This window comes from Streptomyces sp. Y7 (assembly GCF_043195415.1).
In the GTDB taxonomy this organism is placed as follows: domain Bacteria; phylum Actinomycetota; class Actinomycetes; order Streptomycetales; family Streptomycetaceae; genus Streptomyces.
The window spans coordinates 1-54,995 of the sequence record NZ_JBIDDQ010000015.1 but is presented as its reverse complement, the minus strand read 5'-3'; the positions used below and the strand labels follow the sequence as shown (position 1 = coordinate 54,995).

The following is a 54,995-nucleotide window of genomic DNA, read 5'->3' as shown; positions in this document are numbered from 1 at the left end:
TGATCCCGTTCGTCGCGTACGCCGCCGCCGAGCAGGTGCACGCCTCCGGAGTGCTGGCGGTCGTGGTCGTCGCGCTCTATCTGGGGCACCGCGCGTGGGAGGTCGACTTCGCCACCCGGCTCCAGGAGGACGCGGTGTGGAAGATGGTCGCCTTCGTACTGGAGTCGGCCGTGTTCGCGCTGATCGGGCTGCAGTTGCCGGTGGTCCTCAAGGGCCTCGGCGCCTACGAGGGCACCCGTGCCGCCTGGTACGCGCTCGCCGTCTTCCTCGTGGTCGTCGTCTCCCGGTTCGTGTGGGTGTATCCGGCGACGTTCCTGCCGCGCATGCTGTCGGCGCGGATCCGGGAGCGTGAGCCGAATCCGACGTGGCGGGGCGCGTTCATCATCGCCTGGGCCGGCATGCGCGGGGTCGTCTCGCTGGCGATCGCCTTCTCGATCCCGCTCACCGTGCACGGTGGCGGCGAGTTCCCCGAGCGCAACCTCATCCTCTTCCTCACCTTCACCACGGTCATCGGCACCCTGGTCGTCCAGGGGGTGACACTGCCGCCGCTGATCCGCATGCTGCGGCTGCCCGGCCGTGACCCGCAGGCCGCGACCCTGGCCGAGGCGAACGCCCAGGCACAGGCGTCCCGCATCGCCGAACAGCGTCTGGAGGAACTCCTCTCCGACGAGCGCAACGCCCTCCCCGAGCCGCTGGCCGACCGGCTGCGAGCCGTCCTGGAACGCCGCCGCAACTCCGTCTGGGAACGTCTCGGCCAGGCCAACCCCATCACCGGCGAGTCCGTCGACGACACCTACCGCAGACTGTCCCGCGACGTGATCGGCGCCGAACGCGCGGTCTTCGTGAGGCTGCGCGACGGCCGCTACATCGACGACGAGATGCTGCGCACGCTGCTGCGCAGGCTGGACCTGGAGGAGGCGGCCGCCTACCGGGAGGCCGAGTGAGGGCCGGTCATTCGGAGAAGGGAGCCCCGGTGACGACCGCCGCGAGCACCGTCCCGCGCGGGAAGGCGCCCTCCTCGGCGAGGGCGACAAGCCCATACAGCAACTTGGCGACATAGAGACGCTCGACGGGGACCGCGTGCCGCTGTTCGAAGTCCTGCGCGAAGGCGTCGAGTTCGGGAGGCGTACGGGCGTACCCCCCGAAGTGGAACCGGTCCTCGAGCCGCCAGTCGCCCCGCGGCCCGCCGAACGCCTCGGTCTGCAGGCGCCGTACGTCCTCCTCCAGGAAGCCGCCCTTGAGGACGGGCACGCCCAGTGCCCGCTGACCGTGCGCCAGGCCGGCCGCCAGACCCGCCAGGGTGCCGCCGGTGCCGCAGGCGACCGCGACCACGTCGGCCCGGCCGCGCAGCTCCTCGCCGAGCGCGCGGCATCCTCGCACGGCGAGGGCGTTGCTGCCGCCCTCGGGGACGACGTACGCGTCCCGGGCGTCCGCCGCGCGCAGCACGGCGGCCAGGGTCCGTGGCTCGGATTTCCTGCGGTACGTCGATCTGTCGACGAAGTGCAGACGCATGCCGTCGGCCACGCACCGGGCCAGTGACGGGTTGAGGGGCCGGTCGGCCAGCTCCTGGCCGCGCACCACGCCGACCGTGGGCAGACCGAGGAGGCGGCCCGCGGCGGCCGTGGCGCGCAGGTGATTGGAGTAGGCGCCGCCGAAGGTGAGCACGGTGCGGCCGGCGGCGGCTTCGAGGTTCGGCGCGAGCTTGCGCCACTTGTTGCCGATCAGCTCCGGATGGATCAGGTCGTCCCGCTTGAGCAGCAGACGCAGGCCGCGGCGGGTGAACCGCTCGTCCGTCGGCTCCTGCAGGGGAGAGGGGAGCCGGGGGCGGAGGGTGGTGAGGTCGGGGGTGGTGTCGGGGTCGGGGCTGGGCACCCGCTCATTGTCGCGCGCACGCCGTTGTCGCCCCACCTCGGTGCACGCCGGTGCGCCGGGCCGCGGGCGCGCGCCGGGAGTCGCCCTAGCTCAGGCGCTCGCCGATCCGCCGGCGCATCGAGGCCATGGTGAACCCTCGGGGATCCACCTTCCCGGGCTGCCACTCCAGATGGCCGATCACCGACCGTTCCGTCCAGCCGTGATGGCGGCAGATGGCCGCCGAGACGCGTTCGATCGCGTCCAGCTGGGCTTCCGGCCAGGGGTCGATCCCGTCGCCCAGGTTCTCGCACTCGAAGCCGTAGAAGTGGCGGTTGCCGTCGGTGTTGGCCTCGTTGTCGGGCGGCAGGGCCGTCTCCGCGATGACCGCGCGCAGGACGTCGTCGTCGCCGAGACCGGCGTGGTTGGCGCGGCCGTAGCCCACGAGGTGGACCCTGCCGTCCTTGGTGATCACGCCGTGGCAGAGCGGGCCGGGCAGGCCCTCGTAGCCGTCGCGGCAGAGCTCCACCGTCCAGGCGCTGCCCTGGGTCACCGTGTGGTGGATCATCACGCCGTGGACGGGCCCCCACGGGCCCACGTGGTTGCGGTTGTGGTGCTCCCAGTCGCCCACCTCGACGACGGTCGTTCCCTCGGTCCGAAGTCTCTCCAGGAATCTGCTCGCGGACATGGGTGTGGCCATGGCCGCTCCCTTCGCGCCGTGCGCCGGCCGCCGGCCGCGGCCGCCTCGTACCGGTGCTCTACCGAAAACGGGCAGACGGGACTCCTCGTCTCGCACGGTGTGCGAGCGGTTTTGGACAGTTGCGGACGGGACCAACAGTGGACAAGGTCCCTCTATTTGCCCACTGCTCAGTGATCCATTCCCGCTCTTTCGTGTAATAGCACCGGCACGCTCCGTGATGGAAGGCTCGGTGGTGCAGATGGCGATGCGTGGCGTCAGATCGGCGTCGACGCATGACCGGGAGGGCAATTCCTTATGTCGGTAGGCGAAGAGGTCCGCACGGAGCAGGGCAAGCCGCAGCAGAGTCTCGGCACGGCGGCGGCGCGGAACCTGGCCACCACGACCAAGTCCGCGCCGCAGATGCAGGAGATCAGCTCCCGCTGGCTGCTGCGCATGCTGCCTTGGGTGAACGTTCAGGGTGGCACGTACCGGGTGAACCGGCGTCTGACCTACGCCGTCGGCGACGGCCGCATCACGTTCGTCAAGACCGGCGATCGCGTCGAGGTCATCCCCGCCGAGCTGTGCGAACTGCCGGCGCTGCGGTCGTACGACGACGAGGACGTGCTCTCCGAGCTCGCCCGGCGCTGCGAGCAGCGGGAGTTCGCGGCGGGTTCCGTGATCGCCTCCTTCGGCAGCCGGACGGACGAGGTGCTGCTGCTCGCGCACGGCAGGGTGGAGAAGCTCGGCTCCGGCCCCTACGGGGAGGACGAGTCCCTCGGCGTCCTCGCCGACGGCGCCTACCTCGGTGACCAGGCCCTGCTCGACGCCGACGCCATCTGGGAGTACTCCGTCCGCGCGGTCACCGCGTGCACCGTGCTGGTGCTGCCCCGCCAGGACGTCGAACAGGTCGCGGAGCGCGCCGACTCCCTGCGTGAGCACATCGAGCAGCTGCGGGCGATTCCGGAGCAGCGCAGCAACAAGTACGGCGAGCGGGAGATCGAACTGGCGGCCGGCCACAGCGGCGAGCCGGACATCCCGCACACCTTCGTCGACTACGAGGCCAGGCCCCGTGAGTACGAACTGAGCGTCGCCCAGACCGTGCTGCGCATCCACTCGCGCGTGGCCGACCTCTACAACCAGCCGATGAACCAGACCGAGCAGCAGCTCCGGCTGACCGTGGAGGCCCTCAAGGAGCGTCAGGAGCACGAGCTCATCAACAACCGCGAGTTCGGGCTGCTCAACAACTGCGAGTACGACCAGCGGCTCCAGCCGCACGACGGCGTGCCCAGCCCCGACGACATGGACGAGCTGCTGTGCCGGCGCCGCGGCACCAAGCTGTTCCTCGCCCACCCGCGCGCGATCTCGGCGTTCGGGCGCGAGCTCAACAAGCGCGGGCTGGTGCCCGAGACCATCGAGATGGCCGGTAACCGCATCCCCACCTGGCGCGGTGTGCCGATCTTCCCGTGCAACAAGATCCCGGTCAGCGACGCCCGGACGACCTCGATCATCGCCATGCGCACGGGCGAGAACGAACAGGGCGTCATCGGCCTGCAGCAGTCGGGCATCCCGGACGAGATCGAGCCGAGCCTGTCCTGCCGCTTCATGGGCATCAACGAACAGGCCATCATCAAGTACCTGGTGACGGCGTACTACTCGGCCGCGGTGCTGGTGCCGGACGCCCTTGGTGTGCTGGAGAACGTCGAGATCGGGCGCTGGCGGTGACCTTCCCGGCCCGGCGCCGCTTCGCCCGCACGCTTGTCGGAGCGGCACCGTGTCCCGCGTCCCCCGCGTGGGTAGACCCTCGGGGTAGGCGCCCAGCCGTAGCGGAAGTGCCACTGTCCGCCGACTCTCCGAGGCGATGCCATGGGTGAGTTCATGACGGAGACGCAGCAACGCCTCCCCGGGGCGCGGCCGTCCACCGAGACGCTCGAAGGGCGGGGGGCCATCGCGACCGACGGGGACGGCACGCCGGATCCGCTCGACGGTCCCGAGGCGGCGGTGATCCTGGAGCGGGCGCGGGCCTGCGTCGACCCGGAGATGCGGGCCGCCATCGAGTCGTTGCCGCCGTCCATGCGCCGGATCGCGCTCTACCACTTCGGCTGGGTGCACCCGGACGGCACGCCGGCGACCGGCAACGCCGGCAAGGCGATCCGTCCCGCTCTCGTCCTCACGGCGGCCGCCGCGCTCGGCGGACCGGCGGCGCGGGCGGCGGCCCTGCCGGTGGCGGTCGCGGTGGAGCTGGTCCACAACTTCACGCTGCTGCACGACGACGTGATGGACCGGGACGCGACCCGTCGGCACCGGCCCACCGCCTGGGCCGTGTTCGGTCAGGCCGACGCCATCCTCGCCGGGGACGCCCTCCAGGCGCTGGCCCTGCGGCTGCTCGCCGAGGACCCGCACCCGGCGTCCGCAGCGGCGGCGGCCCGGCTCGCGGACTGCGTCGTCGAACTGTGCGCCGGACAGCACGCGGACACGGCGCTGGAGAAACGCGGCCCGGCCGAGGTCGGCCTCGACGAGGTGCTCGCCATGGCCGAGGCCAAGACCGGCGCGCTGCTGGGGTGCGCCTGTGCCGTCGGCGGGCTGTACGCGGGCGCGGCACCGGAGGACGTGGCGGCGCTGGACGCGTTCGGCCGTGAGGCCGGGCTCGCCTTCCAGCTCATCGACGACGTGATCGGTATATGGGGCGACCCGAGCCACACCGGCAAGCCGGCCGGTGCGGATCTCGCCGCCCGCAAGAAATCCCTGCCGGTGGTCGCCGCGCTGACCTCCGGCGGTCCGGCCGCGGCGGAGCTGGCCGCGCTGTACGAACTGCCGTACGACAACGAGGACCTGCGGCGCACGGCGCTCGCCGTGGAGCGGGCGGGCGGCCGTGACTGGGCGCAGGCCCAGGCCGCCGACCGGATGGCCCGGGCCATGCAGGAGCTGGCCCGGGCGGTGCCGGACCCGGAGGACGCGGGAGGGCTGCTGGCCCTGGCCGAGTTCGTGACACGACGCAGCAACTGAGGGCCGCGGCGGCCGCCTGCTGAGAGGGCGGGCGAGCGCCGTGCCCGCGACATCGCGGCGGTCGACGACCGCGCTCGGCAAGGGCGCGGATGCCGACGGTCGTGGCGACTCCGGAGCACCGGGGCCGTACGGTTCCTGACCCCGTACGGCCGGCGGCTCCGGACCGGCGGGTCCCGCACATCCCCACGGTGTGCGGGGCCCGTTCTCGTCTCGCGGAACGATCGCACCGGCCCGCGCGAGGCCGGATCCCGCCGTGACGGCCGGATCTCGTCAAAATGCGGCCGTGGACGCCGTGCCCGCGGCATTCGCCCTACGATCAAGGCCGGTTGAGACGAAGGGGCGGGTAATCATCATGGGCGTCGCGATCCGGTCGGCGGGCGAGGAGGACCGGGAGCTGGTCGTGCGGCTGCTGGACGAGGCCTTCCAGGACGACCCGGTCAGCGGCTGGGTGTTCCCGGGCGACGAGCACCGCCGCACCACGCACCCCAGGCTCATGGCGGCCTTCACCGACATCGTGCTCGCCCACGGCCGGATAGACGTCACCGAGGACGGCACGGCGTGCGCGCTGTGGATGTCCGTGCCGGCCGAGGCGCACGATCAGGACGACGAAGGGCCCGTCCGGCTGCGCGAGGCCGTCGATCCGGCCAACGAACGCGTCGAGCAGATAGGCCGGCTGACGGCCGCCGTCCACCCCGAGGGCGAGGCCCACGAGTACCTGTGGATGATCGGCACCGCGCCGGAACGGCAGGGCGAGGGTCTCGGCACCGCGCTCATCCTGTCGGTCCTCGAACGCTGCGACCAGGAGGGCGTGGCCGCCTACCTGGAGGCGAGCAGCGCCCGCAGCCGGCACCTGTACGAGCGGCTCGGCTTCGTGCTCAAGGGCCGCCCCCTCGATCTCCCGGACGGCCCCCAGATGTGGCCGATGTGGCGCGCGCCGCGCGCCTGAAACAACCGCCACCCCAGCCACCGCGGCCCCAGCCACAGCCACGCCGCCCCGGCCGCTTCTCCGGTGCGCTGCCCCGGCTACTTCTCCGGCACGATCGTCGCCGCGATCCGCTCCACCAGCCCGTCCGGCACGCCCACTCCGGGCAGTACGCCCTTCAGCACGTCCGGCAGGGTCAGATGCTCCAGGAGCAGCCCGAGCATCGCGAGATAGAGAACGGTGACGACCTCGTCGCCGCCGGGCAGTCCGGCGTCGCGGTGGAACCCGATGGCCTCGTCCAGGTCGCCCCGCACGGTCCTGGTGAAGGAGGACCGCAGCTCGGGGTGGCGGGAGGCCTCCAGGCGCATCTCCAGCAGGGCCAGATAGCCCGTGCGGTCGCGGGTCGCGCGGGCCATCAGGTCGTGCATGAAACTGACGACCAGGGAGCGGTCCTTGGGCCGGGTCAGCAGCTCGGCGATCACCTCCGGATCGGGCGCGAGCCGCACGTGCAGCCGGGTGTCGATCTGCCGGAGCAGGTCGTCGCGCCCGGTGAAGTAGTTGGAAGCGGTGCCGACCGGCACCCCCGCCTCGGCGTCCACCGCGCGGAACGTCAGCCCGCGCGCCCCCTGACGAGCGAGCACCTCGACGCCCGCGTCGACGAGGGCGGCCCGGCGCTCCGGATTGCCCGCCATTCGGAATCCCCTCTCCCACTTCCAGCCGTTCCAAGAAAAGCGCTTGCAACCACTACAAGCGAAGTACTACAACTGAAGCACTACAACCGAAGTGGTTGTGCGACACCCTACGAAAAGAGACCGGCTTGCGAAAGCTCACCTACTTCATCGCCTGCTCCATCGACGGCTTCATCGGAGACCCGAGCGGCGACGCGACATCGATGTACCCCTTCGTCGACGAGGAGTTCCTGGAGTTCCTCAAGGCGGAGCACCCGGAGACCGTGTGGACCCCCGGCCGCCGCGCCCTCGGTTTCGACGACCTGCCCAACCGGCGGTTCGACACGGTCATCCAGGGCCGCAGCAGCTACGACCTGGCCCTGAAGGAGGGCGTCACCAGCCCCTACGTCCATCTGCGCCAGTACGTCGCCTCGCGCACCCTGACCGAGTCGCCCGACCCGCAGGTCGAGATCGTCGCCGACGACGTGGTCGGCAAGGTCCGCGAGCTGAAGGCGGAGGACGGCGAGTTGGGCATCTACCTGTGCGGCGGCTCGCAGCTCGCCGGCGCGCTGTTCGACGAGATCGACGAACTCGTCATCAAGACCTACCCCGTCGTCTACGGCACCGGCATGCCGATGTTCGGCTCGGACTTCGCCGTCACGGAGTTCGTCCACGAGGGCGTGCGCGCGTTCGGCAACGGCGCCGTGGTTCGTACGTACAGCAGGAAGCGCTGAGCCCTCTCCCGCCCTACCCTGAGGACATGGGCAGCCAAGAGCACGTCTGTCCCGACTGCGGACAGCCCGTCGACACCGTCGTCAAGCGCCACAAGACCCTGGGCGCCTGGGTCCCGACCTGGGTGGCCGGCCCGTGCCGGAACCCCGACTGCGCCACCTACGTCGAGGAAGGCGCCGCCGAGCACGAGGAACCGCACGGCCCGGACGATCAGCCCGAGCAGCCCGGCACACCCGCCGCGAAGAATTCCTGAAACCCGTGTCGAGAATCCCGGCCCGGCTCCGACGTCCCCTGTGAGAGCCGCCCCCGAGGGTGGCCCGAGCCGACGCAAGCGAAGGAGCGGACTGATGAAGTACCTGGTCATGGTGCAGGGCACGCAGGCGGACTACGAGGCGATGCAGGGCAAGGGATCCGCGGGCTCCGTCGCCTGGACCCAGGAGGACGTCCAGGCGATGTACTCCTTCATGCAGGCCCTCAACGACGACCTCGCCGAGTCCGGCGAGATGATCGACGGACAGGGGCTGACCGAGCCCGCGAAGACCCGGCACGTCACCCTGGGCGACGACGGCAAGGCCGTGATCACCGACGGGCCGTACAGCGAGACCAAGGAGCTGCTGGCCGGCTACTGGGTGCTGGACTGCGCGAGCCTGGAGCGGGTCACGGAGATCGCCGAGCGGGTCCTGCAGTGCCCCCAGCCCGCCGGAGCCCCCGTGTACCCCGTCGTGATCCGGCCCATCGACGACGGCTCCGGGGACGTCGGCTGAGCCGCACCCGCGTACCCGAGGGCATGAGCGCCACACCCGAGACCGAGGACCTGCTGCGCCGGCACGCGCCGCAGGTCCTCGGCGCGCTGGTACGCCGGTACGGCCACTTCGACTCCGCCGAGGACGCCGTACAGGAAGCCCTCCTCGCGGCGGCCGAGCAGTGGCCGCGTACCGGGGTCCCGGACAATCCGCGCGGCTGGCTGATCAGGGTCGGCGCCCGTCGGCTGACCGACGCGCTGCGTGCGGAGGAGGCGCGCCGGGCCCGGGAGGAGAAGGTCGCGGCGCTCGCCCCGCGGGACGCGTTCACGGCCCCGCCGCCCGGGGCGGACCGCGCGCCCCGCGAGGACGACACCCTCACCCTGCTCTTCCTCAGCTGCCATCCGGATCTGACCCCGCCCGCCCAGATCGCCCTCACCCTCCGCGCCGTCGGCGGTCTGACCACGGCGGAGATCGCCCGCGCGTATCTCGTCCCCGAGGCGACGATGGCACAGCGCATCAGCCGGGCCAAGCAGAAGGTCCGCAAAGTGCGCTTCGGGCGCCCCGACAACTGGGAGGACCGGCTGCCCGCCGTCCTGCAGACGCTGTACCTGATCTTCAACGAGGGCTACACGGCCACCTCGGGCACGAGCCTGACGCGCCGCGAACTCGCCGGCGAGGCGATCCGGCTGACCCGCGAGGTCCACCGGCTCCTCCCCGACCACGGCGAGGTGGCCGGCCTGCTCGCCCTGATGCTGCTCACCGACGCCCGCCGCGAGGCACGCACCGGACCGCACGGCGAACTCGTCCCGCTCGACGAACAGGACCGCGACCGCTGGGACAAGGCCGCGATCGACGAGGGCGTCGCCCTGGTCACCCGGGCGCTGGCCCGGGGGCCCGCCGGCCCGTACCGGCTGCGCGCCGCCATCGCCGCCGTGCACGACGAGGCCCCGTCGGCGCAGGAGACCGACTGGGAGGAGATCCTCGGTCTCTACGACGTCCTGGTGCGTATCGTCCCGGGCCCTGTCGAGCGCCTCAACCGCGCGGTCGCCGTCGCCATGGCCCGAGGACCGCGTGCCGGGCTGGCCGAACTGGCCTCGCTGGAGGACGAGCTGGGGGCCGGACACCGTCTGGACGCGGTCCGCGGGCATCTCCTGGAGCGGGCCGGCGCCCATGACGAGGCACGCGCCGCCTACGAGGCCGCCGCCGCCAAGACGCTGAGCCTGCCCGAGCAGCGCTATCTGCACGCGCGGGCGGCACGGCTGAAGCCGTAACCTCACGCCATGCCCGAAGACACCCGCATCCTCCACATCACCGAACGCTCCCTGTGGGAGGCGGCCCGCGAGCACGGCACGTACGAGATGTCGACGCGCGGCCGCACGCTCCGGGAGGAGGGCTTCATCCACTGCTCGACCCGCGCCCAACTCCCGTCCGTGGCCGCCTTCCTGTACGGCTCCTACGACGGCCCCGACGAACTGGTGGTGCTGGTCGTGGACCCCGCGCTGCTGGACGCTCCGCTGAAGTACGAGGCGCCGAAGCCCGGGGGCGAGGAGTTCCCGCATGTGTACGGGCCGATCCCGGTCGCCGCGGTGGTGGACGTGGAAACGTGGCGGTGACGGAGCGGGGCCGGCCGTGGCGGTGACGGAGCGGGGCCGGCCGGGGCGGTGATGGAGCGGGGTCGGCCGGGGCCGTGGACCGTGGTGGCTGGGCGGCCCTCGTGGCCGTGACGGGCGGAGCGACGCTGTGGTTGCGGGACTCGGCCGAGCCGCCGGGGTCCCACTGCCGGGCGGAGGCCGACCCGGCACCCTCGCTGCCGCAGGGGCGGGGGTCGGCGGGCGCGGACGCCGTACCCGACGGGAGCGCACCGGCGCCCTGCTGCGTCAGGACGCGCCGGCGCGGGGCAGCCCGCCCGTGTCCGGGTCCCGCCCCGTCAGGCAGTACGTCCCGCCCGCCGGATCGCGCATCACCGTCCAGTGAGGCCCCTGGGTGACGAAGGCCGCGCCCAGTTCCTCGTGCCGGACACGGGTCGCCGGGATGTCCGCGCAGGCCAGATCCAGATGGGCGGAGGCGCGCGGCCCCGCACCGGGCCGTCCCGCGGCCGACGGCTCCTCGCCGAGCCGCTGGAGCAGGACGCGCAGCGGAAGCCCGGCCGGCGGGCGCAGCACATGGAACTCGGGACGGGCACCGGGCGCCGACTCCCAGCCCGCCAGCACCCCGCTCCAGAAGGCGACTTCGGCCTCGTACGCGGACGGCGGTACGTCCACGCAGACCTGGTCGAGCCGGCTGCCGCGCACCACGGGCGGTCGCACCGACTCCCCCTGCCAGGGCACGGCGCAGAACAACTGCCCGGCGGGGGAACGCAGTACGGCCCACCCGTCGTGGTCGGCGGCAAGGCCGGCCCCCTGCGCCAGCGCCGACTTCACGAACCGCGGGACGTCGTCCACGGCGAAGTCGAGATGCGCGCCGCCCGGACCCGACTCGACGCCCTGCGCCTTCACACAGGGGTCCGCTCCGCCGCCGGGCAGCAGAGTCGTGAACTCGCCCTGATCACCGCGTGGTTCGGACAGTTCGGTGTCCGTCACCGCGGTCCAGAAGTCCCCGGCCGCGCCGAGCGCGGCGGCGGGACGGTCGATGAACGCGTAGGTCCAGCGGATGCTCATGAGGTGATCGTAGAACCGGCGGTGCGGCCCGCGCCGAGGCGGCCGTACGACAGGCCGAACGGTCACCACGTCTGCTTTGCAGGACCCTTACCAACCGCGCGCCTCCTCCTGGGACTTGCTTTGCCGTCAGTTCGCCCCGCATTGGTCCGCGCTTGTTTGCATTGGGGAATGGACCACATCACGTTCCTGGTGGCGGTCGTCATCGTGACGGCCCTCGCCTTCGACTTCACCAACGGCTTCCACGACACGGCGAACGCGATGGCCACCTCCATCGCCACGGGGGCCCTCAAACCGAGGACGGCCGTGCTCATCAGCGGCGTTCTGAACGTCGTCGGCGCCTTTCTGTCCACCGAGGTCGCCAGAACGATCTCCGGCGGCATAGTCGACGACACACTCGTCACCCCGGGCATGATCTTCGCGGGCCTGGTCGGGGCGATCCTGTGGAACCTGCTGACCTGGCTGGTGGGGCTGCCGTCCAGTTCGTCGCACGCGCTGTTCGGCGGGCTCATCGGGGCCGTCTGGGTCGGTGCGGGCTCCCACGGCGTGCACTTCGACAAGGTGGTCGAGAAGGTGCTGATCCCGGCGGTGGCCTCGCCGCTCGTCGCGGGACTCGCGGCGCTGCTCGCCACCTACCTGGCCTACCGGCTCACTTCTCGCGCCCGCAAGGAGTCCGTCACCAGGGGCTTCCGGGTCGGCCAGATCGCCTCGGCCTCGCTGGTCTCCCTGGCCCACGGCACCAACGACGCGCAGAAGACGATGGGCGTCATCACGCTGACCCTGATCTCGGCGGGCGCGCTCGGCCATGACGCGGGCCCGCCCCTGTGGGTCATCGCCTCCGCCGGTCTCGCCATCGGTCTGGGCACCTACCTCGGCGGCTGGCGCATCATCCGCACCATGGGCAAGGGCCTGACGGAGATCCAGTCCCCGCAGGGCTTCGCCGCCGAGACCGCCTCGACGACGGTGATCCTCACCTCGGCCCACCTGGGCTTCGCCCTGTCCACCACCCAGGTCGCCTCCGGCAGCATCCTCGGCGCCGGACTCGGCCGCCGTCTCGCGGAGGTCCGCTGGGGCGTGGCCGGCCGCATGGTCGTGGCCTGGCTGATCACGCTGCCCGCCGCCGCGCTGGTCGGCGGTGTCTCGGCGAGCGCGGTCAAGCACGGCGGCAACGTCGGTACGGCCGTGGTGGCGCTGGTCGGTGCCGCCGTCGCCGCCGGCATCGTGTTCGTCTCCCGCCGCAACCCGGTGTCCGCGCACAACGTCAACGACACCCACGAGGTCTCGATCCGCGGCACGGAGCCGGCGCCGGTCGGCACGGCCGCCTGACACCACGGTCCACTGAGAGAAGGGCAGTTCACAGCAATGAACCTCGACTGGACCGCACTCGGCCAGGTCGCCGCGGTGAGCCTCGCCGTCACCGTGGCGGTGGTCGCCGTCTTCGCCCTCGGCGTGCTGGGCCTGGCCCGCCACGAGGGGACACGCGAGGAGGGCGGCGGCACGTCCGCCGTGGGCCTCGCCCAGGCCGGGCTGTGCTTCGTGGCCTGCGCCGCGGTGGTGGCGTACGGGATCTACCTGATCGTGCCGCAGTTCCACTGAACGTGCCGTGCGGCGGGGGAGGCCCGGCGACGGCAGGGCTCCTTCGCCGTCCCGGTCCGCTCGTACACCGTCACCCGCCGCCCCCGGACCTCCAGGTCCGCGACGACCCTGAAGTGCTTCCTCAGCACGGCCGTCTTCACCTTGTCGCGCTTCGCCGTCACCGCCCGCGCCACCCCCGGCGCGTCGGTGACCAGCAAGATCCGCCGCTGAGTCAGCATCGCGGCCCGTATGCGCGCCGGATCGGCCTCCTCACCCTTCAACGTCCCCGACGCCACGGGGCCGCGCACCAGCGCGACGTCCCACAGCCCGGCGAAGGCACCGGGGGAGACCAGGGCGGTGTCGCGCCGCGCCGCCGGGACGAAGACCACCGCGTCGCCGGCCTCCTTCAGCCGCCGTACGTCCGACGCCACGGCCAGCACGTCGTCCACCCGGCTGTCCGGGGAGCGCTTGGCCAGCGACTGCGGCAGCAGCGCCACGAACGCGACGCCGACCAGCACCGGGACGAGCCACGCCGACGCGCGCGGATGGCGGGGCCCGGCCGCCCGGGTCGCCGTGCCCAGCGCCGTGCCGATCAGCAGGGCCAGGCCCAGCATGCTGAACAGGATGTAGCGGTCCAGGAACAGCGGCCGGATCAGGGAGAGCCCGAGGAGGCCGAGTTGGGGCACCGCCAGCAGCGGCAGCCCGACGGCCGCGACCGACAGCCGCCCGGTGTGCGGCCGGTCCAGCAGGACCCCGAGACCGCCGAGCGCCAGCAGGACCGCCGGGCCGATCAGCATGTGCCAGGTCGACGGAGGGATCCAGGAGACCTGTTCGGACTGGCGGCGGCTGAACAGGATCAACGGCAGCACGGCGGTGACGGCCGTTGCCGAGGCCACCGCCCAGCGCGTCCATGTCCGCCGCCGGGCCCGCGTCCACACCAGCGTCGCCAGGTGCGCGGGCAGGATCAGCAGCGACAGCCAGTTCAGCAGCCCGCACACCGCGATCGTGCCCGCGTACGCGAGCCAGTGCACGGCTCGGCCGCGCCCCTGAAGGACCGTCACCAGCAACAGGGTCGAGATGCCCGCGCCCGCCGCGACGAGCGCGTACGGGCGTCCTTCCTGGAGATGGAACTGCACGGCGGGCAGCAGTCCGAGCGCCAGCCCGGCCGCGAGGCCCGCCCGGATCCCGGCCAGCCGACGGGCGACCTCGGCCACGCAGACCGCGGCGACCGCCATGGCCAGGACGGACGGCAGCCGCAGCGCGGTGGTGCCCGGCCCGAAGCACGCGAAGACGGCGTGCATCAGCAGGTAGTAGAGGCCGTGCACCGCGTCGACCTGCGCGAGCATCTGCCAGATGTCCCCGGCGGGCCGCCGCGCGACCTGCCAGGTGGCGGCCTCGTCACGCCACACGCTGTGCTGCCGGGACAGGCCCCACAGGCCGAGGGCGAGGGTCCACAGGAACGGGACCAGCCGGAGCGGAACGCCTCTGAGCAAACGGGATTTCGCGCGTATCGGGGCCGAGTTCAAGCGGGCGTTCTCCCAGGGGATCGACATTCCGTCCGACGGGGGCCGGCCGCCGGATGAGGTGATCCCACTCGCCCGCGCTCGCAGCGCACGACGAGAACCGCCACGGCCGCGCGGGCCGGGACGGGATTCGAGTGCTGCTCAGCTTTCCCCCGTACGCCACCCGGGCCACAGGACGGCCGACGGGGTGGACATGCCAGAACCTACGGGACCGCGGTGATCGCGGGCCAGCGATCACCGCGTGAAGACAATCACCGCCGACTCACGGAACCCCGAGCATGTCGGGCCGCCGTATTCGTCCGCTTCGGCGGTGATCGTCGGCTTCGGTCACATGGCAGGGGCCCGACCGGAGAACCGGTCGGGCCCCTTGGGGAAGCCAGAAAGCCCTGGGTCAGGCCTTCTTGGTCTCCCAGAAGATCTTGTCGATCTGGGCGATGTAGTCCAGCGCCTTCTGGCCGGTCGCCGGGTCGGTGGACCCCTTGGCGGCGGAGAGGGCCTTCAGGGCGTCGTTGACGAGCTGGTGCAGCTCCGGGTACTTCTCGAAGTGCGGGGGCTTGAAGTAGTCGCTCCAGAGCACCGAGACGTGGTGCTTGGCGAGCTCGGCGCGCTGCTCCTTGATGACGGTGGCACGCGCCTGGAAGTGCGGGTCGTCGTTGGCGGCCATCTTCTCCTGCACGGCCTTCACCGACTCCGCCTCGATGCGGGCCTGGGCCGGGTCGTACACGCCGCAGGGCAGGTCGCAGTGCGCGCTGACCTTGACCTTGGGGGCAAACAGGCGGGAAAGCATGGAGCATTCCTTCCTCGTGATCGTCTTCTCAGGTGGGACATTACTCCCTGCAAGACGGGTTTTCGCGAGTGCCCCCATGGGCTTAGGACAAAAGTCCGGGGTGAGACTGAGACTGGTGGAGGACCCTACCGGGGAGGTGCCGGGGATGCCGGAGTTGTCGCAGGAGACCGAGCGCGGGCGGGCGGACCGGCCCTTCGGGTGGGCCGAGGTGACCGGGCCGTCGATGGTGCCCACGCTGTATCACGGTGACCTGCTCGTGGTGTGGCACCGGGGGCGGATCCGGCCGGGGGACGTCATCGTGCTGCGACACCCCTTCCAGCAGGACCTGCTCGTCGTCAAGCGCGCGGCGGAGCGCCGTGACGGCGGCTGGTGGGTCCTGGGGGACAACGCGTACGCCGGGGGCGACAGCACCGACTACGGCGTGGTGCCCGACGAGCTGATCCTGGGCAAGGTCCGCCTGCGCTACCGGCCGCGCAAGCCCGGTCAGCGCTCTCCGTTCGCGCTGGCCCGCTGGGCGCTGTCGGCCGTACGGCCGCTGTTCGCCGACCGGTCCGCCTCCAGGCGTTTGCGGGCGCGGTAGGCGGCCACGTTGGCGCGGGTCGCACAGCGGTCCGAGCAGTACCGCCGGGAGCGGTTGGTGGACGTGTCCAGGTAGGCGTTGCGGCACGGCGCCGCCTCGCACAGGCCCAGGCGGTCCACGCCGTACTCCGTCAGATGGAAGGCCAGGCCCATCGCGGCGATGGCGGCGTAGCCCGCGGTCGCGTTCGACGGGTGGTCCGCCAGGTGCATGTGCCACAGCGGCCGGCCGTCGTCGTCCCGGAAGTCGTGGCCGGAGATCTGCGGACTCACCGGGAACTCCAGCAGCAGTGAGTTCAGCAGGTTCACCGCCAGGGCCTCGTCGCCCTGGTCCGCCGCCTCGAAGACCGCCCTCAGACGGGCGCGGACCGAGCGGAAGCGGGTGACGTCCGCGTCGGTGGCCCGGCGGGCCGCCTCCTGGCTGACGCCGAACAGGTCGCGGACGGCCTCGACCGAGGTCAGCGAGTCCTTGCCCCGGGCCGGGTCCTCGCTGTTGACGAGTCGTACGGCGTAGTCCGAGTAATAGGCCAGTTCCACTTGTAGTCCTTACGGAGGCGTTCTATCGTCGGGGTGCGGTCGGGTAAGAGCTGATCGTGCTTCCAGGGTATTACGTCATGTGCGCGACGGAGGGGCTCGATGACGGACACGGACACCACCACCCAGGCCGCCGACTGGTCCGCCTGGCAGGAGAGCTGGGACCGGCAGCAGGAGTGGTACATGCCCGACCGCGAGGAACGCTTCCGGATCATGCTCGACATGGTCGAGGCCCTCGCCGGACCCGCCCCGCGCGTGCTCGACCTCGCGTGCGGCACGGGAAGTATCACGGCCCGGCTGCTCGCGCGGTTCCCCGAGGCCACCAGTACCGGTGTCGACCTCGACCCCGCGCTCCTCGCCATCGCCGAGGGCACCTTCGCGGGGGACGAGCGGGTCTCGTTCGTCACCGCCGACCTCAAGGACCCGCACTGGACGGCGAAACTGCCGTACGACTCCTACGACGCCGTCCTGACCGCCACGGCCCTGCACTGGCTGCACCGTGAACCCCTCGCGGCCCTCTACGGTCAGGTCGCGGAGCTGGTCCGCGACGGCGGTGTCTTCATGAACGCGGACCACATGATCGACGACGCGACGCCCCGGATCAACGCCGCCGAGCGCGCCCAGCGCCACGCCCGCATGGATCAGGCCAAGGCGCGGGGTGTCCTGGACTGGGCCGAGTGGTGGCAGCTGGCCGCCCGGGACCCGCTGCTGGCCGAGCCCACGGCCCGCCGCTTCGAGATCTACGGCGAGCACGCCGACGGCGACACGCCGTCCGCCGCATGGCACGCGCGCGTGCTGCGGGAGAAGGGCTTCGGGGAGGCCCGGGCGGTGTGGTGCTCGCCGTCGGACGCGCTGGTCCTCGCGCTGAAGTAGCGGTCGACGCGGACGGCACGGCGGAAGCGGCACGGCCCCGTGGAGGCGGTACGAGAAATTCGTACCGCCTCCTCCGCGTCCGGAAAGGTCCCCCACCGCACTGGAAGGAGTGAGACGGTCCCTTTCGGAGGGGCGGGAGAGGGGGCGGGATGACGGGGGGCGCGGAAGCGTCACTGCATGCCTTCGTCGAGGGCAGACGGACGGCCTTGTTCCGCAGCGCCTATCTGCTGTGCGGCAACCCGGACGAGGCGGAGGACCTCGTCCAGACCACGCTGGTCAAGGTGGTCCTGGGCGCACGCCGGCACGCGCGCCTGGACAACCTCGACGCCTACGCGCGCAAGACGCTGGTGAACACCTTCATCGCCGCCCGCCGCCGTTTCTGGCGGCGCGAGCAGGTCTACGGCGAGCTCCCCGACGTGCCGGAGCGGGCCGTGGACAGCGACACCGGTGTCATGGTCCGGGCCGCCCTCGCGCAGCTCGCGCCCAAGCAGCGGGCGGTGCTCGTGCTGCGCTACTGGGAGGACCTCAGCGTCTCCGACACCGCCGAACTGCTCGGCATGCGCGAGAGCACGGTCAAGAGCCACACGGCGAGAGGGCTCGCGGCACTGCGGGCCGCGGTGCGGGAGGAACACGTATGAGCCGGATCGACGAGCGCGAGGTGCCGCGGGCGACGGAACTGCTGGGGCGGGCCCTCCAGGGCGTCCAGATGCCGTCGGGACCCGGCGCTGACGCGGTGTTCGCGCGGGCCGCGCGGGTGCGGTGGCGCCGGCGCGGGGCGGTGACCGGGACCGCGGCGGCCGTGGCCCTGGTGAGCCTGGTCGGCACCGGGGTGCTGCCGTGGCAGGGTCCGCAACGGCCGGGGGCCGCGCTCACCGCCCCCACCTCCGCCGCCGAGCGCCTGGCGAGACTGCTGCCGCCCGGGACCGGCGAGGTCCGCGAGATCGGGAACGTCGTGGGCGAGGGACCGTACGACGGGCTCTACGCCGTCCACAGGGACGGCGGCGTCGGGTATCTCACCATCCAGGTCCTGTCGAGCCGGCGGGAGGACTGGCCGGTGTGCTCGCCGGACGTCCCGGGGGCGTCGGCGACCTGCGTCCCCGAGACCCTGCCGAACGGCGACGCACGCGAGTCCACCGAGCCGGCGCGGGGGAGCCGCGGGGACGTGCCCTGGCGTTCCGTACGGCTGTTCACCAAGGGCTACGCGGTCATGATCAAGGCCGCCGACGGGTTCGACGCCAGGTGGGCAGTGGGCCCGCGGCTCGACTCCCCGCCGCTGACGGCGGACCAGCTGCGTGCGCTGGTCGTGTCGCCGCGGCTGCTGCCGTAGGCCGGGCACAGGCCGAAGGGGCGGTACGAGGATCTCGTACCGCCCCTTCACCGTCGTACGGTCAGAGCACCTTGGACAGGAACGCCTGGGTCCGCTCGTGCTGCGGGTTGGTCAGCACCTCGCGCGGGTCGCCGGACTCGACGACCACGCCGCCGTCCATGAAGACCAGGCTGTCGCCGACCTCGCGGGCGAAGCCCATCTCGTGGGTGACGACGACCATCGTCATGCCGGACTGGGCGAGGTCGCGCATGACGTCGAGGACGTCGCCGACCAGCTCCGGGTCGAGAGCCGAGGTCGGCTCGTCGAAGAGCATCAGCTTCGGGTCCATCGCCAGCGCACGGGCGATGGCCACGCGCTGCTGCTGGCCGCCGGAGAGCTGCGAGGGGTAGTTCCCCGCCTTGTCGGCGAGACCGACGCGGTCGAGGAGCTCCTTGGCGCGGTCCTTGGCCTTGCCCTTGCTCACGCCCTTGACCTGGATCGGCGCCTCGATGACGTTCTCCAGCGCCGTCATGTGCGGGAACAGGTTGAACCGCTGGAACACCATGCCGATGTCCCGGCGCTTCTTCGCGACCTCGCTGTCCTTGAGCTCGTACAGCTTGTCGCCCTTCTGGCGGTAGCCGACCAGCTCACCGTCGACGTACAGCCGACCGGCGTTGATCTTCTCCAGGTGGTTGATGCACCTCAGGAACGTGGACTTGCCGGAGCCGGAGGGACCGATGAGGCAGAACACCTCGCCCTGCTTCACCTCCAGGTCGATGCCCTTGAGGACCTCTACGGGGCCGAAGGACTTGTGGACGCCCTCGGCCTTGACCATGGCGGTCATGCGGTGCCTCCCTTCGGCTTCGAGCGGTTGGACAGGGAGAGCACGTTCGCCCTGATCTTCTGGAACGGGGTCGCCGGCAGCGAGCGGCTGGACCCACGGGCGTAGTAACGCTCCAGGTAGTACTGGCCGACGCTGAAGATCGAGGTCAGCAGCAGGTACCAGGCCGCCGCCAGGAACAGCATCTCGGCGGGGGCGCCGGAGGTCTGGCCGATGTCCTGGGCCGCGCGGAACAGCTCGGGGTACTGGACGACCGAGACCAGCGAGGTCGTCTTCAGCATGTTGATGACCTCGTTGCCCGTGGGCGGCACGATCACGCGCATCGCCTGCGGGATCACGATCCGGCGCAGCGTCTTCACGTGGCTCATGCCCAGGGCGTGGGACGCCTCGGTCTGGCCCTCGTCGACCGCGAGCAGACCGGCACGGCAGATCTCCGCCATGTACGCGGCCTCGTTGAGGCCGAGGCCCAGCAGCGCGGTCAGGAACGGGGTCATGAAGTCCGACCACTCGTTCTTGTAGAACGGGCCGAGGTTGATGTACTCGAAGACCAGGCCCAGGTTGAACCAGACGATGAGCTGGACCAGGACCGGGGTGCCGCGGAAGAACCAGATGTAGAACCACGCGATCGACGAGGTCACCGGGTTCTTCGACAGGCGCATCACGGCGAGCAGGATGCCGCCGATGATGCCGATCGCCATGGAGAGGACGGTCAGCAGGAGCGTCCTGCCGACGCCGTCCAGGACGCGGTCGTCGAAGAAGTAATCCGGGATCGCGCCCCAGTTGATCTTGCCCTGGGAGAACGCGTACACGACGGCGCCCAGCAGGGCGAGCGCCACGACGGCGGAGACATACCGCCCGTAGTGCCGGACCGGAATGGCCTTGATCGCCTCCGGACCGGCCGGCGGGGTATCCGCCGGCCCGTCCTTCTTGTCGATGTCAGTCACAGGTGTTGCCTTTCAGTGCCCGCTGTTCGGTGCGGTCACTTGCCGCCGTTGATGGTGGCTTCCGTGACGGAGCCGTCCTCGACGCCCCACTTCTTGATGACCTTCTCGTACTCGCCGTTCGCGATGATCGCGTCCAGCGCGGCCTTGAGGGCGTCACGCAGCTGGGTGTTGCTCTTGCCGACCGCGATGCCGTACGGCGCGGCCTCGACCTGCTCGCCGACGAGCTGGAAGTCGTTGCCGCCACCGGAGGTCTTCACGGCGTACGCGGCGACGGGGAAGTCGGAGGAACCGGCGGCCGCACCGCCCGCGCGCAGGCGGGTCTGGGCCTGCTGGTCGTTGTCGAAGGCCTCGATGGTGATCGTCTTGCCACCGGTGCACTTCTTGGCCTCGGCCTTGGCCAGGTCCTCGGAGACCGTGCCGCGCTGCACGACGATCTTCTTGCCGCACAGGTCCGACCAGGTCTTGATGTCGGTGTTCTTGCCCTTCTGGGTGTAGATCGACACACCGGCGGTGAAGTAGTCGACGAAGTCGACGCCCTCACCGACCTTCTTGCCGGTGTCGGAGTCGATGCCCTCCTGGCGGTCCTTGGTGTCGGTCATCGCGGACATGGCGATGTCGTAGCGCTTGGAGCGCAGACCGGTGATGAGGCTGTCGAAGGTGCCGTTCTCGAACTCGAACGTCACGCCGAGCTGCTTGCCCATGGCGGCGGCGAGGTCGGGGTCGATGCCGACCGTCTTGCCGGAGTCGTCCTTGAACTCGACGGGCGCGTAGGCGATGTCCGAGCCGACCTTGATGACGCCCTTGTCGCGGATCGCCTGGGGCAGCTTGTCGGCGAGCGGTGCCGCGCTCTTGGAGCCGGTGCTCTCCGAGCCGCTGTCGTTGGTCTGGTCACCGCAGCCGGTGAGAATCAGGGCGCCTGCGACCGCGATCGAGCCGACCGCTGCGAGCCGGGAGCGTGCTGCGGTGGTGCGACGGGTGGTGCTTGCGGTCATGGTGGGTTCCTCCGGCGGATGGGTGGAGTTGCCGATGGGGCCGGCACCTGCCTTGGGAGCGGCAGGGCCTTGGTTTCCTAGGTCGACGAGAGCACACACCTTCGAGTGCCGCGACCTCGTGTGATTACGGCATCTTGCCATTCGGACTAAGGCATTCAGGGCGCTCGGCATGTCAAAATCGGATAACGGGTTACCCCCGAACCACCGCAGTTCGTTACATCCTGACAACACCTTCTGCGGGAATCTGTCCTTCCGGCCGGAAGATCTTCGGTGCGTCTCGGGATGCGGAACGGTCGTGCGTAGGTTTTGCGGCTGACAGGCACCCTTCGCGGTTTCTGATCTCGATTGTCCGCTTATTTGGCCACGAATGACACCGGTGTCACCGCCGGGTCGTGTCTGATTCGTGTCCGTCGGTACGGGTGTTTCCCTTGCCGTCATGTGATCTTGCACGTATTGGACTCGTCGTCAGTGCGGTCCGTCCGGTAAGAAGGTTCTTTACACCCCTCATCCGGGGCTCAGGGCGCGTGTGCGGCGCGCCCGTCGCGTACTGGTCCGTACGTCGTACGTCGTACGTATCAACGAGCAGGGCCTTACGCGGTCCCGCCCACTTCTCACCAGGAGTGGTCCCACCCTCAAACCATGAACACTTAAGGGGTCAGACAAAGTGGCAGCGGAGATTGTCAATCCTCGCAGCGGGAGCAATACCGATCAGGACGGCGGGGTCGAGCCCCTCGATTCCTTCGATCCGGCGTTCGCGCTGCACCGCGGCGGCAAGATGGCTGTGCAGGCCACCGTGCCGGTCCGCGACAAGGACGACCTGTCCCTGGCGTACACGCCCGGCGTCGCGCGGGTGTGCACCGCCATCGCCGAGCAGCCCGAACTCGTCCATGACTACACGTGGAAGTCGTCCGTCGTGGCCGTGGTCACCGACGGCACCGCGGTGCTCGGACTCGGCGACATCGGTCCGGAAGCCTCCCTCCCCGTGATGGAGGGCAAGGCGATCCTCTTCAAGCAGTTCGGCGGCGTGGACGCAGTCCCGATCGCGCTCGACTGCACGGACGTCGACGAGATCGTCGAGACGGTGGCGCGCCTCGCCCCGTCCTTCGGCGGCGTCAACCTGGAGGACATCTCGGCACCCAGGTGCTTCGAGATCGAGCGCAAGCTCCAGGAGCGGGTCGACATCCCGGTCTTCCACGACGACCAGCACGGCACGGCCGTCGTGACGCTGGCCGCGCTGCGCAACGCCGCGCGACTGAGCGGGCGGGCCATCGGCGACCTGCGCGCCGTCATCTCGGGCGCCGGCGCGGCCGGCGTCGCGATCGCCAAGATGCTGGTCGAGGCCGGCATCGGCGACGTGGCCGTCGCGGACCGCAAGGGCGTCGTCTCGTCCGACCGTGAGGACCTCACCCCGGTCAAGCGCGAGGTGGCCTCCTTCACCAACAAGGCCGGCATCACCGGGTCGCTCGAGGCGGCCCTGGAGGGTGCGGACGTCTTCATCGGCGTCTCCGGCGGCACGGTCGCCGAGGAGGCCGTCGCCTCGATGGCGAAGGGCGCCTTCGTCTTCGCCATGGCCAACCCGAACCCCGAGGTCCACCCCGACGTCGCGCACAAGTACGCGGCCGTCGTGGCGACCGGGCGGTCCGACTTCCCGAACCAGATCAACAACGTGCTGGCGTTCCCGGGCATCTTCGCCGGCGCGCTGCAGGTGCGGGCGTCCCGGATCACCGAGGGCATGAAGATCGCGGCCGCGGAGGCGCTGGCGGGTGTCGTCGGGGACGACCTCGCGGCGGACTACGTGATCCCGTCGCCGTTCGACGAGCGAGTCGCTCCGGCCGTCACCGCGGCCGTCGCGGCGGCGGCTCGGGCCGAGGGTGTCGCCCGGCGCTGACCGGTGCCTCGACCGACAGGACCTGATCGGCCCCGCCCACTCGGGGGGGGCCGATTCTGCTGGTCCCCGAATCACCCGTTCGGGTGGGCATTCCTTGGCAAGAGGGTGTGTGTCACAGCCCCCTGCCGTTCCGTCGGCTGCAAACGCCACCTATCGTCGACGCCATGTTCGCCGTCTACGCTGCCCGAATCGACCGCGACCAGCCGCTGAGCGGCCTCGAGTTGGGGGAGCGTCCCGCTCCCGAGGCCCGGCCCGGCTGGAGCACCGTCAACGTCAAGGCCGCTTCCCTCAACCACCATGACCTCTGGTCGCTCCGGGGCGTCGGCCTCCCGGAGGACCGGCTGCCGATGATCCTCGGCTGCGACGCCGCCGGTGTCGACGAGGACGGCAACGAGGTCGTCCTGCACTCCGTGATCGGCCAGAGCGGTCACGGCGTCGGCCCGAGGGAGCCCCGTTCCATCCTCACCGAGCGCTACCAGGGCACGTTCGCCGAGCAGGTCGCCGTGCCGACCTGGAACATCCTGCCCAAGCCCAAGGAGCTGTCCTTCGCGGAGGCCGCCTGTCTGCCGACCGCGTGGCTGACGGCGTACCGGATGCTGTTCACCAACGCGGGCGTACGGCCCGGGGACTCCGTGCTGGTGCAGGGCGCCGGCGGCGGGGTGGCCACGGCCGCCATCGTGCTGGGCAAGGCCGCGGGGCTGCGGGTGTTCGCCACCAGCCGTGACGAGGCCAAGCGCAAGCGGGCCCTGGAGCTGGGTGCCGTGGAGGCCGTGGAGTCGGGGGCCCGGCTGCCGCAGCGGGTCGACGCCGTGATCGAGACGGTCGGTGCCGCCACCTGGTCGCACTCCGTCAAGTCGCTGAAGCCGGGCGGCACTCTGGTGATCTCCGGTGCCACCAGCGGTGACCGGCCCTCGCACGCCGAGCTGACGCGGATCTTCTTCCTGGAGCTGAAGGTCGTCGGGTCCACCATGGGGACCAAGGACGAGCTGGAGGACCTGCTGTCCTTCTGCGCGGCCACCGGTGTGCGGCCGGTCATTGACGAGGAGCTGCCCATGGACCGGGCCCGGGAGGGCTTCGAGCGGATGGAGTCGGGCGAGCTGTTCGGGAAGGTCGTACTCACCAACTGACGGCGCGCGCCGAGGCGCTTGCGGCGGGTCCGGGGCTCTGCCCCGGGCCCGCTTTTCCTTTTGTCAACCAGGGTTGACGTTGACCGGCTTGTCAACCTACATTGACATCATGACCGAAGCAACAGATCTCGCCGAGCGGGCGGGAGACCGCGATCCGCGGATCGGGCTGCGGGCCGTCGCGGCACTGCGTCGGCTGCTGGAGCAGTTGGAGGCGGTCCAGGTGCGCAGCGCGCGCAACCAGGGGTGGTCCTGGCAGGAGATCGCCGCGGAACTCGGGGTCACCAGGCAGGCCGTGCACAAGAAGTACGGGAGGCGTTGATGTTCGAGCGGTTCACGAAGGATGCCCGTGCCGTGGTGACGGGCGCGGTGGAGCAGGCCGAGCGGGGCGGGGCGCAGGCCGTCGACGCCGAGCACATGCTGCTCGCCCTGCTCGACAAGGAGGGCGGCCGGGCCTCGTTCGCCCTCGCCGCGCTCGGGGGCGGGCGGTGGCTGGAGTCCGTACGGGACGCGCTGGGCGAGGCGCGGCGGCGGGGTGGCCTGTCGCAGGCCGAGGCCGACGCGCTCGCCGGGCTCGGGATCGATGTCGGGGAGATCGTCGCCCGGGTGGAGGAAGTGCACGGGGTCGGGGCGATGTCCGGGGACCGGGCCAAGGGCGGCGGCAAGGGGGCACGGTCCAGGCATCGGCCGTTCGGCCGGGACGCGAAGGACGTCCTGGTACGGGCGCTGCGGGTGGCCACGTCCCGCCGTGACCGGCACATCGGCGACGAACACATCCTGCTGGCCCTCACCAGCCGCCCCGGCGTACCCGCCGAGGTGCTCGCCGATCACGGGGTGACGTACGAGACGGTTACGCGGGTGCTTTATGGCGGGGGAGAGGCGAAGGCCGGGTGAATCAGGGGGGACGGCGGGGGGATGGAGGGGTGGTCTCCGGCGGGTGTGCGGGTGCGCGGGTGTGCGGTGCGCCGGTGCGGCTGCGGGTGAGGGTGCGTGGGGTGGTGCGGTCTCCGGGCGGGTGCCGGTGAGTGGGGGCTGGTCGCGCAGTTCCCCGCGCCCCTGAGGAGCCTCCGGTGCACGCCCCTCCAGGGGCACAGGTCGCGCATGCCCTGCACCCCTGAGGAGCACCCGGTGCACGCCCCTCCAGGGGCACTGGTCGCGAAGTGCCCCTGCGCCGCTGAGGAAGCCTCCGCTGCGTGCCGCTCAAGGGGCGCGGGGAACTGCGCGGCCAGCCCCCACGCACCCGCACCCGCCCGCAACCGGCACGCACTACCTGCACCCGACCGCAACCGGCGCACGCACTACCCGCACCCGGCACGCCCTACCCGTACTCGACCGCAACCGGCACGCCCTACTCGCACCCACAGGCACGCCCTGTCGTCCCCTACGGCGTCACCGCTTGGGCGTGCGCAGCAGTGCTCCGATGTGGGCCGCCGTGGCCGACAGGTGGCGGCGGGCGTCGCGGAGTTGGTCCGGTGTCACGCCGTGGTCCCGTGCCGCGTCGCGGATGTCGTCGCGGAAGCGGTCGAGCAGCCGGTCGAGGTCGCGGGCAGGGTCGTCGCCGGGAGGCTCATGGGCCCAGGCGGGCTCGTAGTCGGCGGGGAAGTCCTCGGGCGTCTCGGAGTACTCCGGCCGCTGCTGGGCCGACTTGGCCTTGCCCTGCCCGCCGCTCTGCCGGCCGAAGCCGAACTCCTTGCCGAACTCCCTGCCGTAGTCCTTGCCGAAGTCGCCGAACTCCTTGGCCAGTTCCGTCAGGCCCTCCCGGACGCCCGTCGGCCAGTCGCCGCGGGCGAAGTGGTCCTGTACGTGTTCCTGGACCCGGCGGGCGATGCGCTGGACCTCCTCCTGGGCCTGGGCCCGGGCGTGGTCCTGTGCCTCCTTGGCCTGGCGCCGGGCGCGCTGGGCCTCCTCGCGGGCCCGCCGGCTCTCGTCCTTGGCCCGGCGGGCCTGCTCCTTCCACTCCTGCTTGGCCCGGCGCATCTCCTCCTTGGCGGCGCGCCACGCCTCCTTGTCGGTGAAGTCGGAGAAGTCGCCGAAGGGCGTCTCCGCCCTGGCGCCGCCCCCCTTGCGTGCCTCGGAGGCCGCCGCCCGCATCTCGCGCCGCAGGTCGCCGGCCGCGCCGCGCACATCGGCCTGGATCTCGGCGGCCAGTTCGGCGACCGACTCCCTGATCTCCAGCTCCAGGTCGGCCAACTCACCGCTGCGGTCGGCCAGCTCGGCACGCCCCGCGTCCGTGATGGCGTACACCTTGCGGCCGCCCTCGGTGGTGTGGGTGACCAGGCCCTCGGCCTCCAGCTTGGCCAGACGGGGGTAGACGGTGCCGGCGGACGGCGCGTACAGCCCCTGGAAGCGCTCCTCCAGGAGGCGGATCACCTCGTAGCCGTGGCGCGGGGCCTCGTCCAGGAGCTTCAGCAGATAGAGACGGAGGCGGCCGTGGGCGAAGACGGGAGGCATGTCAGAGCACCTTCTTGTCGGTCGTGCCGTCGGCCGGGGCGCCGGTTTCCTCGTCGTCCCCGCCGGAGACGGAATTCTCCCCCGAGCTGTGCTGTGCGCCGTTCACCGGGTCGGCCACCGGGTCCGCGTCGGTCCCGGGGTCCTCCCATGCCTCCGCCTCCCACGGCTCCTCCTCGCGCGGCGGGCGGCGCAGCAGGGCGATCGAGCCGGAGACCGTCGTCGCCCGGAGCTTGCCGGTGCCGTCGCCCAGCCGGCCGGTGATCTTGTGGGCGCCCCACTGGCCGTGCACCCGCAGACCCTCGAAGGCGTTGGAGATCGTGCCGCTGGCGGTGTTGGCCTCGACGTCGGCGTCCGCCGGAGCCGGCAGACGGATCGCGATCTCGCCGGAGACGCTGGTGAGGCGGACGTCGGTGGGGCCGCCGGGATCGAGGTCGATGATCATGGAGCCGCTCACCGAGTCGGCCTTCACGGCGGAACCGGAGCCCTCGACGACCGTGAGATCGCCGGAGACGGAGTTGAAGCGGAGGTCGCCGGTGACGGCCTGCGCCTCCAGGTTCCCCGAGACGGTGTCGGCGCGGACCGGGCCGGACAGGCCGACGAGCGTGGTGTCACCGGTGACGCCCTTGACGACCGACGGGCCGCGGAGCCCGGAGACCACCGCCCCGGCGCCCACCACGCCCACCTCGACGCGGGTGTCGGCCGGCACCGCCAGGGAGACCACCGCGCTGCGGCGCCAGCCCTTGCGGTCGAGCCACTTGAGGAACCCCTTCCAGGGCAGGTCCTCGTAGGCCACCGTCAGGGTGCCGTCCTGCTGGGTCACCACCAGGGGCGGGCCCTCGATCTCGGAGACCTCCAGGCGGGCGGAACCTTCGTCCGTCCCCACGACGTTCACCGTTCCGTTGACGACGCGTACGTGGAGCTCGCTCACCGGCTCGTCGAAGGTGAGCTTCCTGGGCTCTGCTACGGACCACTCGGACATGGTGCGGACCTCCTGGGCGACCGGACACGGCCGCACGGGCCGGATCTGAACACGAAGACAAGACGGACACGACGAACCACAACACACGCCATATCGCGTCTTCCAAGAAACACGATATATCGCGGACATCGAAAGTCAAGGCACTCGTTCTGGTGATCACAAATCACGCGAGGTGGACAAAGCGGCCTAGCGTGTTGTCATGTCGACGGAACAGCCCCGGTCCGCCAGCCAGGCCCGCCCCACCCCGGGCGCCCTACTGATCTGCCGCGCCGGACCCGAGTCCGTCGCCCCCGTCGCGCGGCTGCTGCGCGAGGACATGCTGCTCGCCCCGGCCGGCCGGGAGTGGAGCGTGCTCGTCCCCGAGGGCGGGCCGTGGCTGGACGGCGACGAGCCGGTCGACCGCGTCCTCACCGGCTGGGCCACGGCCCTCGCCGTCGGCGCGCCCTGGCCCGTCCTCGCCCTGTGGTGGGACGCCGACCGGGCCGGCTACACCCTGGCCTCGGGCTTCCGCCGTCCCGTCGGCTACGTCTGGCTCACCAACGGCACCCCGGCCGGCATGGACGAGGCCATGCACACCTTCGCCGCCCGCCTCGGCCTCGATCCGGTCCTGGACGTGCAGTCCCTCGACGCACTGACCCGCCCCGACACCGAGGCCGACGCGCGGGCACGCATGCGTGGCCTGATCGCCGTCCTCACGCGCGCGGGCGTCACCCTGCCCGCCGGTCTCGTCCCCGGCGAGAGCACCGCCGCGCTCCAGGCCGCCGCCCGCGACCAGCCGCACATCCGCCTGATCGAGTTCTCCGGCTGGCGCGACGCCGTCCGCGCGGAAATCGACGCCGTGCAGGGCAGCCGCCTCGGGCCCTGGCTCCCGTGGGCCGGCGGCCCCCGCTCCCGCCCTCTGGCCTTCGCGCAGGTCGCCGCGGGCCTGCCCCTCACGCTCTGGGCGCTACGGCAGCGCAGTGCCGGCTGGGCCGCGGCGGGCGCGCTGCTGCTGGTCGACGGCGCGCTGGGCCTGGCGTACAGCGTGGTACGGCCGCTGGACTGAGGAGCGCCCGACTGCCGTCCTGCGGAGCCCTTCCGGGCCACACCGCACCGAACGAAGGACGCCCCGTCCGGCACAGTGGGCGCCCCGTCCGGCACCGCGCACCCAACAGGGCGCCCCGTCCGGCGCCGCGTACAACAAAGGGCGCCCCAGTGCGGGGCGCCCGGGCAGGAGGCGGTGCCTCTACAGGTCGTCGTCCTCGTCGTCCAGCCGTGCCAGCCACGTCGCCAGGCGCTCCACCGGCACCTCGAAGTCCGGGTTCAGGTCGACGAAGGTGCGCAGCTGCTCGGCCAGCCACTCGAAGGTGATCCCCTCCTCGCCGCGCCGCTTCTCCAGTTCTTCGATGCCTCGATCGGTGAAGTACATGCAGCGAGGATAAGTCCTGCCCGGCACCCGCGCGTGGGGCGGGGAGGCGGCCCCGCACGCCGGAAGGCCCGGTTCCCAGCCGCGAGGACTGGGAACCGGGCCTTCCGATCGGACCGTGCCGGGAATCCGGAGGCTTACGCCTCGAACACCTCACGCACCAGCTGCTCCTGCTCGGCCTGGTGCCGCTTGGCGGAACCGACGGCCGGGGACGAGCCGTGCGGGCGCGAGATGCGGCGCAGGCGCTCGTCGTGCGGGACGTCGGCGCCGACCGCCAGGTCCAGGTGGTCGATCAGGTTGAGGGCGATGAACGGCCAGGCACCCTGGTTCGCCGGCTCCTCCTGGGCCCACAGGTACTTCTCGGCGTTCGGGTACTTCTTGATCTCCGCCTGGAGCTCCGCACCCGGCAGCGGGTACAGGCGCTCGATGCGGATGATCGCCGTGTCCGTGACGCCGCGCTTCTGACGCTCGGCCTCGAGGTCGTAGTACAGCTTGCCCGCCACGAAGACGACCTTGCGGACCGCGGCCGCGTCGACCGTGGAGTCGCCGATGACCGGACGGAACTGACCCGACGTGAACTCCTCCGTCTTCGACGCGGCGGCCTTCAGGCGCAGCATCGACTTCGGGGTGAAGACCACCAGCGGCTTGTGGTGCGGGTTGTGCACCTGCCACCGCAGGAGGTGGAAGTAGTTCGACGGCAGGGTCGGCATCGCGACCGTCATGTTGTTCTGGGCGCAGAGCTGCAGGAAGCGCTCGACACGGGCCGAGGAGTGGTCCGGGCCCTGGCCCTCGTAGCCGTGCGGCAGGAGCAGGGTGACGCCGGACGTCTGGCCCCACTTCTGCTCGGCCGCCGAGATGTACTCGTCGACCACCGTCTGCGCGCCGTTGACGAAGTCGCCGAACTGCGCCTCCCACATCACGAGCGCGTCGGGACGGGCCAGCGAGTAGCCGTACTCGAAGCCCATGACCGCGTACTCGGAGAGCAGGGAGTTGTAGACGTTGTAGCGGGCCTGCTCCTCGGCGAGGTACTGGAGCGGGGTGTACTCCTCGCCCGTCTCGCGGTTGATGAGGACCGCGTGGCGCTGGCCGAACGTGCCGCGCTGGGAGTCCTGGCCCGACAGGCGGACCGGGGTGCCCTCGAGGAGCAGGGAGCCGACGGCCAGCGTCTCGCCCATGCCCCAGTCGATCGTGCCGTCCTCGACCATCGTCGCGCGGCGCTGGAGCTGCGGGAGCAGACGCGGGTGCACCTGGAAGGTGTCGGGGATGTTGACCTGGGACTCGGCGATCCGCTTCACGACCTCCGCGGAGATCGCGGTGTTCACGGCGACCGGGAACTCCGCCTGCGGGTCCGAGATCGGTCCCGCGGCCGGCGTGGCCGTGACGGCCTCGCGGACCTCGGTGAAGACCTTCTCCAGCTGGCCCTGGTAGTCCTGCAGCGCCTGCTCGGCCTCTTCCAGGGTGATGTCGCCGCGACCGATGAGGGACTCGGTGTAGAGCTTGCGCACCGAGCGCTTCTTGTCGATCAGGTCGTACATCAGCGGCTGGGTGAAGGCCGGGTTGTCCGACTCGTTGTGACCGCGGCGGCGGTAGCAGATGAGGTCGATCACGACGTCCTTGTTGAACGCCTGGCGGAACTCGAAGGCCAGACGGGCAACGCGGACGACCGCCTCGGGGTCGTCGCCGTTCACGTGGAAGATCGGCGCCTCGATCATGCGGGCCACGTCGGTGGCGTACATCGAGGAACGCGACGACTCGGGAGCCGCCGTGAAGCCGACCTGGTTGTTGATGACGATGTGGACCGTGCCGCCGGTGCGGTAGCCGCGCAGCTGCGACATGTTCAGGGTCTCGGCCACCACGCCCTGGCCCGCGAAGGCCGCGTCACCGTGCAGGGCGACCGGCAGGACGGTGAAGTCCGTGCCGCCCTTGTTGATGATGTCCTGCTTGGCGCGGGCGATGCCCTCGATGACCGGGTCGACGGTCTCCAGGTGGGACGGGTTGGCGGCCAGCGAGACCGTGATCTGCTCGCCGTCCAGGCCGGTGAAGGTGCCCTGGGCGCCCAGGTGGTACTTCACGTCGCCGGAGCCGTGCATCGACTTCGGGTCGAGGTTGCCCTCGAACTCGCGGAAGATCTGGGCGTACGACTTGCCGACGATGTTGGCCAGCACGTTCAGGCGGCCGCGGTGGGCCATGCCGATGACGACCTCGTCCAGGCGGGACTCGGCGGCCGAGTCCAGGACCGCGTCGAGCAGCGGGATGACGGACTCGCCGCCCTCCAGGCTGAAGCGCTTCTGGCCGACGTACTTCGTCTGCAGGAAGGTCTCGAAGGCCTCCGCCGCGTTCAGGCGGCGCAGGATGCGCAGCTGCTCCTCGCGCTCCGGCTTGGAGTGCGGGCGCTCGATGCGGTCCTGGATCCACTTGCGCTGCTTGGGGTCCTGGATGTGCATGAACTCGATGCCGGTGGTGCGGCAGTACGAGTCGCGCAGCACGCCGAGGATGTCGCGCAGCTTCATCAGGGACTTGCCGGAGAAGCCGCCGACCGCGAACTCGCGCTCCAGGTCCCACAGGGTGAGGCCGTGCTCGGTGATGTCGAGGTCGGGGTGCTTGCGCTGGCGGTACTCCAGCGGGTCGGTGTCGGCCATGACGTGGCCGCGGACCCGGTAGGAGTGGATCAGCTCGAAGACCCGGGCGGCCTTGGTGACGTCGTCGTCGTGGCTGGCGTCGATGTCCTTGAGCCAGCGGACCGGCTCGTAGGGGATGCGCAGCGCCTCGAAGATCTCGTCGTAGAAGTTGCTCTCGCCGAGCAGCAGGTTCGCGACGATCCGCAGGAACTCGCCGGAGGCGGCGCCCTGGATGACCCGGTGGTCGTAGGTCGACGTGAGCGTCATGACCTTCGAGATGCCGAGCTTGTTCAGGGTGTCCTGGGACGTGCCCTGGAACTCCGCCGGGTAGTCCATGGAGCCGACGCCCATGATCACCGACTGGCCGGGCATCAGACGCGGCACGGAGTGCACGGTGCCGAGGCCGCCGGGGTTGGTCAGGGAGACCGTCACACCGGTGAAGTCGTCCATGCCCAGCTTGCCGTCGCGGGCGCGGCGGACGATGTCCTCGTAGGCCTGCCAGAACTCGAAGAAGTTCAGGGTCTCGGCCTTCTTGATGCCCGCGACCACGAGCTGGCGGTCGCCGTTGGGCTTGACCAGGTCGATGGCGAGGCCGAAGTTGATGTGCTCCGGCTTGACCAGGGTCGGCTTGCCGTCCTTCTCCGCGAAGGAGTAGTTCATCGACGGCATGGCCTTGATGGCCTGCACCATCGCGTAGCCGATCAGGTGCGTGAAGGAGATCTTCCCGCCCCGGGCGCGCTTCAGGTGGTTGTTGATGACGATGCGGTTGTCGAAGAGCAGCTTCACCGGGACCGCGCGCACGGACGTGGCCGTGGGCACCTCCAGCGAGGCGTTCATGTTCTTCGCGACCGCGGCGGCCGGGCCGCGCAGGGTGACGAGCTCGGGGCCCTCGGCGGAGGCGGCGGCGGGCTCGGCCTTCTTCGGCTGAGCGGGCTTCGCGGCCGGGGCGGGCTTCGCGGCGGCCGGAGCCGGGGCCGCAGCGGCGGGCGCCGGCTGCGCGGCCGCGGGGGCCGGCGCGGGCACCGACGGGGCGGCCGGAGCGGCTGGGGCAGCCTGAGCGGGCTTGGGGGCCGTGGTGGTTTCTGCGGCCCCCGCGGCCGCAGTACCCGCCGGAGCCGCGGCGCCGACGCCGGGCTTGTAGTCGGCGAAGAAGTCCCACCAGGCTCGGTCTACCGAATTCGGGTCCTGGAGGTACTGCTGATAGATCTCGTCGACGAGCCACTCGTTCGGTCCGAACGCGGCCGCGGGATTCTTGCCCGCTTGGTCGGTGTCGGTCGAGATGCTCGAGTTACTGGGGGACTGTGGCGACACGGCGGCAACCGCCCTCTTCCGCTTCTCACAAGGTGATGGACAGCGGGAATAAAGGCTACGCCTCCCTGGCCGGGAAGGTCAGGTCGAGCAAGGTCATCGTCGCGTAAGTCACATCAGAAAGCGTGTTTCGGGCCCGGAAATGGCGGGAAACAAGCGTGGTTCCGCTTGTTCAGGGATGGGGGTACCCCGACCCGGCGCCCCAAAAGCGCAGGTCTGGACCTGATCACACGTGTCCGTCAGCCAGAACGACGTGGATCTTGAGACTCCGCTTCGAACTTTACGTCAACTTTGAACGGAAGGCTGCCCTGGAAGTGTGACAAGAATCCGGCAGCCCCGATCGGATTCGGCCACGCCGATCCGGCCCCCGTGCAGATCCACGGCCCAGCGCGCGATGGCCAGCCCGAGCCCCGTGCCGCCGTCGCTGCCCGGCCCGTGCGGCCGGCGCACCGCGCCCCGGTTGAAGCGCTCGAAGACCTTGTGCCACTCCGACTTCGGGATGCCCGGACCCTCGTCCAGGACCTCCAGCTCCAGCGACTCCGGGAGCGGCCCGCGCCGCGCCTTGACCGTCACACGGCCGTGCGCCGGGCTGTGCTTGATCGCGTTGTCGATCAGATTGGCGACGACCTGGTGGATGCGCTCGGGGTCGGCGTGCGCGGTCAGCTCGGGCGGGGAGACGTCGAGATGCAGATGGACGTCCGTACGGGTGTGGCTGCCGGAGCCGGAGGCCATGCCGCCGCGCGCGGAGGCGACCATGTTGGCCTCCTTCAGCACGCCGGACAGGTACGGCCAGACCTCGAAGCGCCGCATGCGCAGCGGTACGACGCCGTTGTCCAGGCGGGACAGGTCGAGCAGGGTCTCCACGAGCCGGCCGAGGCGCTCGGTCTGCTTCAGGGCCGTGCGCATCGTCTCGGGGTCGGCCTCGGCGATGCCGTCGACCACGTTCTCCAGGACGGCCCGCAGGCCCGCGATGGGGGTGCGCAGCTCGTGCGAGACGTTCGCCACCAGCTCCTTGCGCTGCTGGTCCTGGGCCTCCAGCTCGTCGGCCATCAGGTTGATCGTCTCGGCCAGGTCGCCCAGCTCGTCGCGGCGGTTCTCCTTCACCCGGCGGGTGTAGTCGCCCTGCGAGATGGACCGGGCCACCGTGTTCATCTCGTCCAGCGGCGCGGTGAGCGAATGGGCCACGAACTGCGTAATGAGCAGTGTGGCGATCATCGAGAAGACCGTGATGAAGCGGAGCTCCGTCTGGGTGCGCACCGCGATCATCGACAGCCCTGTGGTGATCAGGACCGCGATGACGACCAGAGCGCCCAGCTTGGTCTTGATCGAGAACGGACTGACGCCGCCCCAGGGCTCCCCGGGGCCTCGCCGCGCGGCCGGCCCGTCGCTCATGGCGTCGGTGTCTCCAGGGCGTAGCCCACGCCGTGCACCGTGCGGATCCGCTCCGCGCCGATCTTCCGGCGCAGCGCCTTGATGTGGCTGTCGACCGTCCGGGTGCCGGAGGCGTCCGCCCAGTCCCAGACCTCGGCGAGCAGCTGCTCGCGCGAGAGGACGGCGCGCGGCGTGTTCGCCAGGCACACCAGCAGGTCGAACTCGGTCGGCGTGAGGTGGACGTCCTCACTGCGCACCCGCACCCGGCGCTGCGCGTGGTCGATCTCCAGCTCGCCGAGCCGCAGGATGCCCGACCGGGGGGTCGTGGCGGCCAGCGCGGCCCGCTCGACGCGGCGCAGCAGCACATGCACGCGGGCGGCCAGCTCCCGCATCGAGAACGGCTTGGTCATGTAGTCGTCGGCGCCCACGCCGAGCCCGACCAGCATGTCGGTCTCGTCGTCGCGCGCGGTCAGCATCATCACCGGAACCGGCCGCTGGGCCTGCACGCGACGGCAGACCTCCAGACCGTCGAAGCCCGGCAGCATGATGTCGAGGATCAGCAGGTCGGGCTGCCATGCCTCGGCCGTGTCGACCGCCGCCGGACCGTCGCCGGCCGTCTGCACGAGGAATCCCTCGGCACGCAGGCGGGCCGCGATGGCGTCCACGATGGTCGGATCGTCCTCGACCACGAGGACCCGGCGCTGTGCGCCCGGGGTCGCCGCCGTGCCGTTGTGGGAGGTGTGTGTCTGCTCCATCGCCCGCCCCAAAGTTGCTTTCCGGAATCCGTGGGGTGATCCCGCTGACTGGCTATGCCTGCTCATGCTTGCGATTGACGCTTGAATGATCCGCGTCAGGGAAGCAGAGTACGGGGAGTCACCGTGCCACGGCTATCCAGGTCGTACGGCGAGGTGTACGACGTCCGGAACGCCCCGGGCAACGGGGATCTCTTCGGTACGCACCTGTTGGAATCCGGCATTACGCAAGGTTTCTTCGAATTCCGGAGAGGGCTGTGCGGACCATACCGCGAGGACCCCGCCCGGCCTCAACACCCGTGCGCAGGACGCCAGTCCGGCCCGTGAGTAGAGGGTTTCGTTGCCCTCCGTGACGGTCCATCCGGGGCCGTTGTCGATGTCGAGACAGAGTGCGTCATACGTGTCGGAAGTCTCATGTACGTACGCCACGAGATCCGTTTCCAGAATCTCGGTGCGCGCGTCCGCGACGGCACGGGCGGAGAAGTCCGCCAAGGGCCCGTCGAGATGCCAGCCGATAATCGCGCTCTCGCGCTCGACGACGGCGATCCGTCCCGGGCGGGGATCGGCGGCGGCGTGTGCGAGCGAGAAGCCGACGCCGAGCCCGCCGATCAGCAGGTGCGGCCCCGGCCTGCCGTCCAGCGCGGCGAGTGCCGCGTCGACCAGGAGCCGCTCCGAACGCCCGTCGGAGGTGTCCATCAGGAAGCAGCCGTTGGCGATGATCTGAAGCAGGTCGCCGTGCCGCCGCAGCACGATCTCGCCGTGCGGGCCCTCGCGGCGGTCCAGGACTTCGGGGATGTCGTGGGAGGTGGGCATCGAGCCATCCTCGCAGCTCCAGCCCGGTCGGCCGGGGGAATTACTCAGAGGGTGAGCCCGTGCCCGCAGCGGAACACCGGGTCCTCGGTGTCGTCCGGCACGTCCGGCCGCGCCGCCGCCACCGCCGCCATCGAGCGCGGAAGCTCGAACGGCAGCCTCCCCTCGGCCCGCGCCCGCCCGAAGGCGACGTCCAGCACGGCCGTGTCGCTCGCGCCGAAGTCGGCCATCAGGGCGGCGGCGCGCGCGGCGATCTCGGGGAGTACGGCGGGGCGCTCCAGGTTGACGCAGACCAGCGTCGGGACCGTGTCCACCAGGCGCAGGATCTCCTTGAGCTCGTTCTCGGGGAAGGCCAGCGAGCCCGAGTGGAAGAAGGACTCGAAGGCGCCGGGGCGCTGCTCGTAGGGCGTGCGCAGCCGCAGGAGAGCCACATCGGCTTCGGCCGGATCGCCGACGACGTTCCCGTACGCCGCCGCGGCCTGCGCGCTCACGCCCTGGACGTACAGATTCGGGCGACCGCGCAGCGGCAGCAGGGCCCGGTTCGTCAGGAGGATGACGGCGCGTCGCTGGGCCGCCTCGCCGAGCGTCCTGAACTCGCTCGCGCCGACCGTCTCCTCGGCCGCGGCGGGGTCGACGTACGGGTTCTCGAAGAGGCCGAGCACGAACTTCTCGCGCAGCAGCCGCCGTACGGAGTCGTCGATCCGCTCCTCGGGGACGCGCCCCGAGCGGACCAGTTCCACGATGACCTCCGGACACTGCTCCCCGCCGAACTGGTCCGCGCCCGCGTGCAGCGCCTTCGCCGCGCGCTCGGCGACGGTCAGGTGCTCCACGCCCCACGCGCGGGCCGCGTGCGGCTCGCCCATGATGTCGGCGTCCGTCAGCAGGCCCCAGTCCGTGCAGACGATGCCGGTGAAGCCGAGGCGCTCGCGCAACAGGCCGGTCAGCACACCCCGGTTGAAGCCGAAGCCGACCTCTTCCCAGTCCGTGCCCACGGGTTGGCCGTAGTACGGCATGACCTGCGAGCAGCCCGCCTCGATCGCGGCGGCGAACGGCCTGAGGTGGTACTCCCGCATGCCGCCCGGGTACACCTGCTCCTTGCCGTGCGGGAAGTGCGGGTCCTCGCCGTCCTTCTGCGGGCCGCCGCCGGGGAAGTGCTTGACCATCGCGGCGACCGAGTCGGTGCCGAGCCGCTCGCCCTGGAGCCCGCGCACGTAGGCGCGCACCAGCTCGCTCGCGACCTCGGCCGACGAGCCGAACGTGCCCGACTGCCGCGACCAGCGCGGTTCCGTCGCCAGATCGATCTGCGGGTGCAGCGCGACGCGGAACCCGACCGCCAGGTACTCGCGCCGGACCGTGTCCGCGAACCGCTCCACCAGCCCGGCGTCCCCGATCGCCGCCAGCCCCAGCGGCTCGGGCCACGCGGAGAAGTCGCCCGCGTCGAAGGACGCGCCGGGATTGTCGGTGAACGCGTGGCGGGGATCGGTGGACAGGGTGACCGGGATGCCCAGCCGGGTGCCCGCCGCCAGTTCCTGGAGCCGGTTGGCCCACTCGGCCATCTCGCGGGCGCCGCCCTGGCCGAGGAGGTTGAAGTGGGTCAGATGCCGGCCGGTGACCAGCTCCGTGGTGCCGTACCGGAGGAAGGGCCCCTCCTCGGCGAGACCCCCGTCGGGCCGCATGGTCAGCATCGAGTGGAAGAGCTGGCCCGCCTTCTCCTCCAGCGTCATGCGGGACAGCAGGTCCTCGACGCGCTCGTCGACGGGGCGGTTCGGATCGCGGTACGTGGGCTTGGGCATGCTGGATCTGCCTTGCTTCCGTAGGGGCTTACTTGACCGAGCGGACGAACTGGACGGCGAGCGCGCCCAGTACGGCGGCGACGGCGCCGAACAGGAACAGCGCGCTGTAGTTCTCCTCCCCGCCGATCGTCAGCAGCGCCGGGGCGATGATCGGGACGAGCGACTGGGGCAGGGCGTTGCCGATGTTCAGCACGCCCATGTCCTTCGCGGACTCCTCGGGGTTGGGCAGCACCGCGGCGGCCAGCGCCATGTCGACGGAGAGGTACAGGCCCTCGGAGAAGCCGAAGACCACCATGGCGACCAGATACGTCGTGAACGACTGGGCGGAGGCGACGACGGCGAGTCCGATCGCCATGCCCAGCGAGGACACCAGCACATAGGGCTTGCGGCGGCCGGAGCGGTCCGAGAGCTGACCGCCGACCAGGGAACCGGCCACCGTCGCGGCGACCAGCACGAGCGTGCCGAGGAAGACCTTGTCGGTGACCTCGTCGCCGTCGTAGCCGAGACGGTCCATCAGGAAGTACACCGAGTAGCTGGTCACACAGGCGGCGCCGGTGAAGACCAGGAACCGGCCGGCGAAGTTCCACGCGAAGTCGGGATGCCGGCGCGGGTTCACCCAGAAGCTGCGCAGGAACTCCCGCAGGCCGTACGGCTCGAAGGCGCCGACGCGCGCGGGACGGTCGCGGTCCTTCATCACCGCGGCCAGCACGGCGACGGCCCCGAAGCCGACGGCGCCGGGCACCAGGAAGGCCAGGGCGAGCGAGCCGCTGAACACCTGCGCCAGCGCCGAGCCCGCGATCATCGACAGCGACAGCATCATGCCGACGACACCGGAGACGCGGGCCTGCTGCCGCACCGGGATCAGGTCGGGGATGCACGCCGTCAGGGCGGCGAGCGTGGCGTTGATGCCGAGCTGGGCGAGGGCCCAGCCGAGCATCAGCACCGTGACGCTGCCCCCGAGGGCGACGACGAGGAGACCGGCGAGGCCGGCCGCCATGCCGCCGAGCAGCCAGGGGCGCCGTCGGCCGAGCCGTCCGGTGGTGCGGTCGGAGAGGGCGCCGAAGACCGGGTTGCCCAGCATCGCGAGCAGGGCTCCGACGGACAGCACCCGACCGAGCGCCGAGCCGCGCTCGGACTCCGGGACGATCTGGTTCACCCGCAGCGCGAGGGTCACCATGACCGGGGTGAGGACGGCGAGATACGCGCCGAACTGGGCGAAGGCGAGGGCGGCGACCAGCCGGGCGGGGGCGGGCCGTGGGGAGTGCTCGACGGGCTGGGCCGCCGTTCGGTCGAGCGGGGCGTCGTGGCTCAGTGCCATGGCGGCCTCCAGGGGGACGGGCGCGCTTCCTTGCGCGCCGGCCCGATCAGGGAAGCAGCAAAACCGAGTGGGTACTAGGTTTTCGTCGGGTGGCCAGAATCATGCTGCACGCGGCTTGAAAACAGGGGATGGTTACACGTGTAATCAACGATTCGGCGTCGGCTAGTGTGACCGCCATGGAGCGCGAGCACACCCCTGGAACCGTCGGCAGAAGCCCAGGTCGCGGCACCTACGCCGTCGGCGACGAGCGCCGGCTGCGGATCCTGGACGCGGCCGTCGAGCACTTCGCGCAGTGGGGCTTCCACGCCTCCTCGCTGGCCCGGATCGCCAAGGACGTCGGCATCAGCCAGGGCGGACTGCTGCACCACTTCCGCAGCAAGGAGGATCTGCTGGTGCAGGTCCTCGCGCACACCGACGAGGCCGACGAGGCGAAGTTCTTCTCCCGCGAGTTCGGCTCGGCCGCCGAGTGCCTCGGGGTCCTGGTGGCGATCGCCGAGTACAACAGCACGCGCCTGGGCCGTACCCGGATGTTCAACGTCCTGGCCGCCGAGGCGGGCGAGCCCGGCCACCCCGCGCACGCCTACTTCGTCGAGCGCTACGGCCAGGTGGTCGGGCACCTCACGGTCACGCTGGGCAGGGCCGTCGACGCCGGGGAACTGAGACCCGGCACCGACCCGGCGGCCGTCGCGCAGGAAGTGGTCGCCGTCATGGACGGGCTCCAGCTCCAGTGGGTGCTCGATCCCCGGGGCTTCGACATGGCCGGACGGCTGCGGGCGTACGCGGACCGGCTGCTGCGGGCTCTCACGGTCGCGGGGACGGGACTGCCGCAGGAGGCGTGAGCCCGTTCCCGCTCTCACGGTCGCGGGGACGGGACTGCCGCAGGAGGCGTGAGCCCGTTCCCGGCGGGGCGTTCCCGCGCGGGCCCGTCCCGTGAGGACGCGTCTGCTTCTTGAGAGGTTGCTGAGAATCGGCTGTCGTGTGGCGACCGTCACAGACATGGAGGGTGAAGCGGGCCAACGCTGAGGGAGAACGGAAGGAGCGCCTCAGCGTGGAACCGACGGTGGCTGCGGGTGCGACGGGGGCCGACCCGGAGCGGGCTCCTTCCCGTGCGGCCGGTCTGCCCGACACCGCGGGTCTGCTGGACGGGATGCCGCGCCAGCGCCGGCCCGTGGGCGCGTCCGCCGTGTCCTCCCCGGCGCCGGACCTCGCCGGTGGCGAAGCGGGCGCACGTGAAGCCGCGGCCCCGAGAGCCCGGGCACGCTCCCTGCGCCCCTGGCGGCTGCTCCCCACCCCCACCGGCACACCGTTCACCTTCGGCTACGCCGTCGTCCTCGCCGTCACCTCACTGATGGCCACCTACGCCGACCCCTCGCTGGTCCACGCCCTCCACCAGGGCTCCAGCACCGACGTGGCGCACCTCGTGCACACGCCCGTGACGGTGCTGTTCGGCAGTGCGCTGTGGATCGCGGGCGGGATCGTGGCGCCGTACACGCTCTGCTTCCTGCTGGTGCTGACCGCGCTGGAGCGGCGGATCGGCGGTGCCCGCACGGCCGTCGTCTTCCTGTTCGGGCACGTCCTGGCCACCCTCGCGACCGAGGTGCCCGTGGGGCTCGCGGTGCTGGCCGGGCACCTTCCCGACAGCTCGCTGCACCGCCTCGACTACGGCGTCAGCTTCGGTGTCGCGACCAGCATCGGCGCGCTGACCGGGCTGCTGAGGCCGTGGCTGCGGTGGCCCGTGCTGACGCTGTTCGGCGCGATGCTCGTCCAGGACCTGCTGCGCCTCACCGACCCGCTGACCGGTTGGGGGCATCTGATCGCCCTGGTCATCGGGGTCGGGCTGTGGCCCCTCGTGCGGCGGTGGCGCGCGGCGCTGCCCGTCCCGGCTGTGTGAGCGGCGTTCTCCCTCACGCTCTCCCTCATACCTGTGCCCCACTCGGAAGCTACGGGCCCCGGCGAGCGTTCACCTACGAAAGGCGAGGTCACGGCCTGTGCCGACGATGATCGCTCACAGCGAACGCGGGCCGGGGAACATTCGGGCCACCCCAAGCATTGAGTCGGCATAACTCAACTTGACTGCCGAAGGGGAGATCATGGCTTCGACGTCCACTTCGCTCACCCTGCCCGTGCTGCCGCTCGACGACGAGGTAGTGCTGCCCGGAATGGTGGTCCCTCTGGACTTGAACGACGCCGATGTACGCGCCGCGGTGGAGGCCGCCCAGGCCGCCGCCCGCTCCACACCCGGAAAGCCCCGGGTGCTGCTGGTGCCACGCATCGACGGCACGTACCCGGGCACCGGTGTGCTCGGCACCGTCGAACAGGTCGGCCGGCTGGCCGACGGCGACCCGGGCGCCCTGATCCGCGGTCGCGGCCGGGTGCGCATCGGCGCCGGGACGAACGGACCGGGTGCCGCGCTGTGGGTCGAGGGAACGCGCATCGACGAAAGCGTGCCCGAGCCGCTGCCCGGACAGGTCGGCGAACTGGTGAAGGAGTACAAGGCCCTCGCCACCGCCTGGCTGCGCAAGCGCGGCGCCTGGCAGGTCGTGGACCGTGTCCAGGCCATCGACGACGTCTCCCAGCTCGCGGACAACTCCGGCTACTCGCCGTTCCTGACCACCGAACAGAAGATCGAGCTGCTGGAGACCGCCGACCCGGTCGCCCGCCTCAAGCTCGCCACCCAGCAACTGCGCGACCACCTCGCCGAGCAGGATGTCGCCGAGACCATCGCCAAGGACGTCCAGGAAGGCGTCGACAAGCAGCAGCGCGAGTTCCTGCTGCGCCGCCAGCTCGAAGCGGTCCGCAAGGAACTGCGCGAGCTCAACGGCGAACAGGACGGCGAGGAGTCCGACGACTACCGCACCCGCGTGGAGGCCGCCGACCTGCCGGAGAACGTCCGCGACGCGGCTCTCAAGGAGGTCGACAAGCTGGAGCGGTCCAGCGACCAGTCCCCGGAGGGCTCCTGGATCCGCACCTGGCTGGACACCGTCCTCGAACTGCCGTGGAACGAACGGACCGAGGACGCCTACGACATCCAGGGCGCCAAGGGTGTGCTGGACGCCGAGCACGCCGGCCTGGAGGACGTGAAGGAGCGGATCACCGAGTACCTGGCGGTGCGCAAGCGCCGCAGCGACCGCGGCCTGGGCGTCGTCGGCGGCCGGCGCGGCGGTGCCGTGCTGGCGCTGGTCGGCCCGCCCGGCGTCGGCAAGACCTCGCTCGGCGAGTCCGTCGCGCACGCGATGGGCCGCAAGTTCGTCCGGGTCGCCCTCGGCGGTGTCCGGGACGAGGCGGAGATCCGCGGCCACCGCCGTACGTACGTCGGCGCGCTGCCCGGCCGGATCGTCCGTGCCATCAAGGAGGCCGGTTCGATGAACCCGGTCGTCCTGCTCGACGAGATCGACAAGGTGGGCTCGGACTTCCGCGGCGACCCCGCGGCGGCCCTCCTGGAGGTCCTGGACCCGGCCCAGAACCACACGTTCCGTGACCACTACCTGGAGGTCGAACTCGACCTGAGCGACGTGGTGTTCCTGGCCACGGCGAACGTCCTGGAGGCCATCCCCGAGGCGCTCCTCGACCGGATGGAACTGGTCCGTCTCGACGGCTACACCGAGGACGAGAAGATCGTCATCGCCCGTGACCACCTGCTCCCGCGCCAGCTGGAGCGGGCCGGCCTGAACAGGGACGAGGTCGCCATCGGCGACGACGCCCTGCGCAGGCTCGCCGGCGAGTACACGCGCGAGGCGGGCGTCCGTAACCTGGAGCGCTCCATCGCACGGCTGCTCCGCAAGGTGGCCGCCGAGCACGAATTGGGCGACCGGAAGCTGCCGTTCACGATCGGCGCGGAGGATCTGCGCGCGCTCATCGGCCGGCCGCACCACGTGCCCGAGTCCGCCCAGGACCCGGCGGAGCGCCGCACCGCGGTGCCCGGCGTGGCGACCGGACTCGCGGTCACGGGCGCGGGCGGTGACGTCCTGTTCGTGGAGGCGTCGCTGGCCGACCCGGAGACGGGCGCGGCGGGGCTGACCCTGACGGGCCAGCTGGGTGACGTGATGAAGGAGAGCGCACAGATCGCCCTGTCCTTCCTGCGCTCCCACGGCGCCGAACTGGAACTGCCGGTCGCCGACCTCAAGGACCGGGGCGTGCACATCCACTTCCCGGCGGGCGCGGTCCCGAAGGACGGCCCGAGCGCCGGCGTCACCATGACGACCGCGCTGGCGTCGCTGCTCTCGGGCCGGCTGGTCCGCACGGACGTGGCGATGACGGGCGAGGTCTCGCTGACCGGCCGGGTCCTCCCGATCGGCGGCGTGAAGCAGAAGCTCCTCGCGGCACACCGCGCCGGCGTCACCACGGTCGTCATCCCCAAGCGGAACGAGGCCGACCTGGACGACGTCCCCGCCGAGGTGCTGGACAAGCTCGACGTCCACGCGGTGACCGACGTCCGCCAGGTCCTGGAACTGGCCCTGGCACCGGCCACCGACGGTGCCGCCCCCGAGGTTCCGGTCGCGGCGTGACGGACGCGGCCGGACAGGCAAGGCCCGGGCCCCGTGAGGGAGGTCCGGGCCTTCGCCGCGCTATCCGTTGGCGAGCGCCACGACTCTGTCCAGCGCCCCGTTGAACCTGTTGTGGTCGCCCACGGTCGGGCCGGAGGACGTGTACTGCCACATCGTGTAGTAGCTCCAGCCCGCCGGCAGTTCCCCCACCTCGGCGGCGTACCGGGCGACCCACAGCGGGTTGGCCGTGGCGAAGCCGCTGTAGTTGCCGGTGCACTGCTTCCACCAGCTCGTCGCCGTGTAGATGACGGCGTCGCGGCCGGTGCGGGCCTTGTACTGGTTCAGGAAGTCGCGGATCCAGGTGACCATCCCGGACGTCGTCCTGCCGTAGCAGGCGGCGCCGTACGGGTTCCACTCGATGTCGAGGACGCCCGGCAGCGTCTTGCCGTCGCGGGACCAGCCGCCGCCGTGGTCGACGAAATAGTTCGCCTGAGTTGCGCCATTGGTGGTGTCCGGGGTCGCGAAGTGGTACGCGCCGCGGATCATGCCGACGTTGTAGGAGCCGTTGTACTGCTGGGCGAAATAGGGGTTGGTGTAGTAGGTCCCCTCGGTGCCTTTCACGTAGGCCCACTTCACGCCGCTGCTCCACAGGGTCGACCAGGCGACGTTGCCCTGATGGCTGGAGACGTCGACGCCTTCGGTCTGGGCGGCCAGGTCAGCGGCGGGGGAGTCCTCGACGCCGTCATGGGCCGCGACGCCCACGCCCATGTGGGCGGAGCCGCGGGACGGGGGGTCGTCGGCCGACGCGGAGGCGGGCCGGGTGGTCAGCACGAGGAGGGTCAGGGTCAGGACGGCTGCGAGCAGGACCCCGGCGACAGGGGTGCGCCGGGGGCGGAGCGGTTCGGGTCTGTGCACGGGCATAGCGTGCCTCCGCAGGCTCGGTGACGCTCGGTGGGGAAGTCGCGCGTGTCCGTGACCGGCAGCCGCGGGCAAGTGTGGCGTGGGCATGCCAGTCACGTTCTGATAGAGAAGCTAGGCAGCGAGAAGAGCAGGTGGAAGGGGGTCCGGCGGCTGCCGTTGGTCTACGCCTGCGAAATACTGACGGAGCTGCGGCAATGACGGCGGTTGGCGGAAACTTTCAGGACCGGGAAACCGAGGCAGGGGCTGACGTGCACGAAGACGGGAACGGCGACGGACCGCGAGGCGGATCCGGAGTGTCCGGTGGTGGTCTGGACCAGCCCGAATTCCTCGACCTGGAACGCGAGTTGACGGTTCTCTTCCGGCGCGCGCGGGCCAAGCAGGGCGAGATGGCCCGCGAGGTCCACCCCGACCTGGAGTCCGCCGCGTACGGGCTGTTGGTCCGTCTGGACGACGCCGGCCGCCAGCGGGCCACCGAACTCGCCGCCTACATCGGCGTCGGCAAGGCCACCATGTCCCGGCAGCTGCGCGCCCTGGAGGACCTGGGCCTGGTCGCCCGCGAGCCGGACCCGGCCGACGGGCGGGCCTGGTTGGTGCACCTCACCGAGGTGGGGCGGTCGCGGGTCGCCAAGGTGCGCGAAGCCCGGCGTGCCCGCTACGTCGAGCAGCTCTCGCACTGGGACCGCCGGGAAGTGGCGGAGCTGGCCCGCCTGCTGAACCAGCTCAACCTGGGGATGGAGAAGTAGGGGACCGGGGACGGGGGCGGGCGGCTCACAACTCCACGTACACGACCGTCGCGTCGTCGTGCGTCTTGCTCCGCCGCAGATACGTCCGCTCCTCCGCGTCGGCCAGCTCCAGCGCCCGCACCCGCTCCACCAGTGCCCGCGCCCCCTCCTTCCGGATGAACCGGAACAGGTCCTCCCAGTCGCCCTCCCGGAACTTCTCCACCCATCTCGACGCACCGTCCGTCAGCGCGGCCAGCGCCCGGACGCCGTCCCGCGGCAGGACCCCGGTCACCGCCCGAGCCGCGACCGACGGATCCGCCGCGGCCGTGAAGAAGCCGCCCTCCTTGTTGCGGATGTGAGCGTCGATCAGGGCGTCCGTGGCCAGGGACGCGCGCGGGAGGCGGGCCAGCCGGTCGTCCAGGTACGGCGTGACCGCGCCGTCCGGCGACTCCGTCAGCAGGGCCGAGTCCGACAGGACCAGGTACTCCACCGTCTCCGCCGACCAGCGCGCCAGAACCACGGTTGCCTGTGGGGTTCGTGGGTGAGAAAGGTCACAGGTTTGTGCATGTGCCTCAGCGGTACGCGCGATGGCACGGGCGAGCACGTCCGCCAGGGGAACATCGGTGAGTGAAACGGTCAGTTCGGTCAGGGCTCCGCCGAGCCGCGCGGTGAACCAGGAGACGGAATGCAGACAGCCCGTCTCGCCCCGCGGCGGAGTCACGCCGTCCAGGACGACCAGTGCGCCGCCCTGTCCCGAGGCGGGAAGGCCGACACTTGCGAAGTCCTCGTTGGGGCGGGCCGGAACACCGGGCTCCGAAACAAGCTCTGTTCGCATCCGGCCAGTCTGCACGAGCCCTTCACAAGGTCAGCGAAGGGGTCGCATCAGTTGCCGGACGGGCGCGCACGCGCAGGTCAGACGCCTGATTTGGGGTGGAATGCAGTGCTCCGGCGAGACGTGGCGGCGAATACTGCCATCGCCCGCCGCAGACGTCCAACCGGCCTGCCGTGCAGGGCATGTGAGTGAGCCGGAGGAACTTGCCCGCCAACTCCCCTCCGGGGTTCACTCCTTCGAGTGGCGGGGCAGGTGATGCGCGGCCGTCGCCCACCGGCACTGGGAGGGTCGGGGACCGGTGAGGGCATCCCCTGCTCGAGCTAGGTCGAGAGCTTGGGGGAGGGGTGTACGGACCGTCGACGGCAGTTGACGGAGCGTCATCCGGACCTATGGGTATCACGAGTCAGGAATGCGAGCACCGGTGCAGAAGATGCGGCCACGTCGCTCAGGCAAGCAGACGGCCTCCGCGGGGGGCGCGCAGCCCGCTCCCGGCACCACCGCCGACATCGCGCCCGCAGGCAAGGGGCGCCCGACCCACGTACGGAACCGGCTGATCGTCGCCGTGGCGGTCGTCGCCGCGGCCATCGCCGGCGCCGGCGTCCCCTCGATCGTCGCCGCCTCGGGACAACTGCACGACTCCCAGGCACTGGTGACCCTCGCCGAGCAGACCGAGGACGCGCTCACCCTCGCGCACTCCCTCGCCGACGAGCGGGACGAGGTCACCTCCTACATCGCGGCCGGGCGACCCAAGTCCAAGGCGCCCAGCGAGCAGCGCAGCGCCCGCGTCGACCGGCAGGTCGAGGAGCTGCGCGCCGACACCGACGCGCCCGCCTCGCTGCGGGAGGACCTCGACGGCATCGCCGCCCTGCGGCGCTCCTCGCTCACCGGCAAGAGCACCGCCCTGGAGTCGCACGAGGCCTACTCGGCCGCCATCACCGAACTCCACCGGCTCGCGGAGCGGCTGGCCGAGCAGATGCCGCCGCGCGCGGGCGCGGGCGCCTACGCCCTGGCCGAGCTGGACTCCGCCGTGCAGCAGGCCGCCGCCGCCCGCGGACTGCTGCTCGCCGCGCTCAGCGTGCCGACCACCACCGAGACCGTCATCGACCCGGTCACCGGCCTCGCGAGCACGCAGGAGACCTCCTCCGGTGCCGACGCCAAGCAGCGCGCCGCGCTGAGCGCAGCCGCCCAGCAGGCCCGGCTGCGCTCCGGCGCAGCCCTCGACGACTTCCGCGACACCGCTCAGAAGAGTGCGCGCACCTCGTACGACTCCACGGTCACCGGCCCCGAGGTCGACACGGCCGAGCGGTATCTCGCCGCCCTCACCGACCAGGCCACGCTCTCCGACCGGGACCTCGCCACCGACACCGAGCGTGCCGGGGCCGCCCTCTCCGCCCGCGTCGATTCGATGCGCGGCGCCGAGTCCGCGCTCTACGACCGCCGCACCAAGGCCCTGGAGCAGCTCCGCGACGACGACGTCACCGCGCTGGAGATCCGCATCGCGATCCTCGGCGCGCTGATGCTGCTCGCCGTCGGCGTCGCCACCGGCATGGCCCGCAGCCTCACCCGGCCGCTCGCCGTCCTGCGGCTCGGCTCCGCCCGGCTCGCGAAGGCCGAGGACCCGGCGGCGGAGGAGCCCGTCAAGTTCACGGGCCGCAAGGACGAGTTCGCGCAGGTCGTCGACTCCGTCAACGCCCTGCACGCGCACGCCGTAGCCCTGCACGAGCGGATCGGCACCCTGGAGTCCGACCGCAAGCACCTGGTCGGGCAGCGGCAGAAGATGGCCGACGCCCGCGAAGGGCTGCGCGCCGAACTCAGCGAGTCCACCGCGCAGCTGGAGCGCCTGCGGGACAGCATCGGCGGCTCGTTCGTCAACCTCGCCCTGCGCACCCTCGGCCTGGTCGAGCGCCAGCTCGCCGTCATCGAGGGGCTGGAGGAGCGCGAGCAGGACCCCGAGCGGCTCGCCACCCTCTTCAAGCTCGACCACTTCGCCACGGTCATGCGCCGGCACAGCGAGAACCTCCTCGTGCTGGCCGGCACCGAGCACGTCCAGCAGCACGCGGGACCGGTCCCGCTGGTCGACGTCGTCCGCGCGGCGGTCAGCGAGATCGAGCGGTACGAGCGGGTCCGTATCGCCGCGCTCCCGCCGCACGCGCATGTCGCCGGGTTCGCCGCGGACGACCTCTCGCACCTGCTGGCCGAACTCATGGAGAACGCCACCTCGTTCTCCCCGCCCGACCTTCCCGTCGAGGTCTCCGGCTGGCTGCTGGAGAACGGCGAGGTCATGCTCTCCGTGCAGGACGAGGGCATCGGCATGACCGCCGAGCGCCTGACCCGCCTCAACGCCCGCCTCGCCGACTTCGACCCCGAGGTCTCCTACGACCAGGAGGGCGACGAGGGGCTCGGCCTCGGCCTGTACGTGGTCGCGCGCCTGGCCCACCGGCACGGCGTCCGCGTGCAGCTCCGCGAGCAGAAGCAGGGCGGGATCGCGGCGGTCGCCGTCCTCCCCAAGAACCTGCTGGCCCCCGCCCCCGCCGCAGCGGTCCCCTCGGACACCCCGCACCACACCGCCGGCCCCGCCTTCTCCCTCCCCGGCGCCGACGCGGAGGCCAACTCCAACGTCCTGCGCACCCGCACGAAGGACACCGACCCCCTGGTGGCCCTGGCGGAACGGGCGGTCCGCGAGACGGAGAACCCCGAGGAGCCGACTCAGCAGCCGACCACCGACGCGGACGACCCCGAACGGGACGTGGCCGGCACCGCCGGGGACCCGCGAGGGACGACTACGAACGCGGCCGGGTCCGTGCGGGACTTCGCGGGTGCCGATGAGGGAATGCGTGGGACGACCACGAACGCGGCCGGGTCCGTGCGGGACTTCGCGGGCGCCGACGAGGATCTGCGCGGTGCGGGGGCGAGCGCGGACGAGGCCGTACGGGGGTTCGGGAGCGCGGACGGGTCCGTGCGGGACTTGACCGGCACCGCCGGGGACCCGCGAGGGACGACCTCGAACGCGGCCGGGTCCGTGCGGGACTTCGCGGGTGCCGATGAGGGCCTGCGCGGTGCGGGCGCGAGCGCGGACGGTGACGTGCGGGGGTTCGGGAGCGCGGACGGGTCCGTAGGGGACTTCGCCGGCGCCGACGAGGCCGTTGCGGAGTCGGGGCGTGCCGAGCCGGCCATCGAGGTCGAGCAGGAGCGCGAGCACCCTGCCGAGACCACGATGGAACTGCTGATCCCGGTGCAGCCCGAGGGCGACATCCCGGCGCGTTCCGCGGGGGACGTCCCGGCGGCGCACGCCACGGGCGATGTCCGGGCGGAGCGTGCCCCGGCCGATGTCCGGGCGGCGCGTTCCACGGCCGACGTCCCGGTGCGGGCGGTCGGTGGGTCCGCGGCCGCCGATGGTGAGGACGCCCCACAGGGGCCACCCGCACCCGACGACGAGAGTCGCACGGGTGGTGCGGGTGGGAACCGATACGCCGAAGGCGGGGCCGAGGCCGAACACACCCGCACCGCCGACGAGGAGCAGCTCACCGACAAGGGCCTCCCCAAGCGCACCCCGAAGATCACCACCCCCACCCAGGCTCCGCGCCAGCGAACCGGCGGTGTCGACGCCGAAGCCCTCCGCAGGAGGCTCGGCGGCTTCCGCCAGGGCGCCCAGGCCGGCTACCGCGACGTAGCGGCCGAGATCGCCGAGCAGACGGCCCAGAACAAGGCGCCGGACGCCGCACCAGCCGTATCCGAGGAAGCCACGGGGGGCACTGTCGAGGAGGCAAGCAGTTGACCGCGCCCAGTACCTTCGGACTGAGCAGTGAAGCCCGCAACCTGCACTGGCTGCTGACGAACCTGGTCGAGGAGGTGCCGGGCATCCAGTCAGTGGCGGTGGTCTCCTCCGACGGCCTGCTCCTGCTCTCCTCCGACCCCGACCTCCCCCACGCTCGAACGACCTCGAGCGCGGGGACCCCCGTCGACGGTTCCCGGTCCGGCACCTCCCGCCCCAAGGGCCCCCGAGGATCGTCGGCCGACCTCGCCACCATCGTCTCCGGCATCGGCAGCCTCACCATCGGCGCGGCCAAGCTGATCCAGTTCGGCGGGGTGAAGCACACGATGGTCGCCATGGACGAGGGCAGCCTGTTCGTGATGTCCATCAGCGACGGCTCGCTGCTCGGCGTGCACGGCTCCGCGGACTGCGACATGAGCGTGGTGGCGTACCACATGGCGCTCTTCGTCGGCCGTGCGGGCCATGTCCTCACCCCCGAACTCCGCAGCGAGCTACGGAAGTCGCTCGAGGACGCCGCCGCAGGGAGTACCCGATGAGCAACGCCCCGAAGAACAGGCCCCAGCTCCCCGTCCGCGGCGGCGAACGCAAACCGGCCCGCGTACGCCCCTACTCGCTCACCGGCGGGCGGACCCGGTTCGGCCACGTCCTCCTCGTGGAGACGTTCGTGGCCGCGCTCGAAGCCCCCGAGGAGCGCAAGGAACTGACGAATGGTTCCCTCAGCACCAGGGTGATGCCGGAGCTGCGGGCCATCGTCGAACTGTGCCGCCGTATGCGCACGGTGGCCGAGATCGCCGCGCTGCTGAAGATGCCGCTCGGCGTGGTCCGCGTACTCCTCAGCGACCTCGCGGACCAGGGAAAGATCCGGGTGTACGGCACGGGAACCGGCCACGGCACGGGCCGGCCGGACCGCGCTCTGCTGGAAAGGGTGCTGAGTGGACTCCGTCGTCTTTGAAGACACCGATGAGGACCTGAAGTCCTGGCAGACGGACCGCACCCGGGCCCCCATCGCCACGAAGATAGTCGTGGCCGGTGGCTTCGGTGTCGGCAAGACCACGCTGGTCACCGCCGTCTCGGAGATCACGCCGCTGCAGACCGAGGCGCTGATGACCGAGGCGAGCGAGGAGACCGACGACCTCACCGCCACGCCCGGCAAGCTCACCACCACCGTGGCCATGGACTTCGGCCGCATCACGCTCGACGACGACCTGGTGCTCTACCTGTTCGGCACGCCGGGCCAGCAGCGGTTCTGGTTCATGTGGGACGACCTGGTGCGCGGCGCGATCGGTGCCGTCGTCCTGGCCGACACCCGCCGGCTGAAGGACTGCTTCCCGGCGCTGGACTACTTCGAGAGCTGCGGGCTGCCGTACGTCGTCGCGGTCAACCACTTCGACGGCAGCGAGCTGTTCGAACCGGCGGACGTGCGGGAGGCGTTGACGATCCCCGCGCACATACCTGTAATGATCATGGATGCGCGGCGCCGGATCTCGGGGATCGAGACCCTGCTGGCCCTCGTCGGCCATGCCCTGGACGTGACCCCCGAGTAGCCCCGTCCTCCCCGAGCCGTCCCCGATCCCTGTAGGAGACACCACCCGCATGCGGAAGATACTCGTCGTCGGAGCCGGTCAGTCCGGACTCCAGATCGCCCTCGGACTCCAGTCGCACGGGTACGAGGTCACCCTGATGTCCAACCGGACGGCGGACGAGATCCGCTCCGGGCGGGTCATGTCCACGCAGTGCATGTTCCACACCGCGCTCCAGCACGAGCGCGACCTCCAGCTGAACTTCTGGGAGTCCCAGGCCCCGAAGATCGAAGGACTCGGCGTCTCCGTGGCGGCCCCCGGCTCCTGGAGCGAGGGCCCCGCGGCCCGCGCGATCGACTGGCTCGGGCGCTTCGACGCGTTCGCGCAGTCCGTCGACCAGCGCGTGAAGATGGCCGGCTGGATGGAGACGTTCGCCCAGCGCGGCGGCCAACTGGTCATCCACGGCGCGGCGGTCGGCGACCTCGACTACTTCTCCCGCACCTACGACCTGGTGCTGGTGTCGGCGGGCAAGGGCGAACTCGTCCAGATGTTCGGGCGGGACGCGGAGCGCTCCCCGTACAGCGAACCGCAGCGCGCACTGGCCGTGTCGTACGTCCACGGCCTCGGCCCGCGCCCGGAGCACCCGGACACCGAGGGCGTGCGCTGCAACCTCGTCCCCGGTGTCGGTGAACTGTTCGTCATGCCGACCCTGACCACCTCCGGACGCGCGGACATCCTGTTCTGGGAGGGCATACCCGGCGGCCCGCTCGACGTCTTCACCGGCGTGAAGGACCCGGCGGAGCACCTCTCCCTGACCCTGGAACTCATGGAGCGGTACGTGCCGTGGGAGTACGCCCGCGCCACCAAGGTCGAACTCACCGACGCGGGCGGCGTGCTCAGCGGCCGCTACGCGCCGACGGTGCGCAACCCGATCGGGCGGCTCCCCGGCGGCGGGCTGGTGCTGGGCGTCGCGGACGTCGTCGTGGCCAACGACCCCATCACCGGCCAGGGCTCCAACTCGGCGTCCAAGTGCGCCGCCGCCTACCTCTCCTCGATCCTGGAGCACGGCGACAAGGAGTTCGACGAGACCTGGATGACCGCCACGTTCGACCGGTACTGGGACACCGCGCAGCACGTCACCAAGTGGACCAACGCCATGCTGGCGCCGCCGCCGGAGCACATCCTCAACCTCATCGGCGCCGCCGGCCAGCTCCAGCCGGTCGCCGACCGCTTCGCCAACGGGTTCAACGACCCGGCTGACTTCGAGAACTTCTTCTACGATCCGGAGAAGACGGCGGCGTATCTCGGTGAGGTCGCTGGGGCGTGACCTTCGGGCGTACCGCGCCCAGGACCGGGTACGAGGCGATCGGGGAGATCTTGACCTTCTCCCCGGTGCGCGGTGCCTGGACCACCTTGCCCTTGCCCAGGTACAGGGCCACGTGGGTGGCGTCCGGGAAGTAGATGACGAGGTCACCCGGGCGCAGCTCGGTCAGGGGGACGCGGTCGAGCCGTGCCCACTGCTCCTGGCTGGTGCGCGGGATGCGCGTGCCGGCGTCGGCCCACGCCTTCGACGTCAGGCCCGAGCAGTCGTAGGACTTCGGGCCCTCGGCGCCCCACTTGTACGGCTTGCCGAGCTGCCGCTTGGCGTAGCGGATCGCCCGGGCGCCCTGGGAGGACGGCTTGTCGTCGTCGTGGGCGAGGGCGCCCGAGGCGAGGAACGCGCGCTGCGCCTCGGCGGTGTCCTCCTTCTCCAGCTGGGCCAGCGCGGCGAGCTGTTCGGGCGAGAGGGACGACAGGAGTTCCTCCACCTTGCGCAGCCGCTTCAGGACGGCGTCCCGGTCCTTCTTCTGGCGTTCGGCGAGCACGAGTCGGCCGTCGAGGGCCGCGCGCGCCCTGCGGGCCAGGTCGGCGGCCTCGCGTGCGGAGCCGGTCAGACGGCCCACCGTCTCGGCCCGCTCGCGGGCCAGCCGGCCGATGACATGGCCCTGGTCGAGGGCGTGCTGCGGGTCGCGGGCCAGCAGCAGCCGGACGTAGGGGCCGATCTCGGTGGTGTTCTGGTACTGCTGGCGGGCCAGCCGGCCGGCCGCGCCCCTGCTGTCGTGCAGGGACAGCCGGGCGCGGGCCAGGGCGGTGTCCAGGCGGGCCACCTCGGTGCGCTGTCTGCGCAGCTTCTCCGCGGTGGCGTTGTAGGTCTCCGTGGCCTGCTCGGTCTCCCGGTACAGCCGCTGAAGGTCCGTCAGGAGTTCTGCGGTGGACCGCTCCTGGGGGTCGAGGGGGGCGGGGGCTTTGGGAGGGCCGGGTGCCGTGGGGGTCGTGGGGGCCGACGGGGCGTGGGGGGCCGCCAGGGTGGGCGTCGGGGCGAGGAGCGTGACGGCCGTCGCGGCTGCCGCCGCCGTACACGCCAGACGCAGAAGCCTTCCTGACACGTCATCACCTCCGATGCGGACAGGCTCTCTGTTCCGCATCGTGAGCATCGGACGCGGGCGCCGGGTTCGCGCGGCGGGTGTGCGCGGTTCGGCGCAGCGAGGTCACTCGTCCGGGTCGTGTGGCTTGCCGGGCGGCGTGGTGTCTGGCTTGGACCACGGCCACTTCAGACGGCCGCTCTGCTTTCCCTCGGGGTCGTACGCGTACTTCCAGCGGCGGCTCAGGCCGGGGCGGGCGCCCTCGGTGCGCGGGACGCGGCGGTACACGAGAACCGTGGGCGGGCCGCCGTGCGGGTCGGGGACGGGGATGCGGTACGTCTTGGGCGGGTGGCTCGTGATGCCCAGCAGGACGGGGAGCACGCGACCGTCCATGGGGCCGCCCTCGAAGGGGGTGTCTTCGGTCTTCACTGGAACAGTGTCGGCTATCGGTCGTCCGCGAGCTTCTGCGCCAGGGCCGCCGTCTGGGGATCACGGGCGGCGGTGACGGCGAGCGCCGCCGCGAACTGGTCGACCAGCCAGTCGCGCAGGTCCGGCATCGGGGGCTGCTTGCCCTCGTCGAGCCAGATCAGGGAGGCCGCCTCGACCGTGGTGATCCAGACCCGGACGGTCATGCGCAGGTGCAGGCCGGGGTCGGCGACGTCCAGGTGGCTGAGGATGTGCTCGGCGGCGGCGCGGCGTACGCCGTCGACGATGGCGGTGGTGCGGGAGGTCTCCACGACGCTGCCGCCCTGGAGCAGGGCGCTGAATCCGGTGTCGTGCTGGTCGACGAAGGTGAGATAGCGGTCCAGGGCGCGGGCGAGGCGGGGGAGGAGGGGGCCGTCGCGGGGTTCGTCGAAGCAGTGCTGGAGTTCTTCGGCGGCCGAGCGCAGGGCGGCCTCGTAGAGCTGTTGCTTGCCGCCGGGGAAGTAGCGGTAGACGAGGGGGCGGGAGACGCCGGCGGCTTCCGCCACGTCGTCCAGGGAGACGTCCTCGGGGGTGCGGTGGGCGAAGAGGCCGAGGGCGGCGTCGAGGAGCTGGCTGCGGCGCTCCTCGACGCTGAGGCGACGGTAGGCGGGGGTGGGGGCCGAGGGCGTCATGACCAGCAGCGTAGCTCCCGGGGGGTGGGCCGGGGGTGCCTGCGGCGGCCTGTGGCGGAGAGTGGGGGGTGCGGGTGGCGCGTGGCGGTGTGTCGGGGGTCGGGGCCGTGCCGGGGGTGCGTCGGGGGTCGGGCCGTGCCGGGGGTGCCTGCGGCGGCCTGTGGCGGAGAGTGGGGGGTGCGGGTGGCGCGCGTCGGGGGTCGGGGCCGCGCCGGGGGGGGGGGGGGG

General features: G+C 71.4%; 53 protein-coding genes (1 of these 53 running past the window's edge). 29 read left to right on the top strand and 24 right to left on the bottom strand.

Annotation, left to right across the window (positions count from 1 at the left end; genetic code table 11):
- A protein-coding gene (locus ACGFW6_RS29630) for a Na+/H+ antiporter (protein ID WP_393516389.1) crosses the window boundary here: on the top strand, nt 1–944 show its 3' portion. Its footprint begins 652 nt before the window's first position; only the last 944 of its 1,596 coding nucleotides appear in the window; the start codon falls outside the window, past its left edge; it ends in the stop codon at nt 942–944.
- Between the two features lie 7 nt (nt 945–951).
- Here the strand turns inward: ACGFW6_RS29630 and ACGFW6_RS29625 are convergent, their stop codons facing one another.
- Together ACGFW6_RS29625 and ACGFW6_RS29620 are read right to left on the bottom strand one after the other, a co-directional pair.
- A complete protein-coding gene (locus tag ACGFW6_RS29625; protein ID WP_393516386.1) occupies nt 952–1,872 on the bottom strand; it encodes a 1-aminocyclopropane-1-carboxylate deaminase/D-cysteine desulfhydrase in 921 nt (306 codons plus the stop codon).
- An 85-nt stretch (nt 1,873–1,957) separates the two neighbouring features.
- The gene (locus tag ACGFW6_RS29620) at nt 1,958–2,548 is read right to left on the bottom strand and encodes an N-acetylmuramoyl-L-alanine amidase (protein WP_393516383.1); all 591 of its coding nucleotides are present in this window, start codon (nt 2,546–2,548) and stop codon (nt 1,958–1,960) included.
- 294 nt (nt 2,549–2,842) lie between these two features.
- Between ACGFW6_RS29620 and ACGFW6_RS29615 the strand changes: the two genes are divergently transcribed.
- The 3 genes from ACGFW6_RS29615 (at nt 2,843) to ACGFW6_RS29605 (ending at nt 6,476) form a co-directional block, all read left to right on the top strand.
- Nucleotides 2,843–4,249, top strand: coding sequence for a family 2B encapsulin nanocompartment shell protein (locus ACGFW6_RS29615; protein WP_393516380.1), 1,407 nt, complete (start codon nt 2,843–2,845; stop codon nt 4,247–4,249).
- Nucleotides 4,250–4,402: 153 nt separating this feature from the next.
- Entirely contained in the window at nt 4,403–5,530 is a 1,128-nt protein-coding gene (locus ACGFW6_RS29610; RefSeq protein WP_393516377.1) for a family 2 encapsulin nanocompartment cargo protein polyprenyl transferase, read from the top strand.
- Nucleotides 5,531–5,882: 352 nt separating this feature from the next.
- Complete coding sequence (locus ACGFW6_RS29605) at nt 5,883–6,476, top strand: GNAT family N-acetyltransferase (RefSeq protein ID WP_393516374.1); 594 nt, start codon at nt 5,883–5,885, stop codon at nt 6,474–6,476.
- Nucleotides 6,477–6,553: 77 nt separating this feature from the next.
- Here ACGFW6_RS29605 and ACGFW6_RS29600 read toward each other — a convergent pair whose 3' ends face one another.
- The gene (locus ACGFW6_RS29600; RefSeq protein ID WP_393516371.1) at nt 6,554–7,144 is read right to left on the bottom strand and encodes a TetR/AcrR family transcriptional regulator; all 591 of its coding nucleotides are present in this window, start codon (nt 7,142–7,144) and stop codon (nt 6,554–6,556) included.
- A gap of 125 nt (nt 7,145–7,269) precedes the next feature.
- Between ACGFW6_RS29600 and ACGFW6_RS29595 the strand changes: the two genes are divergently transcribed.
- The 5 genes from ACGFW6_RS29595 to ACGFW6_RS29575 all read left to right on the top strand — a co-directional run bounded on the left by ACGFW6_RS29595 (nt 7,270) and on the right by ACGFW6_RS29575 (nt 10,208).
- On the top strand, nt 7,270–7,854 hold the full coding sequence (locus ACGFW6_RS29595; protein WP_393516368.1) for a dihydrofolate reductase family protein: 585 nt from the start codon (nt 7,270–7,272) through the stop codon (nt 7,852–7,854).
- 26 nt (nt 7,855–7,880) lie between these two features.
- A complete protein-coding gene (locus ACGFW6_RS29590) occupies nt 7,881–8,105 on the top strand; it encodes a hypothetical protein (protein ID WP_393516365.1) in 225 nt (74 codons plus the stop codon).
- Between the two features lie 94 nt (nt 8,106–8,199).
- Entirely contained in the window at nt 8,200–8,616 is a 417-nt protein-coding gene (locus ACGFW6_RS29585; RefSeq protein WP_346183702.1) for a YciI family protein, read from the top strand.
- 23 nt (nt 8,617–8,639) lie between these two features.
- Nucleotides 8,640–9,866 carry an RNA polymerase sigma factor gene (locus ACGFW6_RS29580; protein WP_393516362.1) on the top strand — a complete coding sequence of 409 codons (1,227 nt, stop codon included), beginning with the start codon at nt 8,640–8,642 and terminating at the stop codon, nt 9,864–9,866.
- 9 nt (nt 9,867–9,875) lie between these two features.
- Nucleotides 9,876–10,208: a DUF952 domain-containing protein gene (locus ACGFW6_RS29575; protein ID WP_393516359.1), complete on the top strand. Its 333-nt coding sequence runs from the start codon at nt 9,876–9,878 to the stop codon at nt 10,206–10,208.
- 264 nt (nt 10,209–10,472) lie between these two features.
- Here the strand turns inward: ACGFW6_RS29575 and ACGFW6_RS29570 are convergent, their stop codons facing one another.
- Nucleotides 10,473–11,252, bottom strand: a complete 780-nt coding sequence (locus ACGFW6_RS29570; protein WP_393516356.1) for a VOC family protein — start codon at nt 11,250–11,252, stop codon at nt 10,473–10,475.
- Nucleotides 11,253–11,420: 168 nt separating this feature from the next.
- Here ACGFW6_RS29570 and ACGFW6_RS29565 point away from each other — a divergent pair, with 168 nt between their 5' ends.
- Both ACGFW6_RS29565 and ACGFW6_RS29560 read left to right on the top strand, forming a co-directional pair.
- Nucleotides 11,421–12,575, top strand: coding sequence for an anion permease (locus tag ACGFW6_RS29565; RefSeq protein WP_393516353.1), 1,155 nt, complete (start codon nt 11,421–11,423; stop codon nt 12,573–12,575).
- Between the two features lie 36 nt (nt 12,576–12,611).
- A complete protein-coding gene (locus tag ACGFW6_RS29560; RefSeq protein ID WP_393516350.1) occupies nt 12,612–12,845 on the top strand; it encodes a hypothetical protein in 234 nt (77 codons plus the stop codon).
- Here ACGFW6_RS29560 and ACGFW6_RS29555 read toward each other — a convergent pair.
- Nucleotides 12,818–14,377, bottom strand: a complete 1,560-nt coding sequence (locus tag ACGFW6_RS29555; protein WP_393516347.1) for a glycosyltransferase family 39 protein — start codon at nt 14,375–14,377, stop codon at nt 12,818–12,820. The genes ACGFW6_RS29560 and ACGFW6_RS29555 overlap by 28 nt on opposite strands.
- A gap of 361 nt (nt 14,378–14,738) precedes the next feature.
- Complete coding sequence (sodN, locus tag ACGFW6_RS29550) at nt 14,739–15,134, bottom strand: superoxide dismutase, Ni (RefSeq protein WP_007491258.1); 396 nt, start codon at nt 15,132–15,134, stop codon at nt 14,739–14,741.
- Nucleotides 15,135–15,279: 145 nt separating this feature from the next.
- Here sodN and sodX point away from each other — a divergent pair, with 145 nt between their 5' ends.
- Nucleotides 15,280–15,714 (top strand): nickel-type superoxide dismutase maturation protease, encoded by a 435-nt coding sequence (sodX, locus tag ACGFW6_RS29545; protein ID WP_393516690.1) that lies wholly within the window; start codon nt 15,280–15,282, stop codon nt 15,712–15,714.
- On the opposite strand, the gene ACGFW6_RS29540 is transcribed toward sodX, so the two are convergent.
- A complete protein-coding gene (locus ACGFW6_RS29540) occupies nt 15,618–16,247 on the bottom strand; it encodes a CGNR zinc finger domain-containing protein (protein ID WP_393516344.1) in 630 nt (209 codons plus the stop codon). The two genes, sodX and ACGFW6_RS29540, sit on opposite strands and share 97 nt — an antisense overlap.
- Before the next feature lie 99 nt (nt 16,248–16,346).
- Between ACGFW6_RS29540 and ACGFW6_RS29535 the strand changes: the two genes are divergently transcribed.
- From ACGFW6_RS29535 to ACGFW6_RS29525, 3 genes are all read left to right on the top strand, one after another.
- Entirely contained in the window at nt 16,347–17,117 is a 771-nt protein-coding gene (locus tag ACGFW6_RS29535; protein ID WP_393516341.1) for a class I SAM-dependent methyltransferase, read from the top strand.
- 149 nt (nt 17,118–17,266) lie between these two features.
- Nucleotides 17,267–17,755: a SigE family RNA polymerase sigma factor gene (locus ACGFW6_RS29530; protein ID WP_393516338.1), complete on the top strand. Its 489-nt coding sequence runs from the start codon at nt 17,267–17,269 to the stop codon at nt 17,753–17,755.
- A complete protein-coding gene (locus tag ACGFW6_RS29525) occupies nt 17,752–18,444 on the top strand; it encodes a hypothetical protein (protein WP_393516335.1) in 693 nt (230 codons plus the stop codon). The genes ACGFW6_RS29530 and ACGFW6_RS29525 overlap by 4 nt, the downstream gene beginning before the upstream one ends.
- A 61-nt stretch (nt 18,445–18,505) precedes the next feature.
- Here the strand turns inward: ACGFW6_RS29525 and ACGFW6_RS29520 are convergent, their stop codons facing one another.
- From ACGFW6_RS29520 to ACGFW6_RS29510, 3 genes are read right to left on the bottom strand one after another with little or no spacing between them, the layout of a single operon-like run.
- On the bottom strand, nt 18,506–19,267 hold the full coding sequence (locus tag ACGFW6_RS29520) for an amino acid ABC transporter ATP-binding protein (protein ID WP_393516332.1): 762 nt from the start codon (nt 19,265–19,267) through the stop codon (nt 18,506–18,508).
- Entirely contained in the window at nt 19,264–20,208 is a 945-nt protein-coding gene (locus tag ACGFW6_RS29515) for an amino acid ABC transporter permease (RefSeq protein ID WP_393516329.1), read from the bottom strand. Before ACGFW6_RS29515 ends, ACGFW6_RS29520 begins: the two co-directional genes overlap by 4 nt.
- Before the next feature lie 35 nt (nt 20,209–20,243).
- Nucleotides 20,244–21,200, bottom strand: coding sequence for an ABC transporter substrate-binding protein (locus ACGFW6_RS29510; protein WP_393516327.1), 957 nt, complete (start codon nt 21,198–21,200; stop codon nt 20,244–20,246).
- 664 nt (nt 21,201–21,864) lie between these two features.
- Here ACGFW6_RS29510 and ACGFW6_RS29505 point away from each other — a divergent pair.
- From ACGFW6_RS29505 to ACGFW6_RS29490, 4 genes are all read left to right on the top strand, one after another.
- Nucleotides 21,865–23,088, top strand: a complete 1,224-nt coding sequence (locus tag ACGFW6_RS29505) for an NADP-dependent malic enzyme (RefSeq protein ID WP_393516324.1) — start codon at nt 21,865–21,867, stop codon at nt 23,086–23,088.
- A gap of 164 nt (nt 23,089–23,252) precedes the next feature.
- On the top strand, nt 23,253–24,215 hold the full coding sequence (locus ACGFW6_RS29500; RefSeq protein ID WP_393516321.1) for a zinc-binding dehydrogenase: 963 nt from the start codon (nt 23,253–23,255) through the stop codon (nt 24,213–24,215).
- Nucleotides 24,216–24,324: 109 nt separating this feature from the next.
- Nucleotides 24,325–24,534, top strand: a complete 210-nt coding sequence (locus ACGFW6_RS29495; protein ID WP_393516318.1) for a helix-turn-helix domain-containing protein — start codon at nt 24,325–24,327, stop codon at nt 24,532–24,534.
- On the top strand, nt 24,534–25,106 hold the full coding sequence (locus ACGFW6_RS29490) for a Clp protease N-terminal domain-containing protein (RefSeq protein WP_393516315.1): 573 nt from the start codon (nt 24,534–24,536) through the stop codon (nt 25,104–25,106). The genes ACGFW6_RS29495 and ACGFW6_RS29490 overlap by 1 nt, the downstream gene beginning before the upstream one ends.
- Before the next feature lie 495 nt (nt 25,107–25,601).
- Here the strand turns inward: ACGFW6_RS29490 and ACGFW6_RS29485 are convergent, their stop codons facing one another.
- Together ACGFW6_RS29485 and ACGFW6_RS29480 are read right to left on the bottom strand one after the other, a co-directional pair.
- Nucleotides 25,602–26,663 (bottom strand): helix-turn-helix transcriptional regulator, encoded by a 1,062-nt coding sequence (locus ACGFW6_RS29485; protein ID WP_393516312.1) that lies wholly within the window; start codon nt 26,661–26,663, stop codon nt 25,602–25,604.
- A 1-nt stretch (nt 26,664) separates the two neighbouring features.
- Entirely contained in the window at nt 26,665–27,642 is a 978-nt protein-coding gene (locus tag ACGFW6_RS29480) for a DUF4097 domain-containing protein (RefSeq protein ID WP_393516309.1), read from the bottom strand.
- A gap of 199 nt (nt 27,643–27,841) precedes the next feature.
- Between ACGFW6_RS29480 and ACGFW6_RS29475 the strand changes: the two genes are divergently transcribed.
- Complete coding sequence (locus tag ACGFW6_RS29475; protein ID WP_393516306.1) at nt 27,842–28,687, top strand: hypothetical protein; 846 nt, start codon at nt 27,842–27,844, stop codon at nt 28,685–28,687.
- Nucleotides 28,688–28,867: 180 nt separating this feature from the next.
- Here the strand turns inward: ACGFW6_RS29475 and ACGFW6_RS29470 are convergent, their stop codons facing one another.
- The 7 genes from ACGFW6_RS29470 to ACGFW6_RS29440 all read right to left on the bottom strand — a co-directional run bounded on the left by ACGFW6_RS29470 (nt 28,868) and on the right by ACGFW6_RS29440 (nt 39,017).
- Complete coding sequence (locus ACGFW6_RS29470; RefSeq protein ID WP_393516303.1) at nt 28,868–29,050, bottom strand: DUF6104 family protein; 183 nt, start codon at nt 29,048–29,050, stop codon at nt 28,868–28,870.
- Nucleotides 29,051–29,184: 134 nt separating this feature from the next.
- Nucleotides 29,185–32,976 (bottom strand): multifunctional oxoglutarate decarboxylase/oxoglutarate dehydrogenase thiamine pyrophosphate-binding subunit/dihydrolipoyllysine-residue succinyltransferase subunit, encoded by a 3,792-nt coding sequence (locus ACGFW6_RS29465; RefSeq protein ID WP_393516300.1) that lies wholly within the window; start codon nt 32,974–32,976, stop codon nt 29,185–29,187.
- A gap of 282 nt (nt 32,977–33,258) precedes the next feature.
- Entirely contained in the window at nt 33,259–34,365 is a 1,107-nt protein-coding gene (locus tag ACGFW6_RS29460) for an ATP-binding protein (RefSeq protein ID WP_393516297.1), read from the bottom strand.
- Entirely contained in the window at nt 34,362–35,099 is a 738-nt protein-coding gene (locus ACGFW6_RS29455; protein ID WP_030956984.1) for a response regulator transcription factor, read from the bottom strand. Before ACGFW6_RS29455 ends, ACGFW6_RS29460 begins: the two co-directional genes overlap by 4 nt.
- A gap of 132 nt (nt 35,100–35,231) precedes the next feature.
- Nucleotides 35,232–35,909 (bottom strand): spermidine synthase, encoded by a 678-nt coding sequence (locus tag ACGFW6_RS29450; RefSeq protein ID WP_393516294.1) that lies wholly within the window; start codon nt 35,907–35,909, stop codon nt 35,232–35,234.
- A gap of 44 nt (nt 35,910–35,953) precedes the next feature.
- The gene (locus ACGFW6_RS29445; protein ID WP_393516291.1) at nt 35,954–37,699 is read right to left on the bottom strand and encodes a glycoside hydrolase family 3 protein; all 1,746 of its coding nucleotides are present in this window, start codon (nt 37,697–37,699) and stop codon (nt 35,954–35,956) included.
- Between the two features lie 28 nt (nt 37,700–37,727).
- A complete protein-coding gene (locus tag ACGFW6_RS29440) occupies nt 37,728–39,017 on the bottom strand; it encodes an MFS transporter (RefSeq protein ID WP_393516288.1) in 1,290 nt (429 codons plus the stop codon).
- 176 nt (nt 39,018–39,193) lie between these two features.
- Between ACGFW6_RS29440 and ACGFW6_RS29435 the strand changes: the two genes are divergently transcribed.
- From ACGFW6_RS29435 to lon, 3 genes are all read left to right on the top strand, one after another.
- Entirely contained in the window at nt 39,194–39,856 is a 663-nt protein-coding gene (locus ACGFW6_RS29435; RefSeq protein ID WP_393516285.1) for a TetR/AcrR family transcriptional regulator, read from the top strand.
- A gap of 209 nt (nt 39,857–40,065) precedes the next feature.
- Nucleotides 40,066–40,908: a rhomboid-like protein gene (locus ACGFW6_RS29430; RefSeq protein ID WP_393516282.1), complete on the top strand. Its 843-nt coding sequence runs from the start codon at nt 40,066–40,068 to the stop codon at nt 40,906–40,908.
- Nucleotides 40,909–41,107: 199 nt separating this feature from the next.
- Nucleotides 41,108–43,522, top strand: a complete 2,415-nt coding sequence (lon, locus tag ACGFW6_RS29425) for an endopeptidase La (protein ID WP_393516279.1) — start codon at nt 41,108–41,110, stop codon at nt 43,520–43,522.
- A 60-nt stretch (nt 43,523–43,582) separates the two neighbouring features.
- Here the strand turns inward: lon and ACGFW6_RS29420 are convergent, their stop codons facing one another.
- On the bottom strand, nt 43,583–44,422 hold the full coding sequence (locus tag ACGFW6_RS29420; RefSeq protein ID WP_393516276.1) for a lysozyme: 840 nt from the start codon (nt 44,420–44,422) through the stop codon (nt 43,583–43,585).
- 248 nt (nt 44,423–44,670) lie between these two features.
- Here ACGFW6_RS29420 and ACGFW6_RS29415 point away from each other — a divergent pair, with 248 nt between their 5' ends.
- The gene (locus ACGFW6_RS29415; protein WP_393516273.1) at nt 44,671–45,165 is read left to right on the top strand and encodes a MarR family winged helix-turn-helix transcriptional regulator; all 495 of its coding nucleotides are present in this window, start codon (nt 44,671–44,673) and stop codon (nt 45,163–45,165) included.
- Between the two features lie 25 nt (nt 45,166–45,190).
- On the opposite strand, the gene ACGFW6_RS29410 is transcribed toward ACGFW6_RS29415, so the two are convergent.
- The gene (locus ACGFW6_RS29410) at nt 45,191–45,979 is read right to left on the bottom strand and encodes a protein phosphatase 2C domain-containing protein (protein ID WP_393516270.1); all 789 of its coding nucleotides are present in this window, start codon (nt 45,977–45,979) and stop codon (nt 45,191–45,193) included.
- Between the two features lie 418 nt (nt 45,980–46,397).
- Between ACGFW6_RS29410 and ACGFW6_RS29405 the strand changes: the two genes are divergently transcribed.
- From ACGFW6_RS29405 to ACGFW6_RS29385, 5 genes are read left to right on the top strand one after another with little or no spacing between them, the layout of a single operon-like run.
- The gene (locus tag ACGFW6_RS29405; RefSeq protein WP_393516267.1) at nt 46,398–49,751 is read left to right on the top strand and encodes a nitrate- and nitrite sensing domain-containing protein; all 3,354 of its coding nucleotides are present in this window, start codon (nt 46,398–46,400) and stop codon (nt 49,749–49,751) included.
- The gene (locus ACGFW6_RS29400) at nt 49,748–50,284 is read left to right on the top strand and encodes a roadblock/LC7 domain-containing protein (protein ID WP_393516264.1); all 537 of its coding nucleotides are present in this window, start codon (nt 49,748–49,750) and stop codon (nt 50,282–50,284) included. The genes ACGFW6_RS29405 and ACGFW6_RS29400 overlap by 4 nt, the downstream gene beginning before the upstream one ends.
- Nucleotides 50,281–50,700 carry a DUF742 domain-containing protein gene (locus ACGFW6_RS29395; RefSeq protein WP_393516261.1) on the top strand — a complete coding sequence of 140 codons (420 nt, stop codon included), beginning with the start codon at nt 50,281–50,283 and terminating at the stop codon, nt 50,698–50,700. Before ACGFW6_RS29400 ends, ACGFW6_RS29395 begins: the two co-directional genes overlap by 4 nt.
- The gene (locus ACGFW6_RS29390; RefSeq protein WP_393516258.1) at nt 50,681–51,292 is read left to right on the top strand and encodes an ATP/GTP-binding protein; all 612 of its coding nucleotides are present in this window, start codon (nt 50,681–50,683) and stop codon (nt 51,290–51,292) included. The genes ACGFW6_RS29395 and ACGFW6_RS29390 overlap by 20 nt, the downstream gene beginning before the upstream one ends.
- A 49-nt stretch (nt 51,293–51,341) precedes the next feature.
- The gene (locus tag ACGFW6_RS29385) at nt 51,342–52,595 is read left to right on the top strand and encodes a styrene monooxygenase/indole monooxygenase family protein (RefSeq protein ID WP_393516255.1); all 1,254 of its coding nucleotides are present in this window, start codon (nt 51,342–51,344) and stop codon (nt 52,593–52,595) included.
- On the opposite strand, the gene ACGFW6_RS29380 is transcribed toward ACGFW6_RS29385, so the two are convergent.
- The 3 genes from ACGFW6_RS29380 to ACGFW6_RS29370 all read right to left on the bottom strand — a co-directional run bounded on the left by ACGFW6_RS29380 (nt 52,513) and on the right by ACGFW6_RS29370 (nt 54,767).
- Nucleotides 52,513–53,694: an NlpC/P60 family protein gene (locus ACGFW6_RS29380; protein WP_393516252.1), complete on the bottom strand. Its 1,182-nt coding sequence runs from the start codon at nt 53,692–53,694 to the stop codon at nt 52,513–52,515. The two genes, ACGFW6_RS29385 and ACGFW6_RS29380, sit on opposite strands and share 83 nt — an antisense overlap.
- A 102-nt stretch (nt 53,695–53,796) precedes the next feature.
- Entirely contained in the window at nt 53,797–54,099 is a 303-nt protein-coding gene (locus ACGFW6_RS29375; RefSeq protein WP_393516249.1) for a hypothetical protein, read from the bottom strand.
- Nucleotides 54,100–54,113: 14 nt separating this feature from the next.
- Entirely contained in the window at nt 54,114–54,767 is a 654-nt protein-coding gene (locus ACGFW6_RS29370) for a TetR/AcrR family transcriptional regulator (protein ID WP_393516246.1), read from the bottom strand.
- Nucleotides 54,768–54,995: the final 228 nt, after the last annotated feature.

Excerpts from the sequence above, each read along its gene's own strand:
- ACGFW6_RS29620 (WP_393516383.1), bottom strand. The coding sequence starts at position 2,548 with ATGGCCACACCCATGTCCGCGAGCAGATTCCTGGAGAGACTTCGGACC.
- ACGFW6_RS29615 (WP_393516380.1), top strand. The coding sequence starts at position 2,843 with ATGTCGGTAGGCGAAGAGGTCCGCACGGAGCAGGGCAAGCCGCAGCAG.
- ACGFW6_RS29610 (WP_393516377.1), top strand. The coding sequence starts at position 4,403 with ATGACGGAGACGCAGCAACGCCTCCCCGGGGCGCGGCCGTCCACCGAG.
- ACGFW6_RS29605 (WP_393516374.1), top strand. The coding sequence starts at position 5,883 with ATGGGCGTCGCGATCCGGTCGGCGGGCGAGGAGGACCGGGAGCTGGTC.
- ACGFW6_RS29600 (WP_393516371.1), bottom strand. The coding sequence starts at position 7,144 with ATGGCGGGCAATCCGGAGCGCCGGGCCGCCCTCGTCGACGCGGGCGTC.
- ACGFW6_RS29590 (WP_393516365.1), top strand. The coding sequence starts at position 7,881 with ATGGGCAGCCAAGAGCACGTCTGTCCCGACTGCGGACAGCCCGTCGAC.
- ACGFW6_RS29585 (WP_346183702.1), top strand. The coding sequence starts at position 8,200 with ATGAAGTACCTGGTCATGGTGCAGGGCACGCAGGCGGACTACGAGGCG.
- ACGFW6_RS29580 (WP_393516362.1), top strand. The coding sequence starts at position 8,640 with ATGAGCGCCACACCCGAGACCGAGGACCTGCTGCGCCGGCACGCGCCG.
- ACGFW6_RS29575 (WP_393516359.1), top strand. The coding sequence starts at position 9,876 with ATGCCCGAAGACACCCGCATCCTCCACATCACCGAACGCTCCCTGTGG.
- ACGFW6_RS29570 (WP_393516356.1), bottom strand. The coding sequence starts at position 11,252 with ATGAGCATCCGCTGGACCTACGCGTTCATCGACCGTCCCGCCGCCGCG.
- ACGFW6_RS29565 (WP_393516353.1), top strand. The coding sequence starts at position 11,421 with ATGGACCACATCACGTTCCTGGTGGCGGTCGTCATCGTGACGGCCCTC.
- ACGFW6_RS29560 (WP_393516350.1), top strand. The coding sequence starts at position 12,612 with ATGAACCTCGACTGGACCGCACTCGGCCAGGTCGCCGCGGTGAGCCTC.
- ACGFW6_RS29555 (WP_393516347.1), bottom strand. The coding sequence starts at position 14,377 with ATGTCGATCCCCTGGGAGAACGCCCGCTTGAACTCGGCCCCGATACGC.
- sodN (WP_007491258.1), bottom strand. The coding sequence starts at position 15,134 with ATGCTTTCCCGCCTGTTTGCCCCCAAGGTCAAGGTCAGCGCGCACTGC.
- sodX (WP_393516690.1), top strand. The coding sequence starts at position 15,280 with ATGCCGGAGTTGTCGCAGGAGACCGAGCGCGGGCGGGCGGACCGGCCC.
- ACGFW6_RS29535 (WP_393516341.1), top strand. The coding sequence starts at position 16,347 with ATGACGGACACGGACACCACCACCCAGGCCGCCGACTGGTCCGCCTGG.
- ACGFW6_RS29530 (WP_393516338.1), top strand. The coding sequence starts at position 17,267 with ATGACGGGGGGCGCGGAAGCGTCACTGCATGCCTTCGTCGAGGGCAGA.
- ACGFW6_RS29525 (WP_393516335.1), top strand. The coding sequence starts at position 17,752 with ATGAGCCGGATCGACGAGCGCGAGGTGCCGCGGGCGACGGAACTGCTG.
- ACGFW6_RS29520 (WP_393516332.1), bottom strand. The coding sequence starts at position 19,267 with ATGACCGCCATGGTCAAGGCCGAGGGCGTCCACAAGTCCTTCGGCCCC.
- ACGFW6_RS29510 (WP_393516327.1), bottom strand. The coding sequence starts at position 21,200 with ATGACCGCAAGCACCACCCGTCGCACCACCGCAGCACGCTCCCGGCTC.
- ACGFW6_RS29500 (WP_393516321.1), top strand. The coding sequence starts at position 23,253 with ATGTTCGCCGTCTACGCTGCCCGAATCGACCGCGACCAGCCGCTGAGC.
- ACGFW6_RS29495 (WP_393516318.1), top strand. The coding sequence starts at position 24,325 with ATGACCGAAGCAACAGATCTCGCCGAGCGGGCGGGAGACCGCGATCCG.
- ACGFW6_RS29490 (WP_393516315.1), top strand. The coding sequence starts at position 24,534 with ATGTTCGAGCGGTTCACGAAGGATGCCCGTGCCGTGGTGACGGGCGCG.
- ACGFW6_RS29485 (WP_393516312.1), bottom strand. The coding sequence starts at position 26,663 with ATGCCTCCCGTCTTCGCCCACGGCCGCCTCCGTCTCTATCTGCTGAAG.
- ACGFW6_RS29480 (WP_393516309.1), bottom strand. The coding sequence starts at position 27,642 with ATGTCCGAGTGGTCCGTAGCAGAGCCCAGGAAGCTCACCTTCGACGAG.
- ACGFW6_RS29475 (WP_393516306.1), top strand. The coding sequence starts at position 27,842 with ATGTCGACGGAACAGCCCCGGTCCGCCAGCCAGGCCCGCCCCACCCCG.
- ACGFW6_RS29470 (WP_393516303.1), bottom strand. The coding sequence starts at position 29,050 with ATGTACTTCACCGATCGAGGCATCGAAGAACTGGAGAAGCGGCGCGGC.
- ACGFW6_RS29460 (WP_393516297.1), bottom strand. The coding sequence starts at position 34,365 with ATGAGCGACGGGCCGGCCGCGCGGCGAGGCCCCGGGGAGCCCTGGGGC.
- ACGFW6_RS29455 (WP_030956984.1), bottom strand. The coding sequence starts at position 35,099 with ATGGAGCAGACACACACCTCCCACAACGGCACGGCGGCGACCCCGGGC.
- ACGFW6_RS29450 (WP_393516294.1), bottom strand. The coding sequence starts at position 35,909 with ATGCCCACCTCCCACGACATCCCCGAAGTCCTGGACCGCCGCGAGGGC.
- ACGFW6_RS29445 (WP_393516291.1), bottom strand. The coding sequence starts at position 37,699 with ATGCCCAAGCCCACGTACCGCGATCCGAACCGCCCCGTCGACGAGCGC.
- ACGFW6_RS29440 (WP_393516288.1), bottom strand. The coding sequence starts at position 39,017 with ATGGCACTGAGCCACGACGCCCCGCTCGACCGAACGGCGGCCCAGCCC.
- ACGFW6_RS29435 (WP_393516285.1), top strand. The coding sequence starts at position 39,194 with ATGGAGCGCGAGCACACCCCTGGAACCGTCGGCAGAAGCCCAGGTCGC.
- lon (WP_393516279.1), top strand. The coding sequence starts at position 41,108 with ATGGCTTCGACGTCCACTTCGCTCACCCTGCCCGTGCTGCCGCTCGAC.
- ACGFW6_RS29420 (WP_393516276.1), bottom strand. The coding sequence starts at position 44,422 with ATGCCCGTGCACAGACCCGAACCGCTCCGCCCCCGGCGCACCCCTGTC.
- ACGFW6_RS29410 (WP_393516270.1), bottom strand. The coding sequence starts at position 45,979 with ATGCGAACAGAGCTTGTTTCGGAGCCCGGTGTTCCGGCCCGCCCCAAC.
- ACGFW6_RS29395 (WP_393516261.1), top strand. The coding sequence starts at position 50,281 with ATGAGCAACGCCCCGAAGAACAGGCCCCAGCTCCCCGTCCGCGGCGGC.
- ACGFW6_RS29385 (WP_393516255.1), top strand. The coding sequence starts at position 51,342 with ATGCGGAAGATACTCGTCGTCGGAGCCGGTCAGTCCGGACTCCAGATC.
- ACGFW6_RS29370 (WP_393516246.1), bottom strand. The coding sequence starts at position 54,767 with ATGACGCCCTCGGCCCCCACCCCCGCCTACCGTCGCCTCAGCGTCGAG.